53 protein-coding genes and 1 pseudogene (2 of these 54 running past the window's edge) are annotated in these 56,625 nt (G+C 64.0%); 24 read left to right on the forward strand and 30 right to left on the reverse strand.

The window, feature by feature from the left end:
• The 11 genes from AB4037_RS20040 to rnhA form a co-directional block, all read left to right on the forward strand.
• A protein-coding gene (locus tag AB4037_RS20040; protein ID WP_434955295.1) for an ABC transporter permease crosses the window boundary here: on the forward strand, positions 1-788 show its 3' portion. It extends 199 nt beyond the left edge of the window; the window shows 788 of its 987 coding nt (coding positions 200-987); its start codon lies beyond the left edge, outside the window; it ends in the stop codon at positions 786-788.
• Between the two features lies 1 nt (position 789).
• Positions 790-1,587: an ATP-binding cassette domain-containing protein gene (locus tag AB4037_RS20045; protein WP_434955296.1), complete on the forward strand. Its 798-nt coding sequence runs from the start codon at positions 790-792 to the stop codon at positions 1,585-1,587.
• 704 nt (positions 1,588-2,291) lie between these two features.
• A complete protein-coding gene (locus AB4037_RS20050; protein WP_441772712.1) occupies positions 2,292-2,609 on the forward strand; it encodes a hypothetical protein in 318 nt (105 codons plus the stop codon).
• A 90-nt stretch (positions 2,610-2,699) separates the two neighbouring features.
• Positions 2,700-4,451 (forward strand): ABC transporter permease, encoded by a 1,752-nt coding sequence (locus tag AB4037_RS20055; protein WP_441772713.1) that lies wholly within the window; start codon positions 2,700-2,702, stop codon positions 4,449-4,451.
• Positions 4,452-4,469: 18 nt separating this feature from the next.
• Positions 4,470-5,804, forward strand: coding sequence for an ABC transporter ATP-binding protein (locus AB4037_RS20060; RefSeq protein WP_441772714.1), 1,335 nt, complete (start codon positions 4,470-4,472; stop codon positions 5,802-5,804).
• 99 nt (positions 5,805-5,903) lie between these two features.
• Complete coding sequence (locus tag AB4037_RS20065) at positions 5,904-6,173, forward strand: hypothetical protein (RefSeq protein WP_434955299.1); 270 nt, start codon at positions 5,904-5,906, stop codon at positions 6,171-6,173.
• An 80-nt stretch (positions 6,174-6,253) separates the two neighbouring features.
• Positions 6,254-7,318, forward strand: coding sequence for a sensor histidine kinase (locus tag AB4037_RS20070; protein WP_441772715.1), 1,065 nt, complete (start codon positions 6,254-6,256; stop codon positions 7,316-7,318).
• A 4-nt stretch (positions 7,319-7,322) separates the two neighbouring features.
• Entirely contained in the window at positions 7,323-7,958 is a 636-nt protein-coding gene (locus tag AB4037_RS20075; RefSeq protein ID WP_441772716.1) for a response regulator transcription factor, read from the forward strand.
• Between the two features lie 62 nt (positions 7,959-8,020).
• On the forward strand, positions 8,021-9,010 hold the full coding sequence (ispH, locus tag AB4037_RS20080; protein ID WP_434959596.1) for a 4-hydroxy-3-methylbut-2-enyl diphosphate reductase: 990 nt from the start codon (positions 8,021-8,023) through the stop codon (positions 9,008-9,010).
• Positions 9,010-9,975 carry a homoserine kinase gene (locus tag AB4037_RS20085; protein ID WP_441772717.1) on the forward strand — a complete coding sequence of 322 codons (966 nt, stop codon included), beginning with the start codon at positions 9,010-9,012 and terminating at the stop codon, positions 9,973-9,975. Before ispH ends, AB4037_RS20085 begins: the two co-directional genes overlap by 1 nt.
• A complete protein-coding gene (gene rnhA / locus AB4037_RS20090; protein WP_149251830.1) occupies positions 9,972-10,445 on the forward strand; it encodes a ribonuclease HI in 474 nt (157 codons plus the stop codon). Before AB4037_RS20085 ends, rnhA begins: the two co-directional genes overlap by 4 nt.
• A gap of 117 nt (positions 10,446-10,562) precedes the next feature.
• On the opposite strand, the pseudogene AB4037_RS20095 reads toward rnhA, so the two are convergent.
• Both AB4037_RS20095 and AB4037_RS20100 read right to left on the reverse strand, forming a co-directional pair.
• Positions 10,563-10,973 (reverse strand): annotated as a pseudogene (locus AB4037_RS20095) (peroxiredoxin); the annotation flags it as partial.
• 15 nt (positions 10,974-10,988) lie between these two features.
• Positions 10,989-11,819 carry a protein-disulfide reductase DsbD domain-containing protein gene (locus AB4037_RS20100; protein WP_441772718.1) on the reverse strand — a complete coding sequence of 277 codons (831 nt, stop codon included), beginning with the start codon at positions 11,817-11,819 and terminating at the stop codon, positions 10,989-10,991.
• A gap of 173 nt (positions 11,820-11,992) precedes the next feature.
• Between AB4037_RS20100 and AB4037_RS20105 the strand changes: the two genes are divergently transcribed.
• Both AB4037_RS20105 and AB4037_RS20110 read left to right on the forward strand, forming a co-directional pair.
• Positions 11,993-12,604 (forward strand): YqgE/AlgH family protein, encoded by a 612-nt coding sequence (locus tag AB4037_RS20105; RefSeq protein WP_434955305.1) that lies wholly within the window; start codon positions 11,993-11,995, stop codon positions 12,602-12,604.
• 131 nt (positions 12,605-12,735) lie between these two features.
• Positions 12,736-13,218, forward strand: a complete 483-nt coding sequence (locus AB4037_RS20110) for a transposase (protein ID WP_441772719.1) — start codon at positions 12,736-12,738, stop codon at positions 13,216-13,218.
• A gap of 125 nt (positions 13,219-13,343) precedes the next feature.
• Here the strand turns inward: AB4037_RS20110 and AB4037_RS20115 are convergent, their stop codons facing one another.
• Entirely contained in the window at positions 13,344-16,226 is a 2,883-nt protein-coding gene (locus AB4037_RS20115; protein ID WP_441772846.1) for an EAL domain-containing protein, read from the reverse strand.
• A gap of 396 nt (positions 16,227-16,622) precedes the next feature.
• Between AB4037_RS20115 and AB4037_RS20120 the strand changes: the two genes are divergently transcribed.
• Positions 16,623-17,498, forward strand: a complete 876-nt coding sequence (locus AB4037_RS20120; RefSeq protein WP_441772720.1) for a UTP--glucose-1-phosphate uridylyltransferase — start codon at positions 16,623-16,625, stop codon at positions 17,496-17,498.
• A 76-nt stretch (positions 17,499-17,574) separates the two neighbouring features.
• On the opposite strand, the gene AB4037_RS20125 is transcribed toward AB4037_RS20120, so the two are convergent.
• The 12 genes from AB4037_RS20125 to coxB all read right to left on the reverse strand — a co-directional run bounded on the left by AB4037_RS20125 (position 17,575) and on the right by coxB (position 28,266).
• Positions 17,575-17,967 (reverse strand): cupin domain-containing protein, encoded by a 393-nt coding sequence (locus tag AB4037_RS20125; protein WP_441772721.1) that lies wholly within the window; start codon positions 17,965-17,967, stop codon positions 17,575-17,577.
• A 173-nt stretch (positions 17,968-18,140) separates the two neighbouring features.
• Positions 18,141-18,728, reverse strand: coding sequence for a GNAT family N-acetyltransferase (locus AB4037_RS20130; protein WP_441772722.1), 588 nt, complete (start codon positions 18,726-18,728; stop codon positions 18,141-18,143).
• Between the two features lie 10 nt (positions 18,729-18,738).
• Positions 18,739-19,995: a M16 family metallopeptidase gene (locus tag AB4037_RS20135; RefSeq protein WP_434955310.1), complete on the reverse strand. Its 1,257-nt coding sequence runs from the start codon at positions 19,993-19,995 to the stop codon at positions 18,739-18,741.
• Positions 19,992-21,404, reverse strand: coding sequence for a threonine synthase (gene thrC, locus AB4037_RS20140; RefSeq protein WP_434955311.1), 1,413 nt, complete (start codon positions 21,402-21,404; stop codon positions 19,992-19,994). The genes AB4037_RS20135 and thrC overlap by 4 nt, the downstream gene beginning before the upstream one ends.
• 236 nt (positions 21,405-21,640) lie before the next feature.
• Entirely contained in the window at positions 21,641-22,396 is a 756-nt protein-coding gene (locus AB4037_RS20145) for an SURF1 family protein (protein ID WP_441772723.1), read from the reverse strand.
• Complete coding sequence (locus tag AB4037_RS20150; RefSeq protein WP_441772724.1) at positions 22,393-22,770, reverse strand: DUF983 domain-containing protein; 378 nt, start codon at positions 22,768-22,770, stop codon at positions 22,393-22,395. The genes AB4037_RS20145 and AB4037_RS20150 overlap by 4 nt, the downstream gene beginning before the upstream one ends.
• Before the next feature lie 165 nt (positions 22,771-22,935).
• Complete coding sequence (locus tag AB4037_RS20155; RefSeq protein ID WP_441772725.1) at positions 22,936-23,772, reverse strand: cytochrome c oxidase subunit 3; 837 nt, start codon at positions 23,770-23,772, stop codon at positions 22,936-22,938.
• 31 nt (positions 23,773-23,803) lie between these two features.
• The gene (locus tag AB4037_RS20160; protein ID WP_434955315.1) at positions 23,804-24,421 is read right to left on the reverse strand and encodes a cytochrome c oxidase assembly protein; all 618 of its coding nucleotides are present in this window, start codon (positions 24,419-24,421) and stop codon (positions 23,804-23,806) included.
• Position 24,422: 1 nt separating this feature from the next.
• Positions 24,423-24,668: a hypothetical protein gene (locus AB4037_RS20165; protein WP_434955316.1), complete on the reverse strand. Its 246-nt coding sequence runs from the start codon at positions 24,666-24,668 to the stop codon at positions 24,423-24,425.
• Complete coding sequence (gene cyoE, locus AB4037_RS20170; protein WP_441772847.1) at positions 24,665-25,588, reverse strand: heme o synthase; 924 nt, start codon at positions 25,586-25,588, stop codon at positions 24,665-24,667. Before cyoE ends, AB4037_RS20165 begins: the two co-directional genes overlap by 4 nt.
• Positions 25,589-25,758: 170 nt before the next feature.
• Entirely contained in the window at positions 25,759-27,390 is a 1,632-nt protein-coding gene (gene ctaD, locus AB4037_RS20175; RefSeq protein WP_434955317.1) for a cytochrome c oxidase subunit I, read from the reverse strand.
• A 33-nt stretch (positions 27,391-27,423) separates the two neighbouring features.
• Positions 27,424-28,266 carry a cytochrome c oxidase subunit II gene (coxB, locus tag AB4037_RS20180; protein WP_441772848.1) on the reverse strand — a complete coding sequence of 281 codons (843 nt, stop codon included), beginning with the start codon at positions 28,264-28,266 and terminating at the stop codon, positions 27,424-27,426.
• 444 nt (positions 28,267-28,710) lie between these two features.
• Here coxB and AB4037_RS20185 point away from each other — a divergent pair, with 444 nt between their 5' ends.
• Positions 28,711-29,229: an invasion associated locus B family protein gene (locus AB4037_RS20185; RefSeq protein ID WP_434955318.1), complete on the forward strand. Its 519-nt coding sequence runs from the start codon at positions 28,711-28,713 to the stop codon at positions 29,227-29,229.
• A 99-nt stretch (positions 29,230-29,328) separates the two neighbouring features.
• On the opposite strand, the gene AB4037_RS20190 is transcribed toward AB4037_RS20185, so the two are convergent.
• Positions 29,329-30,969 carry an acyl-CoA dehydrogenase family protein gene (locus tag AB4037_RS20190; RefSeq protein WP_441772726.1) on the reverse strand — a complete coding sequence of 547 codons (1,641 nt, stop codon included), beginning with the start codon at positions 30,967-30,969 and terminating at the stop codon, positions 29,329-29,331.
• 323 nt (positions 30,970-31,292) lie between these two features.
• On the opposite strand from AB4037_RS20190, the gene AB4037_RS20195 reads away from it, so the two are divergent.
• The gene (locus AB4037_RS20195) at positions 31,293-32,696 is read left to right on the forward strand and encodes an MATE family efflux transporter (RefSeq protein ID WP_434955320.1); all 1,404 of its coding nucleotides are present in this window, start codon (positions 31,293-31,295) and stop codon (positions 32,694-32,696) included.
• Between the two features lie 31 nt (positions 32,697-32,727).
• Positions 32,728-33,417, forward strand: a complete 690-nt coding sequence (locus AB4037_RS20200; RefSeq protein ID WP_434955321.1) for a DUF937 domain-containing protein — start codon at positions 32,728-32,730, stop codon at positions 33,415-33,417.
• A gap of 112 nt (positions 33,418-33,529) precedes the next feature.
• Here the strand turns inward: AB4037_RS20200 and AB4037_RS20205 are convergent, their stop codons facing one another.
• Positions 33,530-33,838: a DUF1127 domain-containing protein gene (locus AB4037_RS20205; RefSeq protein ID WP_441772727.1), complete on the reverse strand. Its 309-nt coding sequence runs from the start codon at positions 33,836-33,838 to the stop codon at positions 33,530-33,532.
• 222 nt (positions 33,839-34,060) lie between these two features.
• Between AB4037_RS20205 and AB4037_RS20210 the strand changes: the two genes are divergently transcribed.
• Both AB4037_RS20210 and AB4037_RS20215 read left to right on the forward strand, forming a co-directional pair.
• Positions 34,061-34,939 (forward strand): LysR substrate-binding domain-containing protein, encoded by an 879-nt coding sequence (locus AB4037_RS20210; protein WP_434955323.1) that lies wholly within the window; start codon positions 34,061-34,063, stop codon positions 34,937-34,939.
• A 4-nt stretch (positions 34,940-34,943) separates the two neighbouring features.
• Positions 34,944-35,273 carry a cupin domain-containing protein gene (locus tag AB4037_RS20215; RefSeq protein ID WP_441772728.1) on the forward strand — a complete coding sequence of 110 codons (330 nt, stop codon included), beginning with the start codon at positions 34,944-34,946 and terminating at the stop codon, positions 35,271-35,273.
• Positions 35,274-35,284: 11 nt separating this feature from the next.
• Here AB4037_RS20215 and AB4037_RS20220 read toward each other — a convergent pair whose 3' ends face one another.
• From AB4037_RS20220 to AB4037_RS20255, 8 genes are all read right to left on the reverse strand, one after another.
• Positions 35,285-36,142 (reverse strand): slipin family protein, encoded by an 858-nt coding sequence (locus tag AB4037_RS20220; RefSeq protein ID WP_434955325.1) that lies wholly within the window; start codon positions 36,140-36,142, stop codon positions 35,285-35,287.
• A 226-nt stretch (positions 36,143-36,368) separates the two neighbouring features.
• Positions 36,369-36,794 carry a hypothetical protein gene (locus tag AB4037_RS20225; RefSeq protein ID WP_441772729.1) on the reverse strand — a complete coding sequence of 142 codons (426 nt, stop codon included), beginning with the start codon at positions 36,792-36,794 and terminating at the stop codon, positions 36,369-36,371.
• 16 nt (positions 36,795-36,810) lie between these two features.
• Positions 36,811-38,358, reverse strand: coding sequence for a cytochrome c (locus tag AB4037_RS20230; protein ID WP_441772730.1), 1,548 nt, complete (start codon positions 38,356-38,358; stop codon positions 36,811-36,813).
• A gap of 44 nt (positions 38,359-38,402) precedes the next feature.
• Entirely contained in the window at positions 38,403-39,821 is a 1,419-nt protein-coding gene (locus AB4037_RS20235) for an NADH:flavin oxidoreductase (RefSeq protein WP_441772731.1), read from the reverse strand.
• Positions 39,822-39,963: 142 nt separating this feature from the next.
• Entirely contained in the window at positions 39,964-40,848 is an 885-nt protein-coding gene (locus AB4037_RS20240; RefSeq protein ID WP_441772732.1) for a hypothetical protein, read from the reverse strand.
• Between the two features lies 1 nt (position 40,849).
• A complete protein-coding gene (locus AB4037_RS20245) occupies positions 40,850-42,682 on the reverse strand; it encodes a peroxidase family protein (RefSeq protein WP_441772733.1) in 1,833 nt (610 codons plus the stop codon).
• Positions 42,683-42,945: 263 nt separating this feature from the next.
• Entirely contained in the window at positions 42,946-44,163 is a 1,218-nt protein-coding gene (locus AB4037_RS20250) for an ROK family protein (protein WP_441772734.1), read from the reverse strand.
• A 204-nt stretch (positions 44,164-44,367) separates the two neighbouring features.
• A complete protein-coding gene (locus tag AB4037_RS20255) occupies positions 44,368-45,291 on the reverse strand; it encodes a DMT family transporter (RefSeq protein WP_434955332.1) in 924 nt (307 codons plus the stop codon).
• 351 nt (positions 45,292-45,642) lie between these two features.
• On the opposite strand from AB4037_RS20255, the gene AB4037_RS20260 reads away from it, so the two are divergent.
• Positions 45,643-47,391: an aromatic amino acid ammonia-lyase gene (locus AB4037_RS20260; protein WP_441772735.1), complete on the forward strand. Its 1,749-nt coding sequence runs from the start codon at positions 45,643-45,645 to the stop codon at positions 47,389-47,391.
• A gap of 88 nt (positions 47,392-47,479) precedes the next feature.
• On the opposite strand, the gene AB4037_RS20265 is transcribed toward AB4037_RS20260, so the two are convergent.
• Both AB4037_RS20265 and AB4037_RS20270 read right to left on the reverse strand, forming a co-directional pair.
• Positions 47,480-48,850 (reverse strand): glutamate--cysteine ligase, encoded by a 1,371-nt coding sequence (locus AB4037_RS20265; protein ID WP_441772736.1) that lies wholly within the window; start codon positions 48,848-48,850, stop codon positions 47,480-47,482.
• Between the two features lie 218 nt (positions 48,851-49,068).
• The gene (locus AB4037_RS20270) at positions 49,069-49,806 is read right to left on the reverse strand and encodes a 16S rRNA (uracil(1498)-N(3))-methyltransferase (RefSeq protein ID WP_434955335.1); all 738 of its coding nucleotides are present in this window, start codon (positions 49,804-49,806) and stop codon (positions 49,069-49,071) included.
• 238 nt (positions 49,807-50,044) lie between these two features.
• On the opposite strand from AB4037_RS20270, the gene AB4037_RS20275 reads away from it, so the two are divergent.
• Together AB4037_RS20275 and ubiA are read left to right on the forward strand one after the other, a co-directional pair.
• Positions 50,045-50,509, forward strand: a complete 465-nt coding sequence (locus AB4037_RS20275; RefSeq protein WP_434955336.1) for a hypothetical protein — start codon at positions 50,045-50,047, stop codon at positions 50,507-50,509.
• 18 nt (positions 50,510-50,527) lie between these two features.
• On the forward strand, positions 50,528-51,487 hold the full coding sequence (gene ubiA, locus AB4037_RS20280) for a 4-hydroxybenzoate octaprenyltransferase (RefSeq protein ID WP_441772849.1): 960 nt from the start codon (positions 50,528-50,530) through the stop codon (positions 51,485-51,487).
• 8 nt (positions 51,488-51,495) lie between these two features.
• Here the strand turns inward: ubiA and AB4037_RS20285 are convergent, their stop codons facing one another.
• Complete coding sequence (locus AB4037_RS20285; protein ID WP_441772737.1) at positions 51,496-52,395, reverse strand: LysR family transcriptional regulator; 900 nt, start codon at positions 52,393-52,395, stop codon at positions 51,496-51,498.
• Between the two features lie 104 nt (positions 52,396-52,499).
• Here AB4037_RS20285 and AB4037_RS20290 point away from each other — a divergent pair, with 104 nt between their 5' ends.
• Complete coding sequence (locus AB4037_RS20290; RefSeq protein ID WP_441772738.1) at positions 52,500-53,489, forward strand: zinc-dependent alcohol dehydrogenase family protein; 990 nt, start codon at positions 52,500-52,502, stop codon at positions 53,487-53,489.
• 64 nt (positions 53,490-53,553) lie between these two features.
• Here AB4037_RS20290 and AB4037_RS20295 read toward each other — a convergent pair whose 3' ends face one another.
• Together AB4037_RS20295 and AB4037_RS20300 are read right to left on the reverse strand one after the other, a co-directional pair.
• Positions 53,554-53,925 carry a VOC family protein gene (locus AB4037_RS20295; RefSeq protein ID WP_149251795.1) on the reverse strand — a complete coding sequence of 124 codons (372 nt, stop codon included), beginning with the start codon at positions 53,923-53,925 and terminating at the stop codon, positions 53,554-53,556.
• Positions 53,922-54,800 (reverse strand): ChuX/HutX family heme-like substrate-binding protein, encoded by an 879-nt coding sequence (locus AB4037_RS20300; RefSeq protein ID WP_441772739.1) that lies wholly within the window; start codon positions 54,798-54,800, stop codon positions 53,922-53,924. The genes AB4037_RS20295 and AB4037_RS20300 overlap by 4 nt, the downstream gene beginning before the upstream one ends.
• A gap of 246 nt (positions 54,801-55,046) precedes the next feature.
• Here AB4037_RS20300 and AB4037_RS20305 point away from each other — a divergent pair, with 246 nt between their 5' ends.
• Positions 55,047-56,625 carry the 5' portion of a TonB-dependent hemoglobin/transferrin/lactoferrin family receptor gene (locus AB4037_RS20305; protein WP_434955340.1) on the forward strand. It continues 548 nt past the right edge of the window, so the window shows 1,579 of its 2,127 coding nt (coding positions 1-1,579); it begins with the start codon at positions 55,047-55,049; its stop codon lies beyond the right edge, outside the window.

Consider the following 56,625-nt stretch of genomic DNA (forward strand, 5'->3'; position numbering starts at 1 on the left):
GCCAGACCCTGATCATCCTAACGGCGGGCATCGACCTCGCCGTGGGCGCGATCTGCGTGCTCGGCACCATCATCGCAGGCAAGATGGCGGCGCTCGGCTATGATCCGGTCCTGTCCATGGGCGTGGCAATCCTGCTCTGCACCCTGTCGGGCACCGTCGCTGGCGGCCTGATCAGTGGCCTGAAGCTGCCTCCCTTCATCGTCACGCTCGGCACGCTCGGCATCATCACGGCTGCGCTTCGCCTGATCTCGGCCGGCGGTGCCTTTCCGGTCGACGATGAATTCCTGAGCTGGACGGGCAATGGCGAGGTGATCGGCGGCTTCGTGGTCACCTATGGCGTCATCGCCATGCTGCTGCTTTATGCCCTGGTCTGGTATCTCCTGAACCAGACCAAATGGGGCCGCCATGTCTATGCCATCGGCAACAATGCCGAAGCGGCAAGGCTGGTCGGCATCCCGGTCCGCCGGCACCTGCTTTCGGTCTATGTGCTCGCCGGCCTGCTCTATGGCATCGCCGCCTGGCTGGCGCTCGGCCGCATTCCCAATGCCGATCCCAATTCGCTGCAGACGGCCAATCTCGACTCGATCACCGCCGTGGTGATCGGCGGTACTTCGCTGTTCGGCGGCCGCGGCGGCATCATCGGCACGCTGATCGGCGCGCTGATCGTCGGCGTGCTGCGCAACGGCCTGACGCTCGCCGGCATCGATCCGCTCTGGCAGGACCTGATCACGGGTGTGCTGGTGATCGTGGCGGTAGCCTTCGACCAGCTCTCGCGCGGGAGGCGCTGATATGACGGCACCTTCTTCTTCCGAGGTCATTCTCGAGGCCCGCAACATCATCAAGCGCTATGGCCATGTCACGGCGCTTGACGGGGTGGATTTCGAGCTGCGCAGGGGCGAGATCCTTGCCGTTGTCGGCGACAACGGCGCCGGCAAGAGTTCCCTGATCAAGGCGCTGACCGGAGCGCTGCGGCCCGACAGCGGCGAGATCCTGCTCGACGGCCAGACGGTGCATTTCAAGGGGCCGCTCGATGCCCGCCATCGTGGCATCGAGACCGTCTACCAGGATCTGGCGGTGGCGCCAGCTCTCGACATTTCCTCAAATCTCTTCCTCGGGCGCGAGCTGCGCATGCCCGGCGTGCTCGGCTCCGTGTTCCGTCGCCTCGACAAGACACGCATGCGCGAGGAAGCGCGCAAGGCCATGGCGGAACTGAAGTTCCGGTTGCCTTCGATCCATAATGCCGTGGAAGCCCTGTCGGGGGGCCAGCGCCAGGGCGTGGCGGTGGCCCGCGCCGCTTTGTTCGCCAAGAAGCTGGCGATCATGGACGAGCCGACGGCGGCGCTCGGCGTGCGCGAGACCGGCCAGGTGCTGGAACTGATCCGCACTATCCGCGATCGCGGCCTGCCCGTCGTGCTGATCAGCCACAACATGCCCAACGTCTTCGAGTTGGCCGACCGCATCCACATCATGCGCCTGGGCCGCCGGGCCGCCGTGGTAAGCCCCAAGACCCACTCGATGGCCGACGTGGTGGCCATCATGACCGGCGCAATCAAGGTCGAGGATTTCGAAAAGCGCGGGCAGGGGTGATGCCGCCGAAGCGCTGCTTCCGGATCGTACGTCGTGGCCGGGATTTGTAGCTCGCAATGGTCTGAGATAGGGCAGAACAAGGCGCAACCCGCCTTCTCCACGAAGTGGGGAAGTCCGCCACATCTTCGAAACGAAGATGTGGCTGTTCATTTCGCAGAAATGACGGATGGGGTGTAGCGGGCAGCGCACGGAACTCAAAAGACTGGCACGACCGTCGTGCCAACCTTCGAAGGATACTGCGCGGCACGCCACACCCCATCCGACCCGGCTTCGCCGGGCCGCCTTCCCCACTGCGTGGAGAAGGCGGGTCGCACCTTATTTACCGTGGATGCGGCTATTACACGCTGTACGTCGAACGATGCCGCCCGGCGTTCGTACGCCTCCATAAGCCCATACCAAGGTATGGTTCTCACACACCAAGGCACGGTTGACCCTGCTTTGGGGCAATGACAGAAGGGCTCTGTATTCGCGGTGCCCGACACCTTGGATATCCATCGAAAAATCAGCTGTGGAAGCACATGGACAACGATCGCAGTAGCCGTCCGGCTTCGGTCCTAGGCCGTCGCCGGAGGGGTGCGCCATCGATCTGGAACGCCGGCGGTCTCGCGCGCCGGGCGATGACCGGCCGGCTCTAAAGCGTTTTGCTCTAGTCCGCGCCGGCTTGCCTCGCGGGTCTGGCCAAAGGCGGCCCGACGAGGTGAAACATGAACAACGTCATTCCGTTCCGCGGCCGTATCTCGGCCGCCACGCCGCATGTTCGCGGCGCCGTCATCCTTGCCTTCCAGGCCAAGGCCCGTGCGGTTGCACCTGGCGCATCATTCAAGGAATTGGATGCGTCTTTCCGATCCGGTCGGATGGAAAAGCGCCCTGGCGCGATCCGTAGCGGTCTCCTGGCATCCTGGCACCTGAATCCGGATACGGGGCGGCTCGAATGCCGCTGGAGCCTGTCCGGCGCCGGTGAAGAGACGGATGCCTCCCAATCCCTTTGTTCGAAATGCGCCGGGATGGCCGGCACGCACTGAGCGTGTCTCGGGAGGAGCCTCCTGCGTCCAGAGCCCGTCTGCCTCCCGACATCCCGCCTTTTCCGACCTTGCCCTCCAACGAGGTTCGCCATGGTTTTCCTACCCCATGACCGTTCCGGTCAGCGCTCAGTCGCAGCTTTTGCCCGCGGGCGCCTCCTGCCCAATCTCTACGATCTGATCGCCTGCGGGCTGGTGATCGCGCTCATCGCCCTGGTGCTGCACGGCGCTGCCGCGATGCGGACACCGCTCGATGCCCTCTCGGGGGCTCCGGTCTCGCTCGATCCGGCCCGCCTGCCGGAATATGCGCTGCGCACCACCTTGCGCATGTTCGCCGCCATCATCGCCTCGCTGGTCTTCACCTTCGTGGTGGCCACGCTGGCGGCCAAGAGCCGGCGGGCCGAGCTGATCATCATCCCGGCCCTCGACATCCTGCAGTCGGTTCCGGTGCTGGGTTTCCTGACCTTCACGGTCACCTTCTTCATGGGCCTGTTTCCCGGCAGCCAGCTCGGGGCGGAGTGTGCCTCGATCTTCGCGATCTTCACCAGCCAGGCCTGGAACATGGCCTTTTCCTTCTACCAGTCCCTGCGCACGGTGCCTGGAGACCTGGACGAGGTGAGCCGTGGCTTCAGGCTGTCCGGTTGGCAGCGTTTCTGGCGCCTGGAGGCGCCGTTCGCGGCGCCGGGGCTGATCTGGAACACCATGATGTCGATGTCGGGCGGCTGGTTCTTCGTGGTCGCCTCCGAGGCGATCACGGTGGGCAATACGACCGTGCAGCTTCCCGGCATCGGCTCTTTCCTGGCGCTCGCCATCGACCAGAAGAACTTCGTTGCAGTCGGCTGGGCCGTGGCGACCATGGGCATCCTGATCATGCTCTACGATCAATTGCTGTTCCGGCCGGTGGTCGCCTGGGCCGACAAGTTCCGGGTCGAGCAGACGGCCAGCCAGCAAAGGCCGCGGTCCTGGGTCTACGATCTCATCCGCCATACCAGGCTGGTGAAGCGCCTGATCGCGCCGCTGGCCTGGATCTGGCAGCGCCTGATGCTGGTGCGCGTCGGACGATCGGACAAGGCATCCTTTCGGTCCGGACGGGCGACCTCGCCTTTGATCGATCGCCTCTGGTTTGGCCCGGTGCTGGCCGTCACGGCCTGGGGGATCTGGGTGGCGATTGCCTATATGCGCCAGACGCTGTCCTGGAACGACGCGCTCGAAGCGCTGGGCGGCGGCCTCGCGACGCTGCTGCGTGTCATCGTCCTCATCGCGGTGGCAAGCCTGATCTGGGTGCCGATCGGCGTGCTGATCGGCCTGCGCCCGGCTCTGGCCGAGCGGGTTCAGCCCCTGGCCCAGTTTCTGGCCGCCTTCCCGGCGAACGTGCTGTTTCCCTTCGCCGTCATCGCCATCGTCGCGACCGGGGCAAGTCCCGACATCTGGCTGTCGCCCCTGATGGTGCTGGGAACCCAGTGGTACATCCTGTTCAACGTCATCGCCGGCGCAAGCGCCTTTCCGACCGATCTCAGGGAGGCGGCTTCGGTCTACCAGATCCGGTCCTGGACCTGGTGGCGCCGGGTGATCCTGCCCGGGATCTTTCCCTATTACGTCACCGGCGCCCTCACGGCTTCGGGTGGCTCCTGGAACGCCAGCATCGTCGCCGAACTCGTGAGCTGGGGAAATACCAAGCTCGAGGCCTATGGCCTCGGCTCCTACATCGCCAGGGCGACCGAGGCGGGAGACTTTCCGCGCGTCGTACTCGGCATCGCCGTGATGTCGCTCTTCGTCACCTTGTTCAACCGCCTGCTGTGGCGTCCGCTCTACGTCTTCGCGGAACGCCGCCTGCGCCTCGACTGATCTTCCGGAGATATCGCCATGAATGCTCCCCTCTCAATGAATGCTCCCGTCACCATCAAGGATACCCCGCTGGTCTCCGTTCTCGGCGTGCGCCAGACCTATGACAAGGGCGGGTCGAGCCCGCTGGTCGTGCTCGACAGGGTCGACCTCATGCTGCAGGCCGGCGAAATCGTCGGCCTGCTTGGCCGCTCCGGCTCCGGCAAGTCGACGCTGCTGCGCGCCATCGCCGGGTTGCTCCGGCCCAGCGAGGGGCAAGTCTCTTTCCAGGGCGAGCCCGTCCGCGGCACACGCAGCGGCATTGCGCTGGTTTTCCAGAGCTTTGCCCTGTTTCCCTGGCTCACCGTGCAGCAGAATGTCGAGTTGGGGCTCGAGGCACAGGGCGTCCTGCCGGCCGAGCGCCGCAAGCGAGCCCTGGCCGCGATCGACCTGATCGGGCTCGACGGTTATGAGAATGCCTATCCGAAGGAGCTTTCGGGTGGCATGCGCCAGCGCGTCGGCCTTGCCCGCGCCCTCGTGGTGCATCCCAGGCTGCTCTTGATGGACGAGCCCTTCTCGGCACTCGACGTGCTCACCGCCGAGACCCTGCGCACGGATCTGCTCGACCTGTGGTGCGAAGGCCGCATGCCGATCGAAGCCATCCTGATGGTCACCCACAACATCGAGGAGGCGGTGCTGATGTGCGATCGCATCCTGATCTTCGGCTCCAATCCGGGCCGGGTGATCGGCGAGGTCCGGGTCGACCTGCCCCAGCCGCGCAACCGGCTCGACCCAGCCTTTCGCGCCTTGGTGGAGGATATCTATGCGCGCATGACGGCTCGCCCGGGCTCGGCTCCGGCGCGGGATGGCCTCTTCCCCGGCACCGGCATCGCCATGGTGCTTCCCAAGGTCTCCTCCAACGAACTCGCCGGCCTGATCGAGGCGGTGGCGGCGGCCCCCTATCACGGCAAGGCGGACCTGCCGCCCTTGGCCGCCGGCCTGCATCTGGAGATCGACGAACTCTTCCCGGTTGCCGAAACCCTGCAGCTGCTGCGTTTCGCCGAGCTGGAGGGCGGCGACATCCGCCTCACCGCGGCCGGGAAGCGCTTCGCCGAAAGCGAGGTGGACGAGCGCAAACGGCAGTTTGCACAGCAATTGGCGACCTATGTGCCGCTGGCGGCCCATATTCGCCGCATCCTCGACGAAAGGCCGAGCCATCAGGCACCGGCCCGCCGCTTCCGCGACGAGTTGGAGGATCACATGTCCGAGGACTATGCGGCCGGCACCGTGCAGGCCGTGATCAGCCTTGCCCGTTATGCCGAATATTTCGCCTATGATGAGGCGGCTGATCTCTTCACGCTGGAGAATCCCAGTTGAACGCCTCGACGGCTTGATCATCGTCGATATCGTGGTCGTGCTCCCGCCACCGGCGCCGGCGGGAGCCTTGCCATCCTTCATGGTGAAGGCAGGTGAAACATGCTCCGGGACAATGAAGAACTCGCGCGGGCCCTCATCGCGCTGCAGGAGGCAGGCGGTCGGGTCGAAAACAGGGCATCCTTGCTGGCCATCGGCCTGCTCCTGTCGGGAGCGGACGGACTCTCCCGGCTCACGCGCCGGCTTTTCCTCCGCCGCAAGCTGTTGCCATCGGAGACACGAGGCTTGCTTCGAATTGCCGGAGGCTTCAACAAGATGGGTATCGTGCTGTTGCGCCGACATCTGAGGCGGCATTCCCGCCATCGCGCCTGATCATCCTGGTCATGCGCTTCGTGCGGATGGCGGCGGCAATATCTGGCAGGAAAGTGCGATTTCTCCGAGGAGCGCTGCTGGTGAGACGCGAACGCCTGGAATCGATGGTCGACACGCCCCTGCTATGGCTCGCCATGGCAGGGTTGGCCCTGTTCATTTTCGTCGCCGATACCGTCACCGATCTGGAGATCGCCGTTGCCGTGCTGCATGTCGCCGTGGTGCTGATCTCGGTATGGACGGGGCGGCCACGGACAGTGCTGATCGTCGGGCTGGTCTGCAGCATCCTCACCGTGCTCAGCTTCTTCATGACGGTGAGGGGCGATACCGAGGCCGGCATCGCCAATAGCGGTCTCAGCCTGCTGGCCATCGGCGCAACCACCTATCTTGCCATCCGGATCGAACTCGCCGATCTGGCGGTGCGCCGGGCGGAGGCCGATCTTGCCCGCATCTCGCGCATCACCATGCTCGGTGAACTCACGGCTTCCATTGCCCATGAGGTGAGCCAGCCCCTGGCGGCCATCGGCGCCAGCAGCAACGCTGCGCTGCGCTGGCTCTCGGCCTCGCCGCCCAACCAGGCCGAGGCCCAGCATGCCCTCAAGCGGATCGTGGAAGCCGCCGAACGGGCAGGCGAAGTAGTGGAACGGGTCCGTCGCCTGGTGCGCCGGGCCCCTCCCTCGCGCGAGCCTGTCGACATGGTCGACGTGATCGACGAGACCTTGGCGCTGATGCGGGGCAAGCTGCGCGCGAATGCCATCCCGCTGCGGACCGAGCTGCTGCAGGGTCCGTTGCCCGTCATGGGCGATCGGGTCCAGTTGCAGCAGGTCCTGCTCAATTTCATCACCAATGCCATCGAGGCGACGGTGGAAACGAAGCAGGGAGATCGGGAGATAACGATCAACACCTCCTCGGACGACAGGGAGGTCACCATTGGTGTCATCGATACCGGGTCTGGCCTATCGCCGCAGGCGATGGAGCACGTCTTCGACCCCTTTTTTACCACCAAGGAAGACGGTATGGGGATAGGACTGGCCATCAGTCGTTCCATCATCGAGGCACATGGCGGCAGTATCGAAGCCAAGCCTGCCGCACCGCGCGGAAGCGTCTTTCGCTTCACTTTGCCGTTGGCACGTGGACGCAAGGATTAGACCCATGTCGGAAGAAATCGCGACCGTCTATGTGGTGGATGACGATCCCATGGTCCGGGATGGGCTGGACAGCCTGCTGAGATCGGTCGGCTATCGTGTCCGCTGCTTTGCCTCGCCCCGCGAGTTCATGCAGCAACCGCGCTCGAAGGGGCCTGCCTGCCTGGTGCTCGATGTGCGCATGCCCGGACAAAGTGGGCTTGACTTTCAAACCGAATTGGCAGCGGCAGGGGATGCGATTCCGATCGTCTTCCTGACCGGCCATGGCGACGTGCCGATGTCGGTCCGCGCCATCAAGGCCGGTGCCATGGAATTCCTGCTCAAGCCTTTCCGCGAGCAGGATCTTCTCGACGCTGTGACAGCATGCCTGGAGAAAAGCCGTGCGGAGAGTTTCGAAACGGCTTTGGTGGCAGACCTGCGCAAGCGTTATGCCACCCTGTCGCAGCGCCAGCAGGAGGTGATGGCGCTGGTGGTGCAGGGGCTTCTCAACAAGCAGACGGCCGCTGAACTGGAATTGAGCGAGATTACCGTGAAGATCCATCGCGGCCAGGTGATGCGCAAGATGCAGGCCGATACGCTGGCCGATCTCATCCGCATGGCGGACCGCCTCGGGCTGCCGGGCAAACCGGCAGGTCGGGGATAGCGGCAGCTATGTCGCCAAAGCGCTTGACGGGCCTTGCGACGCGGCCCCATATCCGGGCCGAGATGATAGCTGAAAAACCCGCCCTCACCATTCTGCTCTGCTCTCCCCGCGGTTTCTGCGCCGGGGTGGTGCGGGCGATCGACGCCGTCGAGCAGGCCTTGAAGATCTATGGCCCGCCGGTCTATGTGCGACATGAGATCGTGCACAACAAATATGTGGTCGAGAATCTCAAGTCGAAAGGCGCCATCTTCGTTGAGGAACTCGATGAGGTGCCCGAGACGCGCGCGCCGGTGATCTTCTCGGCCCATGGCGTCGCCAAGTCGGTGCCAGCCGCCGCCGCCGATCGCAATCTGTTTGCCATTGACGCGACCTGCCCGCTGGTGACCAAGGTGCATCGCGAGGCCGAGATCCATCACAAGCGCGGCCGCGAGATCGTGCTGGTCGGGCATCGCGGCCATCCCGAAGTCATCGGCACGATGGGGCAGCTGCCGGAGGGGGCCGTCAGCCTGGTCGAGACGGTCGCCGATGTCGCCGCCTTCACGCCGGCCAATCCGGACGCTCTCGCCTATGTGACGCAGACCACCCTGTCGGTCGACGACACCCGCGACATCGTCGCGGCGTTGAAGACCCGTTTCCCCTCGATCGTCGGCCCGCACAAGGAAGACATCTGCTACGCCACCACCAACCGCCAGGAGGCGGTCAAGGCGGTGGCGCCGCGGGTGGAAGGCTTCATCGTGGTGGGAGCGCCGAACTCCTCCAATTCGCAGCGCCTGCGCGAAGTGGCGGAGCGCTCCGGCTGCCTCATCTCGGAGCTGGTGCAGCGCGCCTCGGATATCGACTGGAGCCGGTTCGGTACCCTTAAATCCCTCGGCGTCGCGGCCGGCGCCTCTGCGCCGGAAATCCTGGTCGAGGAGATCCTCGATGCCTTTGCGGAGCGCTACGCCATCACCGTCGAGACCGTCTCGACCGCCGATGAGAGCGTGTTCTTCCCGCTGCCTAGGGATTTGAGGGAGAACGACGTGCGTAAAATTGCAGAAGATGTTGCTCGCTGATGGCCGTTTACACTGAAGTCAATGACGAGGATCTCGCCTGCTTCGTCGCCGAGTACGACATTGGCGGCGTGCTGGCCTGCAAGGGCATCGCCGAGGGCGTCGAGAACACCAACTACATCCTGCGGACCGAGAAGGGCGTCTATATTCTCACCCTCTATGAAAAGCGGGTGAAGCGGGACGACCTGCCCTTCTTCATGGCCTTGATGGAGCACCTTTCCGAAAGTGGCGTGACCTGCCCGACGCCGATCCGGCGACGGAACGGCAAGGTGCTGGGCGAGCTGGCCGGGCGGCCCGCCGCCCTGATCAGCTTCCTGGAAGGCGTCTGGATCAAGAAGCCGAATGTAGAGCATTGCGGCGCCGTCGGCCGTGCGCTCGCCGCCATGCACAACGCCACGCTCGGCTTCCCGATGGAGCGCCCCAACGCTTTGTCTCTTGCCGGCTGGGAGGCCCTCTACCAGCAGGCGGACGGCCGGGCCGACAGCGTGCAGCCGGGGCTCGATGCAGCCATTGCCGAGGAACTCGCCTTTCATCGGGTCCATTGGCCGCAGGGTTTGCCGACGGGCGTCATCCATGCCGACCTCTTCCCCGACAATGTCTTCTTCCTGAACGGGCGGCTTTCGGGCCTGATCGACTTCTATTTCGCCTGCACCGATAGTCTGGCCTATGACGTTGCGATCTGCCTGAATGCCTGGTGCTTCGAGCCGGATCATGCCTACAACGCCACCAAGGGCAGGGCGCTCCTGGCCGGCTATCGTGCCATCAGGCCGCTTTCCGATGCCGAGGTGGCAGCCATGCCCGTGCTGGCCCGCGGCTCGGCTCTGCGCTTCATGCTGACGCGCCTTGTCGATTGGCTCAACGTGCCGCCCGGTGCCCTGGTGAAGCCGAAGGATCCGCTGGAATATTGGAAGAAGCTGCGTTTCCACCAGCGCATCGCCAGCCCGGCCGAATACGGGTTCGAGCCATGACGACCAAGAAGGTGACGCTCTATACCGATGGCGCCTGCTCGGGCAATCCAGGCCCTGGCGGCTGGGGTGCCATCCTGATGTTCGGTGAGCACCGCAAGACCTTGTGCGGCGGTGCCCTGGAGACCACCAACAACCGCATGGAGCTGCAGGCGGCGATCGAGGGCCTGGAAGCCTTGACACGCGGCTGCGCGGTCGACCTCCATACGGACAGCCAATATGTCAAGAACGGCATTACCGGCTGGATCCATGGCTGGAAGCGAAATGGCTGGCGCACCGCCGACAAGAAGCCGGTGAAGAACGAGGATCTCTGGCGCCGCCTCGATGCGGCACTGGAGCGCCACGAGGTCGAGTTCCATTGGGTGAAGGGCCATGCCGGCCACCCTCTCAACGAAGAGGCCGACCAGCTCGCGCGTGAGGGCATGGCGCCCTATCAGCAGGAAAAGCGGGATAGGGCGGCGGCCTTGTCGTGAGGGGCGGTGTGCCGGTCTTCTCAGCTCCATCTCTCGATGGAGCTGAGAAGGCGTGTCGGCGCCGGAAATGTCGAGCTTGCCGCCATCGTCGAGGTTGAGCACCTTCACCACGCCGTCATCGACCAGCATGGCATAGCGCTGCGAGCGCACGCCCAGGCCTGCCGCGACCCGGTCGAGTTCCATGCCGGTTGCCTTGGCGAAGTCGCCGCTGCCGTCGGCGAGGAATTCGATCTTGCCGAGGCCACCCGTGGCCTTGGCCCAGGCCTGCATGACGAAGGCGTCGTTGACCGCGGTCACCGCCACCGTATCGATGCCCTTGGCCTTGAAGGCATCGTAATGCTCCAGATAGCCCGGCAGATGATTGCGGTGGCAGGTGGGGGTGAAGGCGCCGGGAACGGCGAACAGCACCACCTTCTTGCCGCCGAAGATGTCGGCGGTGCTCTTGGGCTCTGGCATGTCCTGCGTCACCGCACGGAAGGTCACATCGGGGAGTTTGTCGCCGGGCTTGATCGTCACTGATATCTCCATTGCGATGACGAGAGTCTACGGCAACCGATATAGGCTTTCGATGCCTGCCTCGCCAGTCGAGAGCGTGAAGCGCAGTTCGTTTCCGGCGATGGTCGCGCCTTTCGGCAGGCCCTCGAGCGGCAGCACGAAGCGCTGGGGATTGGCCTTGTCGGCATCATCAGCCGGCTCCGGCATGGGCAGGTACCACTTCATCGGCCCTTCCACGAACAAAGCGGAGGAGGAGGGAGCCGTTACGTCGATGGTCAGGCGCGCCGGGTTGGTCGAGGTGTCGAGGCGGATCTGTTTGACGGCGAGGGGAGCGGCCGCGCCGATATCCTGTGATACCGGTACTTTCTTCAAGGCTTGCGCGATCTCGGCGCTGCCTCCGCCTTCCGCAGGCATGCCGGGCGAAAGAGTGATGTCGGCATTGCCCTTGGCGGGGACGCAGATCGTCTTGCAGGCGGCATAGTCGAGGCCGAGTGCCAGCTTGACGGGCTTGGTCGGATCGATCGCGCTGACCTTGAGAGGCAGCACGACCTCATCGTGATAGACGGCCGACGATGCGCCCTCCTGGTCGTAGCGGCTCGGCGCCGGCCAGAGCACCGTCACCTCGCGGAGATTTTCCGATCTGGACCAGTCGAAAGACGGCGGAATGCCGGCATCGCCCGGATTGCGCCAATAGGTCTTCCAACCGGGCGCGAGCTGGATTTCAAGGCCCGCCAGGCCCTCCGGATGGGCTTGTCCCGGCAGCAGCCGGATCACGGCTTCCGGATCGGACTGGCTCGGATCCGATTGGCCGGCAAGGGCTGGCTGGCAGAGCCCGGCGAGAAGCCAGGCGAGAGCAGGAAGGGCAAGACGGCTGAACATTCGGATAGCTTGCGGCTCCAAGGAGAGATTATCGGCAGACGGATAACTACGAATGGTCAATAGCGCCATGCACGAAGGCGTGACACTCTTGTGAGGCTCGCCTTTGGCGCTTCGCCCAGGTTGGCCAAATTTATGCCTTAACAAAGCCGATACGATACGGCACGATCATGTCCATGACAGGCTACATTCCATTCGGCAGCGATTCATCCGGCGGTTTCCTCGACGGTAAAATGCTCGTGGCCACGCCGTCCATGCAGGATGAGCGCTTCGCCCGCACGGTGATTTACATCTGTGCGCATTCGTCCGATGGTGCCATGGGCATCGTGGTCAACCAGCCGGCCAAGAACATTCGCTTTCCGGACCTGCTGAAGCAACTCGGCGTCATCGACGGCGTCTCGGACATGCGGGCGCCGAGGGGCGCGCCGATCCGTATCGTCAATGGCGGGCCGGTCGAGTCCGGGCGGGGATTCGTGCTCCACACCAACGACGTCTTCATCGACAATTCGACCATGCCGATCGAGGACAATATCTGCCTGACCGCGACGCTCGACATCCTGCGCAGCATCGCCATCGGCGAGGGGCCGGAACAGGCCTTGCTGGCGCTGGGCTATGCCGGCTGGGGCGCCGGGCAGCTCGAGCGCGAGATCCAGGCCAATGGCTGGCTGCATTGCGATGCCGATCCCGGGCTGCTGTTCGACGATCAGGTCGCGACCAAATATACGCGGGCACTGCGCAAGCTCGGCATCGAGCCCGGCCTGTTTTCACGGGATGCCGGCCACGCGTAGATGCGGTCCGGCCACGCCTGATCTTGGAGCGCGGACATCGCCCCATGACTTCATGGGGCGATGTCCGCGCTTGATCCTCAACCGGTGCAAGATGCCTCCAGGGAAGCTCCCTGGCGGAGAAGAAACATCCGTTGCGGCCCGAAGTAGAGTGGCATTCCCGAGGGTATCTCCCGCATTGGGAGGCTGGTGAGCACCCGCAAAGCATTAGCTTCCGCCTTGCGGATTCCCTGCCTGCCGAACTGCTGAATCGCTGGGCGCAGGATCTGAAAGCATCCGAGTGCGGACCTGATTCAATCGAGCAGCGCCGGCGCTACGAGGAGGCGCTGGATAAGGGGCATGGGGAGGCTTTGCTGACCCGTCCGGATATTGGCTCTATCGTGCCGCACGCGCTATCCGCCATCGTTCATTCCTGGAAATCCTTCACGGCACTTCGGATCAATCGCACGCTGGGACGACACGGCATGCTCTGGTTTCCCGAATATTTTGATCGTCGGATCAGGGACGAGAGCCATTTTGAACGTGCGCTTCACTACATTGAGACCAACGCAGTCACAGCCGGATTGTGGGCCCAGGCCGAGGATTGGCCTCATTCGAGTGCGGCCCGCTCAACATAAAGCAAGAGGGGCGAGTTCTGAGACACGCCAAGGAGGCCACCGATTGCGGATTTGGCGGAACCGGCGAGATTCCAGAGCGGACATCGCCCCATGAAGTCACGGGGCTGTGACCTCCGCGCTCCGGATTACGCTCTCAGTCGTATCGGGCCGGCGATCAGCCTGCGGGCTTCTTCCGCCGTGACGGGATCGCCGAAGGCTTCGCCCTGGGCGAACTGGCAGCCGAGCTCGCCGAGCTCCTCCGCGTCGCTGTCGGCCTCGGCACCATCGGCGATGATCTCCATGCCGAGGTCGCCCGCCATGGCGATGATCGAGCGCAGGATCACCGGGCGACCGCGCTCGCCTTCCTTCACGAAGCTCGGATCGATCTTGAGCATGTCGAAGGGGAAGCGTTGCAGATAGGACAGGCTGGAATAGCCGGTGCCGAAGCCATCCATGGCGAGGCCGACGCCAAGATCGCTGAGCTGAGCCAGGATCTGTGCCCCATATTCGGGATTTTCCATCACCAGGCTCTCGGAGACCTCGAGCTTGAGCGAGCCGCGCTCGATGCCTGCCCGCGCCATCACCGCCTTGATGTCCTGGACGAGGTCCTGGCGCAGCAATTGCCGGCTGGAGATGTTGACCATGCCGAACAGCGGCGGCTCGACCTCGACGAGGCGCTGCCAGATCGACAGCTGGCGAGCGGTGCGGTCGAGCACGAACAGGCCGACATCGACGATCAGCCCCGTCTCTTCGGCCATGGCGTTGAATTCCCCCGGCGGCAGGCGGCCGAGCTTGGGATGCTCCCAGCGCACGATCGCCTCGAAGCCGGCAATGGTGCGATCCTGCAGGCGCACCACCGGCTGGAACAGCACTTTCAGCTCGTCGCGTTCGATCGCCCGCCGGAGATCGGCTTCGAGGGAAGAGCGATCCGGCCGTTCGACCCGCATGGCTGCCCGGAAGATCTCGATGCGATCGCCGCCGATCTTCTTGGCGTTGTACATGGCGATCTCGGCATCCTTGATCAGCTCGTCCGCCTTCACCGGGGCCTGGGGATCAAACATCGCTACGCCGATCGAGGCGGTGAGGAAGATTTCGCGGTCGGCCACGGCGATGGGCGCGCGCAGCGAACGGCGGATCGACTCGGCGAAGGCCGAGATGCGTTCCGGGTCGGGCTCCGACATGAGAAGCACGCCGAACTGATCGCCGAAGATGCGGCAGACGCTGTCGCGGGGCTTCATCAGGCGTGAAAGCCGACGCGACACCGTCAGCAGGATCGAATCGCCGACCGAATGGCCGACGGCGTCATTGACCTGCTTGTAACGGTCGAGGTCGAGGATCAGCACGGTCGGCTTGGTGGTACCGTCCTGCCTGGCCTGGACCAATGCTGCTTCCAGCCGGTCGGTGAAGAGCTCGCGGTTGGGCAGGCCGGTCAGGTTGTCGCGCACGGCGTCGTGCAACAGGCGCTCCTCGGCCGTCTTCTGCTCGGTGACGTCGGAGACGGTGCCGACGCAGCGCACCACTTCGCCGTCCGAGCCCACCACGGGCCGGGCCTTGAGGTTGAGCCACATATAGTGGCCGTCGGCGGCGCGGATGCGGAAATCCAGGCTGACGCGGCCGCGGCGCTGGTCGATCACCGCGTCGAGGGCGGTGCGGAAGCGATCGCGGTCGAAGATGTGGACGAGCTCGAGCCATTCGCTGGCCGGTCCGTCGAGGGCACCGGGGGCGACGCCGAGCAACTGGTCCGCCTCCGGGCTGACATAGATGCGATCGGCCGGCACGTCCCAGTCCCAGACCACGTCGCCCGAGCCGGTGAGGGCGAGGGCCTTGCGTTCGGTATCGGTCATCAGCCCGGGCGCAAAGGCACTGCCGGCGAAAGCGTGCTGCATCACCGTGAAGCCAATCAGCATCACCACCAGCACGAGGCCGCCGGTGAGGGCCGGCTGCACCAGGTCGTTGGTGAGATGGCCCATGATGGTCAATCCCGCCGCCGCCACCCAGCCCAGCAGCAAGGTCCAGGTGGGTATCAGCATCACGGCCCGGTCATAGCCGTAGAAGGCCAGCAGCAGGATGATCAAGAGGCCGACGACGGCGAGCGTGGCGATGGAGATGCGGGCGATGCCGGCGGCGACGGGCGCGTTGATCACCGCAAGGCCGACGAGGGTGGCGAGCGCGACCAGCCAGAGCGCCGAGACTACGGAATAGCGCACATGCCAGCGGTTCAGATTGAGATAGGCGAACAGGAAAACGAGGAGCGTTGCCGAGAATACCGCCTCGGCGCCCGCGCGCCACACCCTATCTCCATCCGGCGGGATGGCGAGGAATTTGTGCAGAAAGCCGAAATCGATGGCGAGATAGGCCAGCACCGCCCAGGCCAGCGCGGCGGCGGCGGGGAACATCGCCGTGCCCTTCACCACGAAGGCAATGGTGAGGAACAAGGCGAGCAGGCCGGCAATGCCGAGCACGATGCCCTTGTAGAGGGTGAGCGAGTTGACCTTGTCCTTATAGGCATCGGGATCCCACAAGAAGAGCTGGGGCAGCTTGGTGGTACGCAACTCGGCCACGAAGGTCACACGTGAGCCCGGATCCAGTGTCACCCGGAAGACGTCGGCGTCGTCATCCTCCTGCCGTTCGGGCTGGAAGCCCTGGCTGGGCGTGATTTCCGCGATGCGCGAGGCGCCGAGATCCGGCCAGACCAGCCCGGAGCCGACCAGGCGGAAATGCGGCGCCACCACGATGCGGTCGATCTGCTCGTCGGTGGTGTTGGCGAGGGCGAACACGATCCAATGCGGATTGGTTCCCGGCTGCTTCGAGCGCACTTCGATACGGCGCACGATGCCATCGGCGCCCGGCGCGGTCTGGATCTGGATGCGGTCACCCTGGCTGGAATAGTTTTCGACAGCGGGCAACAGGTCGATGGCATCGACCTCACCGTTGACGTCAACCGGCTCCAGGGCATGCGCAACGCCGCCGACCATTGCCATGACGAGCATCATGACCACAGAGGCTGCGACGACGCGAATGAACTGCAACATACGATCTCCAGCCAGGCTTCCCGACGCCCCCTTGCGCGGGTCCTGGTTCATCTCTCTTCGAAGGGCCTGCCCACCTGCCACTCAATTGTGTCGAGAAGCAGTAGCCAGCAATGTGAAATTGGGCAAGCTGCACCGGTCGGATTCCTGTTGGCGGAATGATCGGGATGGTGAATGCGATCTCCATGCCCCTCGTCACATCCGGGCTCCTACGGGCAGAAATCAGTGGGAAGTTGGGGGCGATTTCGAATCCACCTCATTTTTGACGCTTGGGGCAGGCAAGGGCGAGATTGCTGCAAGGCCAGACTCTGAGTAGGGTCTCTTAAACTGTTCCTTCATCCGAGGGGGCAATAAGAACAATCAACCTTCCCCAAGGGCATGTATCAAAGGTTTCCAATGACGCGCATTCGCAAAGCTGTATTTCCCGTCGCCGGCCTCGGCACGCGCTTTCTGCCTGCCACGAAGTCGGTGCCCAAGGAGATGCTCACCGTGGTGGACAAACCCGTCATCCAGCATGTGGTGGATGAAGCCCGCGAAGCCGGCATCGAGCACTTCATTTTCGTGACCGGCCGCAACAAGGGGGTGATCGAGGACCATTTCGACATTGCCTTCGAACTCGACGCCACGCTCAAGGAGCGCGGCAAGATGGAGGCCTATGAAGAATTGCAGCGTTCGCTGCCGGGCGCCGGACAAACCAGTTTCACGCGCCAGCAGGCGCCGCTCGGCCTCGGCCACGCCGTCTGGTGCGCCCGCGAAATCGTCGGGCGCGAGCCTTTCGCTCTGTTGCTGCCCGACATGCTCCATCACGGCAAGGGCAAGGGCTGCCTGGCGGAGATGGTGGAGGCCTATGACAAGGTCGGCGGCAACCACATCGCGGTGTTCGAGGCGCCGGAGGACCAGACCCATCAATACGGCATCGTCGGCAGGGGCGACAGCGTGGGCGGCAACGCCTTCGAGATTACCCAGATGGTGGAAAAGCCGAAGAAGGGCACGGCGCCGTCCAACCTGGCGGTCTCAGGCCGCTACATCCTGCAGCCGGAGATCTTCGATCTCCTGGAAAAGCAGGAGCGTGGCGCGGGCGGCGAAATCCAGCTCACCGATTCCATGCTGAAGCTGGCACAGGGGCAGAAGTTCTACGGGTCGGTGTTCAAAGGCCGCATCTACGACACCGGCATGAAGATCGGCTTCCTGACCGCCAATGTCGCCTATGCGCTCGAGCGCGAGGGGCTGGGCGACGAGCTGAGGGCGGAATTGAAGGCCCTGCTGGGCTGACAAGGTTTTGGATGAAATGGCCCGGGAAACCGGGCCATTTTCCTGGGCGCGGACATCATGGCGACGATATCCGGGTTCAATCGGGAAACTCGTAGACCACGTCCGAAAAGCGCCCGGTCGGGAAGACATAGAAGAGCCGGAGTTCGGTATCGAGCTCATTGCGCAGCGAATGCCAGGCATTGCCGGGAATGAAGATCGCCGCTCCCTTGCCGACGAGGCTCTCCACGCCATCGACCGTGAGCACGCCGCTGCCTTCCAGGATCAGGTAAAGTTCTGGTTCGGCATGGCGGTGCGGCGGATTGTTGCCGCCGGCCGGCAGGATGGCGATCCCTGCGCTGAGGCTGTCCGTCGGCGTGATATCCGCACTGAACAAAGTGTGCCAGGCCACGCTTCCTTTGGCAGGATCGTCCCAGGCTTCCCGCGGCCGCTCCTCCGCTCGGGTGATGACAGTCCGAGATCCCATGATCATGTTGCTCTCCGCGCGGTGATGCCCTGAAGTTATACCAGATCGCCTTGGGATCGAATCTTCCTGGGAGCGCGGACATATTGTCCGCTCTTTGAAAACGCGACGCTCGCAAAAGGAAAAGCGGACATCGCGACATGAAGGCATGTCGCTGGGATGTCCGCTCTCCGGAAAACCCGTTACCGAATCTCATCACCCGACAGGATGGCGTAGAGCAGATGGTCGCGCCAGGCGCCGGCGATGCACAGATAGGAGCGGGCATAGCCCTCGCGGATGAAGCCGACGCGCTCCAGCAACCGGATCGAAGGGGCATTCTCCGGCAGGCAGGCGGCTTCGACACGGCGCAGGCGCAGCGTGCCGAAGGCATAGGGTAGCAAAGCGCGCACGGCGTCGCTCATCAGGCCCTGGCCGGCATGGGCCTCACCCATCCAGTAGCCGAGCGAACCGGTTTGCGCCACGCCGCGGCGAATCTGGCCGAGCGTGAGGCCGCCGACCAACGTGCCGTCGCTCGAACGGAAGATGAAAAAGGGATAGGCGGCATCCGCCCTCGCGTCCTGGCCATAGCGCTTGATCCGGGCTCGAAAGGCCGGGCGCGTCAGGTCATTGGGCGGCCAGGTCGGTTCCCAGGGGCGCAGGAATTCCCGGCTTGCGCCGCGCAGGGCGGCCCAGGCCTCGAAGTCGCGCATTTCCGGGGCCCGCAGCTCCACCTTCTCGCCCCGAACCGGCGGCAGTACGTCGGCGAAGGAGAAGGGGCGGAGGAAGGACATTCTTTACTCGTCAGGCCAGATGGGCACGGATCTTATCGAGACGGGGCAGTTTCCTGACTGGTCCGAGGGCTGTCAGGGTCGGCGACGATGCCAGCACGGCTTCGCCCGCCTTGCGCACGTCCTCGGCCGTAACAGCATCGATCCTGGCAATCAGTTCGGCCGGCGGCAGAGGGCGCCCCCAGATCAGCATATGGCGGGCCATCTGTTCGGCCCGCATGGCTGATGATTCGAGCGCCATCAAGAGGCCCGCTTTCATCTGCGCCTTGGCGCGGGCGATCTCAGCCTCGGTGGGCGCGGAGGCGGCAGCGGCCACCGTATCCAGGATCACGGGCACGAGATCCTTGAGTTCACCGGCGCCGGCGCCCGCGGAAATGCCGAAAATCCCGGTATCCGCATAGCCCCACTGGAAGGCATAGACCGAATAGCACAGGCCCCGTTTTTCACGGACCTCCTGGAACAGGCGAGAGGACATGCCGCCCCCGACCAGGTTGGTGAAGATGCCCAGCGCCGGGCTCAAGGCGTCCCGGTAGGACCGGCCGGCAAAGCCGATCAGCACATTGGCCTGCTCGTGATCGGTCTCGATGACATCTTCGCCGCCCCGATAGACGGCTGGCACCGGTTCCGGACCACTGCCCTCGGGCAGGCCTGCGAAAAGGCGGGTTGCCTCCTCGACGATGCGCTCATGGTCGACCGCGCCGGCGGCTGATACCACCATGCGGCCGGCCCGGTAATGGGTGTCGAGATAGCTCTGGATCGCCTTGCGGTCGAACGACATCACCGTCTCGGGCGTGCCGAGTATCGGACGGCCGAGGGGTTGGTCCGGAAAGGCCGCCTGGTTGAACATGTCGAAGACCAGATCGTCCGGCGTATCCTCGACGGCGCTGATCTCCTGCAGGATGACGTTCTTCTCTCGTGCCAATTCGTCGGCATCGAAGACGGACTGGGTGAGAATGTCGGCCAGGATGTCGAAACCGAGGCCGACGTCCTCCTTCAGGACCCGGGCATAATAGGCGGTCTGTTCGCCCGACGTAGCGGCATTGAGTTCGCCGCCGGCGCTTTCGATCTCCTCGGCGATGCGCTTGGCGTCGCGGGTGCGAGTCCCCTTGAAGGCCATGTGCTCGAGCAGATGGGCGAGGCCATGCTCCTTCTCGCCTTCCGAACGGGCACCGGCACCGGCGAACACGCCAAGCGAGGCGGTCTCGAGCTCGGCCATCGCATCGGTGATGACGGTCAGGCCGGACGGGAGGCGGGTAACCTGCACGCTCATGCGGCTGCGCCCTGGGCTGCGCGGGAATGCTTGCGAACGAAGGCTTCCAGCACCCCAAGATCGTTGGGCAGGACCGTGAAGCGCTCGGGCCGCTCATAGAGATCCGCCAGGGCGTCGGGCAGCTTGGGCTCGATGCCGGAGGCATCCTTGACGGCAGCGGGAAACTTGGCGGGATGGGCGGTGCCGAGTACGACCATGGGCACGCTGCGATCCGGCTCCGCTTTCCAGGCGGCCATCACGCCGACGGCGGTGTGCGGGTCCAGGAGATAGCCGGCGGTACGCCAGATCATGCCGATGGCCTTGGCGACTTCCCTCTCGTCCGCGCGCTCGGCGTCGAATTCCGCACGGATGGCCTCATAGGCACCCTCGTCGATCTCGAAGGCGCCGGATTGAGAAAGATTGCCCATCAGGCGGCGCACCTGGCTGGCATCGCGCCGATAGGCGTCGAAGAGCAGGCGCTCGAAATTGGAGGAAACCTGGATATCCATCGAGGGGGAGGAGGTCTCCTTTACGCCGCGCGCCTCGTAGACGCCGGTGGCGATGGTGCGCGCGAGGATGTCGTTGACATTGGTGGCGATCAGCAGCCGCTCGATCGGCAGGCCCATGCGCTTGGCGACATAGCCGGCGAAGATGTCGCCGAAATTGCCTGTCGGCACCGAGAAGGAAACCTTGCGATGGGGGGCGCCCAGCGCCACTGCCGCGGTGAAATAATAGACGATCTGGGCCACGATGCGGGCCCAGTTGATGGAATTGACGCCGGTCAGGCCAATCTCGTCGCGGAATTCGAGATGGTTGAACATCGCCTTCAACTGCGCCTGGCAATCGTCGAAATTGCCTTCCAGGGCGACGGCGTGCACGTTGGGCGCGTCGATCGTGGTCATCTGGCGGCGCTGCACCTCCGAAACGCGGCCATGCGGATAGAGGATGACGATGTCGACCTGGTCGAGGCCGCGGAAGGCCTCGATGGCGGCACTGCCGGTGTCGCCCGAGGTGGCGCCGACGATGGTGGCGCGCTTGTTGCGGGCCTTCAGGGCGTGATCCATCAGGCGGGCGAGCAATTGCATCGCCACGTCCTTGAAGGCCAGGGTGGGGCCGTGGAACAGCTCCTGCACGAACAGATTGTCGCCGATCTGCACCAGGGGCACGGTGGCAGGATGGTCGAAGCCGGCATAGGCATCCTGGATCATCCGGCGCAATGCCGCCGGCTCGATCTCGTCGCCGACGAAAGGCGAGATCACGGCCTCAGCCACCTGCCAGTAGGGTTTGCCCGCGAAGGAGGCGATCCTGGCATGGGAGAGAACCGGCCAATGCTGCGGCACATAGAGCCCGCCATCGCGGGCAAGGCCGGCGAGGAGAGCGTCGCAAAAGCCGAGGACGGGAGCTTCGCCCCGTGTGGAAACATAGTGCACGGTTCTATCCTTTCGGTGTCGGCGGCGCTCCTGTGGCAGTGAAGCGCCGTCTTCGACACAAGTCTTCATCCTGTAATCCGCTCGGGCCTGACGGGCAAGGCGCGTATCGCCGCCTCCTGGCCTGCTAGAGCAAAACGCGTCCAAATATGAGCGCTTGTTTGCTCTCGCTCCTTGGTTCGACGCGTCTTTTCGATTCTTGGTGATTCCGTCCAATCGCAAAACGCTGCGCGCCGCCTCTATCGCCCCGGCCGTCGCTTCAGGCGCAGGACGAAGGCGATGTAGACCCCGACCAGGCCGAGAGCGAGGCCGAACCAGGTCAGCGCATATTGTAGATGGTTGTTGGGGAAGGTGAGGATGGTCTCCCCGCCCTGGGGCAGCCCGCCGGGCCCGCTGGCATCGGCATCGATGAAGAAAGGCGCGACGCGGGTCAGGCCCTCGGCCTTGGCGATGCCGGCGATGTCGCGGGTGAACCAGTTGCCCTTGCCGGGGTCGTCAGACGGCGTGAACAGATTGCGGTCCTCGGTCCAGCGGGCCAGGCCTGTGATGGTGACGGGACCTGCAATCTGTCCGGCCTGGCGGCTTGCGGGATCCTTGGCATCCTCGGGCACGAAGCCGCGATTGACCAGGATGGTGGAGCCGTCCGGTCGCAGGAGAGGCGTCAGCACCCAATAGCCGACGCCGCGAAACCGCCCCTTGGCGTCCGGCAGGTTGGTGAAGGACCGAATCTCCTTGGCATGGTCGAAGGTTCCCGCGACCTGCCAATGCTTGTATTCGAGACCGTCCCGCGTCAGGCCGGGCCAATCGGCTTCGGGAGGCGGAGAAACGGGGGCGGCGGTGGTGCGCTCGGCGATTTCCCGCAACAGGCCCTGCTTCCACTGCAGGCGTTCGAGTTGCCAGACCCCGAGCCCTATCAGGAAGGCGCACATCACGAGCATCGAGAGGGTCAGCGCGATGAGCGAGCGCGGGTGTGAGGAAACTGCGGACGTCGTCATTCTTCCAGCCGGCCCTCCGCCGCCTTGTTGGTGTATTGCAGGGCGACCAGCACGCCTTTCATCCAGCGCAGCAGGCCCAGGCAAACGATGATCGAGAGCGGCAGCCAGAGCACGATGTGCACCCAGACCGGCGGCGAGAAGGTGAATTCGACATAAAGCGCCGCGCCCAGCAGGATGAAGCCGGCCACCAGGATCACCAACACGGCCGGCCCATCGCCCGAATCGGCGAAGCTGTAGTCCAGGCCGCAGGCGCTACAACCAGGCTTGAGGCTGATGAATCCATCGAAGAGCCTGCCCTGCCCGCAGCGGGGGCATTTGCCGCGCGAGCCTGTCTGGAAGGGCGAAAGCGGCGCGTAATGGTGATCTTGCGGCATCGTGGGAGCCCCAAAAGGAAACGGCCGGGTGACCCCGGCCGCCCCGTTGATCCTAGAGCAAAACGCGTTCAGGTGTGAACGCGTTTTGCTCTAACTCTTTGTTTGGACGCGTCTTTGCGATTTTTGATGACACCGTAAAATCGCAAAACGCTATGTGAAGGCAGCTCAGCCGTGCACGCCGCCGGGACCATAGCCCCAGATATAGATGCAGGCGAAGAGGAACAGCCAGACCACGTCGACGAAATGCCAGTACCAGGCGGCAAATTCGAAGCCCAGGTGATGGCGCTGGGTGAACTGGCCGAGATTGGCGCGCAGCAGGCAGACCGCCAGGAAGATGGTGCCGACGATCACATGGAAACCATGGAAGCCCGTCGCCATGAAGAAGGTCGAGCCGTAGATGTGGCCCGAGAAGGAGAACGGGGCGTGGGCATATTCATAGGCCTGGCACAGCGTGAAGATCACGCCGAGGATGACGGTCAGGATCAGGCCGTTCTTCAGGCCCTTCTGGTCGCCTTCGAGCAAGGCATGGTGCGCCCAGGTCACCGTGGTGCCTGAGGTCAGCAGGATCAGCGTGTTGAGCAGCGGCAGGTGCCAGGGATCGAGGGTCTCGATGCCCTTCGGCGGCCAGACGCCTCCCGTCAGGGCTGTGCGGGCGACCTCAGCCGCGTCCCCCGGGAAGAGGGCGACGTCGAAATAGGCCCAGAACCAGGCGACGAAGAACATCACTTCCGAGGCGATGAACAGCATCATGCCATAGCGATGGTGCAACTGCACGACCGGGGTGTGATCGCCCTCGGACGCTTCCTTGATGACGTCCCACCACCACATCAGCATGGTGTAGAGCACGCCGATCAGGCCGACGCCGAACACCAGCGGGCCATAGGAATATTTATGCATCCAGGTGATCAGGCCGATCGCCAGAACGAAAGCCGCCATCGCGCCGACGAACGGCCACGGGCTCGGATTGACGAGGTGGTAATCATGGTTCTTGGTTTGAGCCATGGTTTTCTCCAGATGCCGGTCGCCCGGGAACTTATAACTGCGGTTTGCTCGAATTGTCGGTTTTCGGTTCGGCCGCCGCGACCGGTGTCACGGGAGGCTTGGCCGGATAGTAGGTATAGGAAAGCGTGATGGTGTGCACACCGGCGAGATAGTCGGCCTTGTCGATGGCGGGATCGACGAAGAAGACCACCGGCAATTCCTGGCTCTCACCCGGACCCAGCTTCTGGTTGGTGAAGCAGAAGCACTGGATCTTGGAGAAATAGGCACCGGTTTCCTGCGGCGTCACATTGTAGGCGGCCGCGGCATAGGTGGTTTCCGAGGAAAGGTTGGTGATCTTGTAATAGACCGTCTTCACCTCGCCGGCCTTGACCGTCACGGAGCGCTGCTCGGGCTCGAACTTCCAGGGCAGGGCCGGATTGATGTTCGAATCGAAGCGCACCTCGAACGTGCGGTCGAGGACCTGGCTCGGCGCGGTTTCGGCTACGCGCGTGGTGCCCCCGAAGCCGGTAACCTGGCAGAACAGCGTATAGAGCGGCACCGAGGCATAGGCCGCGCCCACCATCGATGCCACGAAGGCGATGCAGGACACCGCAATCACGCCATTGCTGACCTTGGGGCGGGGAGGAGGGGTGTCGGGCATTCCGGTCATCCTAGAAGCCCTTGTCCAGAACGCCGGGGCCTTTGACGAAGCTCACGGCATAGACGAGCAGGACGAAGGCGATCAGGGCGGCGGCGATCGCGATGGAGCGCCAATGCAGTTTGCGGGCCTGGTCAGGCGGCAACTGCCCCACCCAACTGTCCCGTGGCGGGCGCTGAAAAGCGAGGGGACGGAACAGGATGATCAGCAGCAGGATGATCAGCGCTGGCCCGACGAACCACAGATGATGCGCCATCATGCCAGTGTCCTCATCACCAGGGCCTCGCCGAGCAGACAGGCGAACAGCACGAACAGATAGAGGATGGAATAGCCGAACATGCGCTTGGCCGGTCCCATGTCGTCGGGCTTGCGCCAGATGTCGACGGCCAGCCACAGCATGCCGAGACCGCCCAGCCCCGCGACCACGCCGTAGCTCCAATGCGCATAGCCGAGCAGCCAGGGCAGCATGCCGATCGGGGCGAGCAGCACCGTGTAGATCAGGATCTGGCGCCGGGTCTCGCGGGCTCCGGCCACCACGGGAAGCATCGGCACGCCGGCCTTCTCGTAGTCGCCCGACTTGAACAGGGCCAGCGCCCAGAAGTGGGGTGGCGTCCACATGAAGATCAGGGCGAAGAGCACGAGGCTTTCCACCGTGACGGTGCCCGTCACGGCCGCATAGGCCACCACCGGGGGAAGGGCACCTGCGGCGCCGCCGATGACGATGTTCTGCACCGTCCAGCGCTTCAGCCACATCGTGTAGACGACGACGTAGAAGAAGATGGTGAAGGCCAGCAGGCCGGCGGCGAGGAAATTGGTGAAGACGGCGAGCGCCAGCACCGACAGGCCGGACAGGATGATGCCGAAGGCAAGCGCTTCGCCGGGACTGACTCGGCCTGATGGTACGGGCCGGTTGCGGGTGCGCGACATCACCGCATCGATGTCGGCGTCGTACCACATGTTGAGGGCGCCTGAGGCGCCTGCGCCGACGGCGATGGCGATCAGGGCCGCAAGCCCGACGACCGGATGGATATGGGCCGGGGCTACCACCATGCCGGTGAGGGCGGTGAAGACCACCAGCGACATCACGCGCGGCTTGAGCAAGGCCAGGAAGTCGCCAACCGACGCGATGCTGATCACGGGGACAGCATCGTCAGCCTCGCCTTGGATGGGCATGCCGATATCGGTCAATGAACGTTCCTTTTCGTCGTTCCGGCTTCAGTGGAAGGCTCTGATGCCGGTTGCTTGCTCGAACTTTCGCAGAAGGCTCGAGGAAGCAACGGAAATCCGGTGGAGGCGTGAGGGCGGCCGTCGAAGCGGCCGCCCTCACGAAAGCTCATAGTTCGAGGGGCTCAGCGGATGCGGGGCAGCGTCTCGAACTGGTGGAACGGAGGCGGTGAGGACAGCGTCCATTCCAGGGTGGTGGCGCCTTCGCCCCACGGATTGCCGGCGGCCTGCTCCTTACGCACGAAGACTGCGTAGAAATTGATGGCCAGGAACCAGATCACGCCGATGAAGAAAATGAAAGCGCCGAGAGAGGAGACCCAGTTCCAGCCGGCAAAGGCCGGGTTGTAGTCGACGAGGTGGCGGGGCATGCCGGCCAGGCCGAGGAAGTGCTGCGGCATGAACAGCGTGTTGGCGCCGACGAAGGCGATCCAGAAATGCACCTGGCCCATCCAGTCGGGGATGATATAGCCGAACATCTTCGGGAACCAGTAATACCAGCCGGCGAAGATGGAGAAGACGGCGCCCAGCGACAGCACATAGTGGAAATGCGCCACCACGTAATAGGTGTTGTGCAGCGAGCGGTCGACGCCGGCATTGGCCAGCATCACGCCGGTGACGCCGCCGACGGTGAACAGGAAGATGAAGCCCGTCGCCCACACCATCGGGGTCTTGAAGTCGATCGAGCCGCCCCACATCGTGGCGATCCAAGAGAAGATCTTCACGCCGGTCGGCACCGCGATCACCATGGTGGCGAACACGAAATAGGCCTGCGTGTCGACGTCGAGGCCGACGGTATACATGTGGTGAGCCCACACCACGAAGCCGACGACGCCGATGGCGACCATGGCGTAGGCCATGCCGAGATAGCCGAAGATCGGCTTGCGCGAGAAGGTCGAGATGATGTGGCTGACGATGCCGAAGCCGGGAAGGATCATGATGTAGACTTCGGGATGACCGAAGAACCAGAACAGATGCATCCACAGGATCGGGTCGCCGCCATTGGCCGGATCGAAGAAGGCGGTGCCGAAATTACGGTCCGTCAGCAGCATGGTGATGGCGCCGGCGAGGACCGGCAGCGACAGCAGCAGCAGGAAGGCGGTGATCAGCACGCCCCAGGCGAACAGCGGCATCTTGTGCAGCGTCATGCCCGGTGCGCGCATGTTGAAGATGGTGGTGATGAAGTTGATGGCGCCCAGGATCGAGGAAGCGCCGGCCAGATGCAGCGACAGGATGGCGAAGTCCATCGCCGGTCCGGGCGTGCCCTTGAGCGAGGACATCGGCGGGTAGGCCGTCCAGCCCGTGCCCACGCCGAGGTCGTCGGCACCGGGGCCGCCGGGCACGAACATCGAGATGAGCAGCAGGCCGAAGGCCGGGATCAGCAGCCAGAACGAAATGTTGTTCATGCGCGGGAAGGCCATGTCCGGCGCGCCGATCATCAGCGGCACGAACCAGTTGCCGAAACCGCCGATCATCGCGGGCATGACCATGAAGAAGATCATGATCAGGCCATGCGCGGTCACGAACGCATTGAACGTGTAGGGGTTGGTGAAGAATTGCTGGCCCGGATACATCAGTTCCGCGCGCATCGCCACCGACAGGAGGCCGCCAATGACGCCCGCGACCAGCGCGAAGATCAGGTAGAGCGTCCCGATGTCCTTGTGGTTGGTCGAATAGACATAGCGGCGCCAGCCGGTCGGATGATCATGCGCGTCATGGGCATGATCATCATGCGCCGATGCGTTCTGAGCAGTGGCCATCACATTCAATCCTTTAGTCGAGCCGTCAGGCCGTTACTGTACTACGACGGAGGTCGCGGCTGCGACCTTGTCCGGGGCGGCGCCGTTCATTGCAGTCTTCTTGCTGGCCACCCACTTCTGGAATTCCTCGTCGCTCACCACGCGGAAGGCGATCGGCATGAAGGCATGGTCGCGGCCGCACAGGCGCGAGCACTGGCCATAATACATGCCTTCGCGCGTTGCCTTGAACCAGGTCTGGTTCAGTCGGCCGGGAATGGCGTCGACCTTGATGCCGAAGGAGTTCACCGAGAAGGAGTGGATGACGTCGTTGGAAGTGACCTGGACCACCACCGTCTTGTTGACGGGCACGACGACCTCGTTGTCGACCTTGAGCAGGCGCAGCGGGTCGGTCATCGGCAAGTCGCGCACCATGGTGGACGAGAAGGAAATGTCGCCATTGTCGGGATATTCGTAGTCCCAGTACCACTGACTGCCGGTCGCCTTGATGGTGAGATCGGCCTTCGGAATCACTTCCTCCATATAGAGGAGCTTGAACGAAGGCAGGGCGATACACACCAGCACCAGAATCGGCAGTACCGTCCACGCCACTTCGAGGATGGTGTTGTGCGTGACCTTGGAGGGGACCGGATTGGCCTTCTTGTTGAAGCGGACGATCACATAGAGCAGCAAGACCATCACGAAGAGGGTGATGGGAACGATGAACCACATCACATAGGTATGGAACCAGTTGATATATTCCATGACCGGCGTGGCGGGTTCCTGCAGGCCCATCTGCCAGGGCTGCGGCTCGCCGAGGCCGCCCTTGGCTGGCTCTTCGGCGAAGGCCGTGCCGATCATGAGGCCCCACAGCAGCGATGACAGTGCCACCCCGCCCATTTTCTTCCTAGCCTGGAAAGCCATCCGCCTTCTCTCCAATTCCCCGCCGATACGACGCAGCCGATACGGCACGTAGTACGCCACCTGGCTCGTTACCGGTCGGGAGCGCCAATCGCGCAAAACTATCTGGCGCGCAGATTTCACGGATTGGAACTCATGTAAAGCACACGGTCACTCAAAAACCATAATCCACAGCGCATCGCAATGGTTCGACAGCCCCGGTTTGTGCGGCAATTGGGCGCGAAAGCGCCATGATGTGCGGTCAACCTGGGTCGGACGCCGTCGCGGCGCTACGCTTGACAGGCAGGACCCGTCTGCTACCCGTCGCGGCTGAAATCCAAACCGGGCCTGCGGGCCCTGATTCGGCGAGGATGTAACTTGTTGGCACATATGCTGGACCATGCTCTTGCGGCCCGAGGTCTTGCGGCTCGAGGCCTTGCGGCTATGGCGCGCCGCACCGCTGGCCTCTCCCTGGCGGGCCTGCTCGCAGCTGTCGTGCTCGGCGGTCCCGCCGTGGCGCAGCAGACCGATCAGCTCGGCGTGCTGCGCTCCACGCACGACAATTGGCAGGTGCGCTGCGATACCCCGCCCGGCGCCCAGCAGGAGCAATGCGCCCTGGTGCAGGCGGTCACGGCGTCCGATCGTCCGAACGTGGCCTTGTCGGTGCTGGTGCTGCGCACGGCTGACCAGAAGAGCCGGCTGTTGCGGGTGATCGCGCCGCTCGGTGTGCTGCTGCCTTCCGGCCTTGGCCTTAAGATCGACGGCAAGGATGTCGGCCGCGCCGCCTTCGTGCGCTGCCTGCCGACGGGCTGCCTGGCCGACGTGGTGCTCGACGATTCCCAGATCGGCATGCTGCGCACCGGCAAGGAAGCCACCTTCATCATCTTCCAGACCCCGGAAGAGGGAATCGGCATTCCCCTGACCCTGAAGGGCTTCGGCGAAGGTTTCGACAAGCTGAAGTGAAGTCGGAAGGCACCCGGTCATTGTCCCGGCGGACCGCCGGGCCGTGCGGTTTTCGGGGCGTTTACCAAATTTCGAGAATGCCGGCGGGCCCGGCATGACTCAGATTCTCGCACGATCCAGAATCGGCTGCAGGCTCAAGCCGGTGGGCAGGGCTCCGTAGCAGCCGCGCATGCCACCATTGAGACGGCCCGCCACGAAAGCCTCAGCCATCGCTGGGGGGCCGTGGCGGAGCAGCAATGAAGCCTCCAGCGCCAGGGCCAGGTCTTCGACCAGGCGACGGGCCAGCACTTCCTGCATCCAATCTGCCCGCATTCCTGCCTCGATGGCTGTGATGAAAGCATCGTAGCGCCGATCCAACCCGCGCGCGGCTTCCAGTTCAACGCGCAGGGCCTCGACGGTCGCGGGCTCACGGCCGAGTGCGCGCAGTACGTCGAGCGCGTTGACGTTGCCGGAGCCCTCCCAGATCGCATTGACCGGGGCCTCGCGATAGAAGCGGGCGAGCGGACCTTCCTCGACAAAACCGTTGCCCCCGAGACATTCCAGCGCCTCGTAGCTCAGATTGGGCAGGCGCTTGGTCACCCAGAACTTGGCAATGGCGGCGCCGATGCGCGCGAATGCGCTCTCTTCCGGGCTATCCCCGTCGAAGGCGCGGGCGACGCGCATCACCAGCATGGTGGCGGCTTCCGCCTCGATCGTGAGGTCGGCGAGAACCGGCTGCATCAAGGGCTGGTCGATCAGGAGCTTGCCGAAGGCTCGGCGATGGGCGGCATGATGCACCGCCTGGACCGCGCATTGGCGCATCATGCCGGCGCAGACCAGGGCGGCATCGAGCCGGGTCTGGTTGACCATGGCCATGATGGTGGCGACGCCGCGGCCCTCCTCGCCGATACGCCAGGCCAGGGCCCCGGCATATTCGATCTCGGCCGAGGCGTTGGAGCGGTTGCCGAGCTTGTCCTTGAGACGCTGGATGAAGATGGCGTTGCGCCGGCCATCCGGCCGCCAGCGCGGCGTGAAGAAGCAGCTCAACCCACCGGGAGCCTGGGCCAAAGTGAGGAAACCATCCGACATCGGAGCCGAACAGAACCATTTGTGCCCGGTGAGTTCGTAGAGATCCTGGTCGACAGGTCTGGCGAGCGTGGTATTGGCCCTGACGTCGGAGCCGCCCTGCTTTTCCGTCATCGCCATGCCGATGGTCGCGGCCGCCTTGTCACCCGCCGGCCGGGACAGGGAATCATAGGCGTTCGCCAGGATGCGAGGTCCCCATTCGGCATAAAGATCGGGAGCCTGGCGTAGCACGGCCAGGCTGGCGCCGGTCATGGTGATCGGACAGCACACGCCGGGTTCGATCTGCGTCAGCATATATTCGAATGCGGCATGGGCGACGAAGCCTCCAGCCTGCCCGGAGGCAGGCAAAGAGTGGATGCCGGCCTCCAGCCCACAGGCCATCAGCGCATGATAGGCAGGATGAAACTCGACATGATCGATACGCTGGCCGAAGCGGTCGAAACGATGCAGCTCGGGTGTATGCCGGCCGGCCGCCTCGCCGAGGGCGATGGCATCGGCGCTTCCGATCGACGCCCCGAAGGCGCTTGCGGCGTCCCGGGCCCAGCCAGCGCCTTCGCGCTCCAAAGCGGCCTGCAGGCCGGGATCGCTCTCGAACAGATTGTAGTCGAGCAGAGGCGGGACCTGGTTGGTCACCTGATGGGTCGGCAGGTCGGCGATCGGTTCTTGCGCAATCATGGCGTGGCTTCCCAGCCAGGCAGGATTCGTCAGCTTCGCCCCTAAAAGGCGTGAGCCTGGCGAGGCCCGCAAAGATTTGAAGTCCCTACAGAATGTGGCCGATCGAAACGGATGTCCAACCGTCCGCGTTCCGCTTGACAATAGGCTACCGCGCCGGGCCGCTTGTGGCGAGGGGCGCGAGAAGGGGCGAAAGGATTGGGGTTTCCCACCGTGGGATATCGGCCTATATCGAAGCCCTGACCGCCCGGCCACGGGCAAAGGGCAGGGCCGACCCGCCGCTGCGAGCCGCTTCGGGCAGCCTGTCCGTTCGAACTGGACTGAAAATGCGCCATCCTCAAGCCGACGACGACGCCTCGCCCGCCGAGGCGCCGGCGCAGCCGGCCTCCCTGTCACCGACGGCAAAGTTCGTGACCGGCTCGATCATGCGTCATGTCGTGGTGATGACCACGACGGGCTCGATCGGGCTGATGTCGGTGTTCGCCGTCGACCTCATCAACCTTTGGTACATCGCCCATCTCGGCGATACTGCGGCGACGGCGGCGGTCGGCTATGGCGCGGCGGTGCTGTTTCTGGCGACCTCGATCTGCATCGGCGTGATGATCTCGGCGGGCGCTCTGTGCTCGCGCGCATTGGGAGCCCATAATCGCGAACTGGCGCGGCGTTACGGTGCTTCCATCCTGGTCTGGATGATCCTGATCAATGCCGGCGTGGCTGCGATCGCCTTTCCGCTGATTCCCTGGTTGCTCGCACAATTGGGGGCAACTGGCCGCACCCTGGAGCTTGCCACCATCTTCCTCCAGATCAGCGTGCCGAGCGGCGTGCTCATGGGCAGCGGCATGGCGCTCTCCGGCGTGCTGCGTTCGGTCGGCGACGCCAAGCGGGCGATGTATGTCACCCTGTCGGGAGCTATCGCTGCGGCGATCCTCGATCCGATCTTCATCCTCTGGTTCGGCCTCGGTGTCGAAGGGGCGGCGATCGTGATCGTGATCTCGCGGCTGGTTACCGTCTGGGTCGGCTGGTATGGCGCCTCCCGCATCCACGATCTGGTCGGCCGGTTGTCATTGCGCGGGGCGCTCGCCGATACCAAGCCGATCATGGCGATCGCCGGCCCGGCCATGCTCGCCAATCTCGCCACCCCCGTGGCGAATGGCTACATGACGGCCGTGCTGGCTCCCTTCGGTGACGGCGCCGTGGCAGGCAATGCCGTGATGGGGCGCCTGATCGCTTTCTGCTTCGGCGGCATCTTCTCGCTCTCCGGCGTCGTCGGGCCGATTCTCGGGCAGAATTACGGTGCCGGGCGGCTCGACCGGGTGCGCCGTGCCCTGACCGATGCCTTCACCTTCACCACCCTCTATGCCCTGCTGGTATGGGCGGTGCTGGCGGCCGCCCACCAATTGGTGATCCGCCTGTTCAACATCGTCGATCCGCAGGCCGCCCAGCTCATCACCTTCTTCTGCCTGTTCGCGGCGGGATCGTGGGTTTTTCACGGGCTGCTCTTCGTTGCCAACGCTTCCTTCAACAATCTCGGCTTTCCTCTTGCCGCGACCTTGTCCAACTGGGGCAAGGCCACGCTGGGAACCATTCCCTTTGCCATGCTCGGCGCAAAATATTGGGGAGCGGAAGGGGCGTTGGCCGGGCAGGGGCTTGGCGCGGTGATCTTCGGCGTGTTTGGTGTATGGTGGGCCTATCGCTCGCTGCGGTGGCTCAAGATTCCCGAACAGGTCTGAGAGCCGCAACGGCGGTGGAATGGGAAGCGGCATGAACACACTCTTCGATCTATTGAACACCGCACAGAACGGGCAGGCGATCGACAATCTGGCCCGCCATTTCGAGCTCAGCCAGAAGCAGGCCCTGGCGGCCGCCGAGGCGCTGATGCCGGCTTTTTCACTCGGTCTGAAGCGAGAGGTGGAGAAGGCGAAGACGGCGTCCGAACCGCCGGATTTCTTCGGCCTGTCGGGGGTGCCGCAGGTCGACAGCTTCCAGGACGCCGCGCTGGCCTTCACCCAACAGGCGACTCAGCAGGGCCAGCGCGTGATGGCCGCTCTGTTCGGCACGTCCGAGATGACCAAGGCGCTATCCCAGCTTGCCGCATTGCAGAGCGGTGTCGCCGCCCCAGTGATCTCAGCCATGCTGCCGTCCCTGGCCTCCATCCTGGTCAGCGGCCTGGCGCGGGCGGCCGTGCCGCCGGCACCCAGCCATCCGCTGGGCGAGATGTTCGATGCGATGATGCGGGCCTTCCAGCCCCCTCAGGCCAAACCGGCGCCCTGGTTCGATAACAGCGCCCTGTCGGCCTTGTGGGCGCCGTTCCTGGCGCCGATGTCGGCACCTGCTCCCAAGAACGATGCGACGGCGGTGATGGATCAGATGCTCGAAGCGGGCAGCCAGATCCAGAAGGCGCAGGCCGAGGCGATGCAGTCGCTGCTCGAAACCTGGTTCGGCAAGAAGTAGCGGATGTGACATGAAAAAGCCCGCTTCAGGCGAAGCGGGCTGAGGTGCGGAAGTCACGCTTCCGGGGCGTTCTGCCGCAGGGGAAGCGGCCAGAAGTCGTGCCGGTCATGCATCAGACGTGCAGACCGACGAAATTGTCATGCTTGGCGGCTTTGACTGAGCTGCGCCAATCCATTTGCGCAGCGACGAGCTGAGCCGACGGGTCGCGCCAGAGCGGCTGCGACAGGGCACCTTCGACATCGGTCGGCGTCAGGCCGAGATCGCGCAACATCGCCGCATCCGCAGTGGCCAACTGATTGATTTCTCGGCGATTGTGAAGCGCGACGGCGAGACGGGTTACCTTGCCGAACACAGCGCGCACCATCTCGACGAGGGTCGAGACGAGAGAGGAAGACTGGCTGTTGACGACAACGCTGTTCATCGGATTCTCCATCGGGCGGCCGGTGATGCTGCGCTCCCGGATGGACCGCTCAACTCATCACCAATACTGAACGGTAACACTATGAAACATTGGCATTGATCAATCCAACGAATGTTTCTAATGTTCAGCATAAGCGATTGTTATCGTACCCTTGATGGCTCAGCGAGGCACGCACCTCAGGCGATGTAGGGCGGAACGCGCTTTGTTCGAGGGGAGGGTGCCATGGCCGTGCTGTTGGATATCGATCAGCTCAGGACCTTCATCGCCATTGCCGAAACGGGCAGCTTCACCCGAGCCGCCGACATCGTCTTCAAGACGCAATCGGCCGTCTCCATGCAGATGAAGAGGCTGGAGGAACGCATCGGCAAGCCGATCTTCGAGCGTGACGGGCGAGCCTCCAAGCTGACGGAAGACGGCGACAAGCTGCTCGACTATGCCCGGCGCATCGTCAAGCTCAACATGGATGCGGTCTGCGCCTTCTCTCAGAACGAACTGACCGGGCGCGTCCGCATCGGCATTCCCGACGATTACGCCGATCGCTATCTGCCGGAGATCATGGCGCGGTTCTCGCAGGCCAATCCCCGGGTCGAGGTGACGATCGTCTGTGAGCCGACACCGATGCTGATTGATCGCATCAACGCCAATGATCTCGACCTTGCCATCATCACCCATGTCGAGCACAAGGGGGCGGCCGAATTCGTGCGGCACGAACGCCTGCTCTGGGTGACCTCGAGCCGCCATCAGGTCCATACCGAGACGCCGCTGCCGCTTGCGCTCGGGCGAGCGAGCTGCGGCTGGCGGCAGGCGGCGCAGGAAAAGCTTGAAACGATCAATCGCAGCTATCGCGTGCTCTATTCGAGCTGGAATTCCACCGCGGTCGGCGCCATGGTCCTTGCCGGCCTTGCGGTCTCCGTGCTGCCCGAAAGCGCGCTGAAGCCCGGCATGCGCGTCCTCGGCCCCACCGACGGCTTCCCCCCGCTGCCGTCCTGCAAGATCGGCCTGGTGCGCAATTGGCGCGAGCAGACCTCGCTGGCCGATGCGCTCGCAAACCTGATCATCCAGAGCCTCGACAATCTGGCGCAGAACGAAGCGGCGGAATAGGGCGATGGACTGGCTCAAGCCCCTTTCCTATTTCCGCGACAATCTGGGCGGCGATGGCAAGCCGTTCTTCACGGGCATGGCGCACGGCTCGATGACGGTGGAGCTCTACAAGCCCGTCGGCCGTGATCTGCAGACGCCGCACGGACAGGACGAGCTCTATATCGTGATTGCCGGCAATGGCACCTTCTCCAAGGCCGGCGAGTTGCGAGCCTTCGCGCCGGGCGATGTGATCTTCGTCGAGGCCGGCCTCGAGCATCGCTTCGAGAGTTTCAGCGAAGACTTTGAGACCTGGGTGATTTTCTGGGGGCCGAAAGGCGGCGAGTCCGCCGCCTGACCCGATACCGCTCAAGCCACGCTCTTCAGCGGGCTCGGCGAACCCTGGTTCGCCAGGACCAGGGCCGAGGCGGGATTGAGGCTGTCCACCATGGACGTCGGGATCAGGATGGTCGCGCCCCGTTCCTTGGTCGTCTCGTAAATGATGTTCATGGCCCTGAGCTGCAGGGCAGCCGGATGGTTGGCATAGGTTTCGGCCGCTTCCACGAACTTGCTGGCGACTTCGGCTTCCGCCGAGCCGAGAATGACGCGGGCCTCTCTTTCCCGCTCGGCCTGGGCCTGGCGCGACATCGCATCCTGCAGGGCCACTGGGATTGCGACGTCGCGGATCTCCACTGACATCACGGTGACGCCCCATTCGGCGGTCTTGCCGCCGATGACGGCGCGCAGGCGCTCATCGGCCGCCTTGCGATCGGACAGCAGGGAGGACAGCATCGCGGCGCCGATCATTTCGCGCAACGAGGTCTGCGCCACGCGATCGATCGCCTCGCGGTAATGGGTGATCGCCAGCGCTGCCTTCTGGGCATCATGCACATGCCAGAAGATGATAGCGTCGACATTGACGGGCACGGTGTCGCGCGTCAGGGCCTGCTCGGCATTGAAGGCGGTGGTCTGGATGCGCTCGTCGATCACGGCGACGACATTGTCGATGACCGGAATGATCAGGAACAGGCCGGGGCCGTAGACGCCTTGCAGATTGCCGGCGCGCAGCACCACGAATTTCTGCCAGGTGTTGGCCATTTTAAGGGAGGCGGCGACGATGAGGGCGAGCAGGAACAGGAGGCCGGCGAGCCAGTATTGTCCGATATAGGCCGAGCCGGCGCCAGCCAGGGCGAGGACACTCGTGGCGAACAGGGTGATGGGGTTCATGGCGATACTCCCGGAGCCGAGCAGGTCGAGGCGTAAGCGCTTCCTTGCTCTGGCTCTTGGTTCCGCCGCGTTTTGCGATCCGCGATGCCCCTGAATCATCAAAACGCCATGGCGGAGCAATCCCGAGCATGGCGGGCCGGGGCCGCATTCCCGCCTGTGATATGGCCCTGGCGGCCTCGAACTTAAAGGGGAGCGCCGGCACCGCTCGTGGAGTCCGGATCCGGCATCAGGGACGCGTCATCAGCTGGCTGGTCAGCAGGCGCCGGTATAGCAAGGCGAGCACCACGGCGAAAAAACCGTCGAACAGTGCGAACCACAGGAAGCCGCCGCCGCAGAGGAGCCAGATCAGCGCCATCCACAGGCGGCCCGCGATGCCGATCAGATTGGGCATCCGGGCAATCAGCGGCCTGTACCAGCCGGGGACATACAAGGCGGTGACGAGCAGGAGCGTTGCACCCCAGCCGCGTTCCCAGCCCACCGGCATGGCTTCCGGCAGGCCCGCCATCTGCGAAACCCAGCCGGGGCAGAGAATGCAGGCGAGCCCGATCAGCACATGCACGGCCATGTTGAAGCCGAGGACGAGCCGGTAGCTGCGCAGGGCCCTGGCGGCCTGCGCCATGGTCCATCCGAGGGTGAGAGTCTGATCGGTCATGGCGGGTTTCTCCCGGTCAGAAGGTGAGCAGATAGGCAAGCAGGTCCGATTTGGCGGATGCGGGCAGATCCGTGCCGTAGAGATGGCCATCCTTGCCGTTGCCAGGCTTGGCGGTATCGAAGCAGAAGCCGGATGCCGGCGGCGGGGCCTTGGGATCGCAGGGCGGCGAGAGAAAGCCGCCATTGACGGGATCGACCACGTCACTGCCGCGTAGATAAGCAGCCGGACGCTGGGCGGGCGGCGCCAGCAGGTCCTTCAGCGTGGGTATGGCACCGTTGTGCAGGTAGGGCCCGCGCAGCCACAGGCCGTCGAGCGGCAGATTGGCATAGCCGTCTGTCTTTTCGAAGGATCTGAAGGCATAGGGCGTGCCGGCGAACAGTTCGGTGAGCTGCCTTTGCCGGAAGGCCGGCGTGTAGCTGTCGAGGCGGGCCCTGTCGGTGCCGAGGCTGGCGATCGGATCGACCTTGCCGATCGCGTCGCCCCGGAACTGGTAGCCTGCCGGATCCTGCTCGCCGTGGCAGGAACTGCAGGCAGCCTTGTAGGTGGCGCGGCCCCGCGCAACGGCTCCGGCCTCAGGCTGGTTGGGGGAGGGCGGCGGCTTGAGCGTGAGCAGCCAGTCGGCAACGCGCTTGATGGCGGCATGGTCGACCGTCTCGGGGGTGACGCCGGCGCCGAGCGCGGCCGAAAGGTTGCGTTCGGCCAGCGAGGTGTTGTTGCCGTCCCAATGCAGATGCATGCCCTCACGCGGCCCTTGTTCAAAGACCGCCGGGAAGTCGGCGGCGCCGATCACCTCGGCCGGCGTCAGTGTCGCGACGGGGACCTTCATTTGCACCACCTTGTAGGGATTGAAGGTATCGACCCGGCCGGGGCCCCAGTCGGGCTGGTGGGCCAGCAGCGATTCGAGCCTTGCATGCCGAGCGATCAGGCCCTCGCGCAGGCTGGGCAGCACGAGATAGCGCCAGGCGACCTTCTCGACCGCGCCGAAGCGATGGCCGGCAGCTTCGGCCGCGGGAATCAGCGTGTCCGGAGCCATGCGCTCGTCGGCTGCGGTCAAGAGGACGAAGCTTACGAACCGCTCGAACTGCAGATTGTTGGACGGCATCGCCGGCACGATGATGCGGGGGGCATCAGCGCTCAGGCGATAGGTGCCGGTGTGGCAGACGGCGCAGTTGAGCCAGACCATGTCGACGCCGCGCACCGTCCTCCGCGAGACTCCGATGGGCAGGTCTCGCTGGCGCCCCAGGGCGTCCTTTTCATAGAGGAAGCCGAAGGCGCTGTAGTCGTCGCGCTTTTCGAAGGCATCCGGGAACATCCTAGGCAGGGCTTGCCAGACCCGGTAGGGGATGCCGCTTTCCGTCTCCGAGCCGATCGAGCCATATTTGAAATGCTCGATCGCCTCGCCATAAACAGGCGTGTCGTTGCGGGTGAGGAGAATGGCGGCCGTCAAAGCGAGATAGAACACTGTCACCAGGGCAGCGATGAGCACGAGCCGCACCGGCTGCCATTTCCGGCGGCGCTGCGCCAATTGGCGCTCGACTTCGGTGACGAAATAGGGTTGCGGCATCGCGCTTTTCCTTGGCCGTGTTCGGGCAGCAGCCTCCGATCGGCTCATGAAACGGGGTGAGGGGTGTTGCGCTTTCTCGTGGTTCGGGCGGCGTTGGCCGGTGCGGGAGCAAGGCTCGAACTGGGCGGCTCCATGCCGGGAATGACCAGATTGGGCTTCGTCGCGTAGATCGAGTAGAGGGCGGCCAGCATGGCGTCGCGGTCGGGAAAGCGCTGTTCCTCGTAGCAACCCAGCGGGTTCTTGGCCGCATTGACCAGGCATTTGTTGCAATAGGTGCAGGGATTGGCGGGGCGGTCGTGCCCCGCCTGCCATTGCTGCGGCAGATCGTTGTTGGCGATCAGGGAACGGGCGATCGCCACGCCGTCGCACTGGCCCGAGGTCAGGGCCTGCCTGACCACCGAGGCCGTCTGGAAGCCACCGGTGACCAGCACCGGGATGGCAAGGGCCTGCTTGAATTGGCGCGCCTCCTCCAGGCTGATGCCTTCGATGCCATGGCCCTTCTTCATGCGGAACCACAGCCAGCGGAAGATCGGGCGCAAAGCCGGGTAGCGGAACAGCAGGAAATTGCGCAGGCCGTACAGGCCGGAGGCGATCATGGCGTCATAGACGACGGCCAGGGTCTCCAGCGAAAGGTCGCCCGGCGGGTTGAGCGGGTGGGGAAACAGCGAGCCGGTGGAGACGTGGATGGCATCGACCCCCGCCGTCTGGCAGTAGCGCGCCACCTCGATGGTCTCGTCGATGGTGTTGCCCTTCCTTTCCCAGGGAATGACGTTGTTGCGATCGACCGCGGAGAGCTTGACCTGCAGATGGAAATCCCGGCCGACATGGCTGCGGATCGAGCGGATGACCTCCAGGAGGAACCGCGCCCGGTTGGGCAGCGAACCGCCATAGTGGTCGGCGCGGTCGTTGATGCCGGAGGAGAGGAACTGGGTGAAGAGGTAGCCGTTGGCCGCATGCAACTCGACGCCGTCGCAGCCTGCCTCCCGAGCCCGCCAGGCGGCTCTCCCGAACTTCTCGACCAGGATGGCGATCTCGCCTGCGGTCATCGCCTGGGTCGGGAAGCCGTGCAGCGTCTCGCGCGCATTGGTGGGGCTTGCCACCGGGCGATGCTGGTTGGTGACACCGGGTACGTCCATCTGCCGGCCCGAATGGCTGAGCTGCATGATGAAGCGGCAGTCATGGACGTGGACTGCTTCGGCGATGCGGGCCCAGAGCGGGATAAAGGCATCGCGATGATTGGTGGCGTAGTTGGCTGCGATCCGTCCCTCGATCGCCACCGGCACGAAGGAGGTGATGATGGCGCCGATGCCGCCCCTGGCGAATTTGCTCTCCCAGTTGAGACGCGTCTGGGTGGGCGAGCCGTCCTCATTGTCCCAGCGCCCGGAAATGCTGGAGCGGAAGATGCGGTTCTTCACCGTGAGGCTGCGGAAATGAAGCGGCGTGAAGATCGGATCCTGGGTCATGGCGATGTTTTCCTGCGCAAGGGCTCCAGGCAGATTCCTCCTGATCGCGCCACAGGCCCGATCAGGAGGAATCTGCAAGATATCAAACATTTGCAGAGCTTCTGGGCGAGACCCATCCGTGGGTCTCGCCCAGAAGCTCTGCTTAGCGGCGCGCTCGCGTCCAGATCAGCTCGAGCAGCCTGAACACGAAGCCGGAGGCGGGGCAGGCGCTCCAGGAGGCCGACTGAAAGGCGGTGGCGGGGTCGAGCGTGCGCGCGGCCGCATGAGCGAGTTTGAAGCGCACCAGGGTCCCATGCGTCAGGGAGCCACCCGGGACGTCGGCGACGCCCTTGGCCTGGCGCAGCACGGAATCAGGCGCCGCCAGGCAAGCCATCGCCGCCGCCTTGCCGTCGAGAGCATGGCGGCTGGCGCTATCGTCATGGAGGGCGCGCAGGCGGTCGAGGCTCGCCATGATGTTGTGCACGGCGATGCCGATGGCGTGGATGGCCTCCGGATTGCGTCCGACCGCGGCAGCCAGGATGTTCCTGTCGGCATGCAGGGTGCCGAACACGGCCTGCTGCAGCCAACGCAGCGGATTGACTGTTCGCGCGGTGGCATCGAAGCGGATCGCGGCTTCCCAGAGGCGTTGTGCCGCCGCATCGTCCAGGGTGAAGCCAGGAACGAATTGCTGCGCGATCAGGGCCTGCAGGGCCGGTCCCGCTCTGTCGCGCGTTACGTCGCCGCGCACATAGGCGATCAGGGCATGGTTACCGGCGAGATCGGGCAGGAGGACATGCCGCAGCCTGTCGGCCAGGGCAGCCTGGGCGGCGCGCCGTCCGGCGTCGTCGCGGCCGCGCATGGTGGGCAGAAGGGTCCCGTCGATGCTGAACACCCGGGTCAGCCGCCCGGCCAGCATCCGGTTGAACAAGGGGCCGGCCTTGTCATAGGCACGGTCGAGACGGGGATCCCGGTCGATCGCACCGATGGTGGCGGCATCGTCGACCTCGAGAAGATCAATCAGCAAGGGGATATGGATGCGGCGGGTCATCTCACCTGCTCGCCTTGGTCCAGGGGAAGAAGACGTTGCGCGTCGCGGTGAAGGCCGGCGCGAGTTCCGGGGCATGGCGCTGCAGCACGGTGAGGAGCGAGTTCTCCTGGACCCAGCGGAAGCCGGCCGGCGTATAGATCTCGGGACAAAAATCCTCGGTGAAGAAGCGGTCGCTCTTGAGGCGGCGCGAGGCCATCAGGATGAAGATGCGGAAGGCCGTGTCCGAAAAGCCGAAGCCGGGCGGCGAACCATTATGGGCATTACTCTCGACCAGGGTGCCGACCAGGAGGTCGACCTGTTCGACCGTGCGGTAGACTTCGGCAAGCTCAGTGCGCCAGGTCGTGTCATTGGTCAGTTCCTCGAAATTGCGCGGTACCGGCGCGCCGATCTGGCGCCGGAACTCGCAATAGCGCGGCACGCCGCGCTCGCGGTCACGCAGAATGTCGATGGCGGCGAGGTCGACGAAGATGTTCTCCTCCACCCTCTTGTCGAGCCTTCTCAGCGTGTTGGGGAAATTATGCAGCACCAGGGCGCCGGGGTGGGAAGTGCCGAGCGAATAGACGACGTTGAGAAAGCCGGCTTCTTGGTAGACGGTGCGGGTCTTGCCCGCGAAGACGTCGGTGAGGTTGCGCTCGAACAGGGCGTCGTCATCCTCGTGACGGCGGAAGGAAAAGCTGTCCGGCATCAGCGAATGCAGGCGGTAGCAGGCGGCGAACTCCTCCGTCATGGCATAGGGCGCGCCGTGATGGTTCTTGGGGGAACCTGGGATGCCCGACAGGATCTCCCCGTCGCTGATACGGCCGAAGCTGTTCTTGTAGGTCTCGCCGAGCAGGCCGAAATAATTGCCGCGCATGGCAAAACGGCCGGACGGGGAGTTCATCAGGGCCGGGGTCCACTCGGCCGTGTGGATCTTGGCAAGCAAGGCGGCGTTGACCAGACGGGCCTTCTGGAACAGCCATTCGCCGGATTTGTCGGGATGGTCGATGCGCAGGCGGTCGACGATGGCGTTGTGCTCGCGGGCGAACAGCGTATGCAGCACGGAGAGGCCGACCCACCAATTGCCGTTGACGCCGGACAGTTCCGATCCCGCTTGTTTGGCTTCGGTGTCGACCGGCAGATGGCCGTGTTCGTCGAGATGGATCTTGCCGTCGGCACGGATCGCGCCGGTCGCGGGATCGCTGCGGATGCGGGTCTGCAGCGCGAGGCTGGAGCCATAGATCTGCGAGGCGTCCCACCAATGGCTCTCGGTGTTGGTGTAGGCGGCCGGCCGTCCAGGCTGGTCCGCCTCCGTCAGATCCGTCGGGGTCCGCAGCACCTCCATCGTCCTGGCCGGCCAGTCATCCCCCTCCGGGACGTCGAAGCGATGGGGATTTTCCTTCAGATTAGTGCCGTGGCTCAGCCAGTCATGCACCATGAACTGGATCCAGGCCGCCGCCAATACGTTCAGATGCGGTACGGGAACGAAGGCCTGGCGCGCCAGCAGTCTGGAACTAACCAGCCGCGGATTGGGCTCGTACAAGGTTGGCGCCACCTCGCCATAGGTCTTGTTCAATGCGACGTTTCGGCCGAAGCGTGTCTTGGCCCGCCCCATCCAGGGCTGGGCGAGATCGTTGTAGCTGCCGTCGGCCGTGCGGAACTGGAGAATGTCGAAGCCATCCGCCGGGTCGGGCCGCGCGGGTGCCGTCTCGGTATCGAAGAGGTTGTTCTGTCTCAAGATTCCCCGGCTGCCGAGCATGATGGCAACGCTCACAGGGAAGGGCCAGCGGTACCAGATGCGAAAGCGGCTCGTTCCCCGTGCCAGCAGGATCAGCAAGCGATCGACAATTCCAGTCATTGCATCCCCCTTAGTGGCAGCAATGATGGGTAGGAAGCGCAGGTTTGTCGACTTGCAAATCCCGGATGATCAATCCGGAATCACGGTATTGTCACGGTATTTAACGCAATGAATTCTTCAGCATCGAGAGCATGGTGGAAGATTATACCTCGAAGATGAAAATCTTCAGGGCGCGGATTTTGTTTGTCTGATTTCTGATGAATTTACATTGACGCAAAGGGAGGGGTGACCCTTCTTGTCTGTTCAAAAGTCGTCGCGCAGTTTCAGGCTGCGCGCGGGCGCTGATGCCGAAGGATGGTGCGCTCGATCGTTTCGAGGCGCGTCTGCATTTCGATGACGAGCAAGGCGGCCCCGAGCAGCAATCCGGTGGGCAGATCGGACTGGGCCGGCGCGATGGTGAGGTTGCGCGTGGCCAGCGGCAGCGAGCGCTGATAGACCAGCTCGCGAATGCCCGACATCAGGTCCTCGCCGGCCAGTGCGAGCGTGCCGCCGATCACGATCACGCTGGGATTGAGCACGCTGACCACGTCGGAGGTCACCTCGCCGAGCACGCGTCCGGCTTCGCGCACCAGCCGCACGGCTTCCGGCTCGCCCGCCTGGGTCAGCGTGATGATGTCGCGGGCGGCCGAGGCCTCGATACCGTGGCTCCGCAGATCGCGGGCGATGGCCCAGCCGGCGGCCCGTGCCTCGACGCAGCCGAGTTTGCCGCAGCGGCAGAGCGGGGCGGGGGCGTGGGTGAGCTGAATATGGCCGATGTCGCCGGCCGCGCCCTGGGCGCCGCGATAGAGACGGCCATCGGTGATGATGCCGCTGCCGATGCCGGTTCCCGCCTTGATGTAGAGGAATTGGCCGACACCGGGCCAGAAACGACGATATTCCGCCAAGGTCATCAGATTGACGTCGTTCTCGATCGCGACCGGGGCGTCGAATTGGCGGCGCATCCAGGTGCGGATCTCGAAATCGTCCCAACCCGTCATGACGGAAGGGCCAACGACGCGGCCGCCTTCGTGGTCGACCGGCGCCGGCAGGCCGAGACCGATGCCGAGTACGTCCCCGCTGTCGCGCCCGATCTCAGCAAGCAGCGCTCGGAACTGCTCGACGATCCAGCCAAGAACCGGCACTGGGCCGCGGCGAATATCGATGTTTCCCACCGCTTCCGCCAGGATCCGTGGTTCGAGATCGGTGACGGCCAGGCGCACATGGCTCTCGCCGATATCGGCGCAAAGCGTCACGCCGAAGGCGGTGTTCAGTCGGATGAGGCGCGCGGGCCGGCCGCCGCTCGGCATCGCATCGGGTGCTTCCTCGATCAGCCCGGCGGCGAACAGGGCGGCGAGGCGTTCGGTCACGGTGGAGCGCGACAGGCCGGAGGCTTCGATCAGGGCAGAACGCGATCGCGCCTTTCCGGAGGCGATCAGCCAGAGGATCGCGCCGGCTCCCGCCGCCGAGCCTGCTTCCTGTCCCGACCTGACGCTATCCTTCACCGCGGCTCCTCGCTGCCATACCTGTTTTGCCGGCCGGCAACCTTATGACCAGAATCAGTCATAAGCCAGGAGAGAAGGGTCCATTTTCGCGAGCTCGGACGTCCCCGTCCGCTTTTTCTTGCTGCAAGCGTCGTGGTTCCAAGCTGCGGATCGTCCGACACTCTCTCAAGTGTCGTAGGGACGTCCGCGCTTCCAGGGGCATGATCAGCGCCGCCCGGTCAGCATCAGCAGATTGCCGGCGAGCACGACCGCGAGGCCTGATATGGCGAGCGTGGTCCAGACATAGCCTTCGAAGATCGTCGAAATGGCCAGCGCGACCACCGGGAACAGCACGGTGGAATAGCCGGCCCGGCTGGCTCCGATGCGCGATAGCAAAGTGAGATAGGCGGCAAAGGCGGCGACCGAGGAGAGCAGGGCCGACCAGAGCAGGGCGCCGAGATAATGCAGATTAGGCTCGATGATGAAAGCCTGACCGCGTGCGATGCTGAAGACAAACAAGAAAAGCGAGCCGTAGACCATGCCCCAGGCGGTCGCCGAGGTCAGGGAAATGGCGCGTTTCTTCAGGCTGAGGGTCAGCATGTTGCCGAAGCAGAAGCTGAGGGTGCCGACCACGCACAGGACGAGGCCGGTGAGGGCCGCGCTCGAAAGATGGTCGCCGGCGAGTTGCGGCGCGAACATCAAGCCGACGCCGGCAAAACCCATCAAGGCGGCGATGACCGAGCGCGGGCTGGGCTTCTGGCCGAATATGAGGGCGCTCAGCACGATATTGAACACCGAGGTCAGCGAAAAGACCACGGCGAGCAGGCCGGATGGTGTCGACAGGCCGCCATAGTAGAAGCACAGGAAATTGCTGGAGAAGAGCAGCAGGCCGAGCCCGGCGAAGCCGAGATGGTCCTTCCAGGCGAAGGATAGTGGGCCACCCGAAAGCATGACCCAGCCCAGCATCATCACCGCGGCGAGCAGGAAGCGCCACAGCAGCGAGACTTCCGGCGCGACCACGCCGAGTTGCATGTGCAGTGCGATCCACGAGGTTCCCCACACGAAGACCACCCCGGCATAGAGGCCGAGATCGATGGCTCCGAGCGGTGCTGCCCCGCCCGGCCCTGCATTCAAAGTCGTACTGCTCATGGCCTCGATTATCGGGGGATTTGCCGGATCGGTCCAATCAAGCTCGCGAATGGAAGTCATCGCGCCGATTGATGGTTGCGGGACGCGGACGCTTCAACCGGGCCGGAATGACGGGCCTGCCAAACAGGCTTCGATACCGGCAGTGGCGGTTGGGCGATCCGAATTTTCACTGGCCCGATTGACAAGGAGCTGCAGGGATTTTTACTTATATGAATATTTTTTTCTAATTAGTGAAGCGTTGTATTGGGAGCTTTCCGCTAACCGATAGGAGAAATGCGTATGTTGAGGCGTACCAGGTATCCAATTCGTCTATTTTTGACTGCCGCGGTCGTTGCTTTCCTATTTTCCTCAGTGCCGCACGCGATAGCGTTTGAAGACACCAACAGATATCTGCCGATCACCGAGGCAGAGGTCGAAAAGACGGTCACGCTGACGGGACGCGATCTTACCTACCGGCAGGTTGTCGAGATCGCCCGCAATGGCGCCAAGGTCGAGCTCAGCCCCGAAGCGCGTCGACGCTCGGCCGATGCCTATGGCCTTTTGCTGCAGGGCGCTGCCGAGAACGTCACGATCTATTGGTTCAATCGTGGTGCGGGAGATCAGCGTGAGACGGTGATATTCTCGGGCGATCCGACGACCCCGGAAAACACCAAGCTCTTGAAGGATCAGCAGCTCGCGCGCTTCAAGGACGGTGTCAGGGATGGCTATGGGCCGGAGATCCGGGAAGAGGCTCTCGTGCGGGCCATCATGGCCATTCGCGCCAATACGATGTCATACGAGGCGGCCAGTCCGCCTCTGACGCAAATTCTCGTCGACATGCTGAACAAGCGGGTCACTCCCGTCGTGCAGTCGCGCGGCACGCTCGGCGAGGGGGATCTGAACACGATGGGCAATATCGGGGCCGCGATGGTCGGGGAAGGGGACGCCTATTATCGCGGCGTCAGAATGCCCGCCTCCCAGGCTCTCGCCCAGGCCGGCATCAAGCCCCTCGAACCTTTTGCCGCGGACGAGGCGGCGTTGATCAGCACCAATGCCTATGCGCAGGCGCAAGCGGTTCTGCTGCTCGAAGACTCCCGGAGGCTCTTGGAATGGGCAGATCTCACTTACGCAATGGACCTGCTGGGCATGAATTCCAGCGTGACGCCGATTTCGGCTCCGGTCCAAGCGATGCGTCCCTATGACTGGCTGACCTGGGACGCCGCCCGCATCATGGACATGATCAGGGGCAGCTATCTGTTCGATGACGATCCCGCGCGCATCATTCAGGATCCGGAGAGCATGCGGGCCTCGAGCCAGCGACAGGGATCGGCCTGGCATGCCTGGGCGGAACTCAGGGATTCCGTCAGCCTTTCCATCAATTCATCGGACCACAATCCGGCCACCATGCCGGGGCTCACGCCCGAAAGTTCCTGGGAACTGAGCACACCCCAATTCATGAAATACCATGTCAAGGGTGGGCCTCTCAGTGGCGGCAAGCAGGGTTACATCTTCTCCAACGCGAACTGGGACCCCTATCCCCTTGCCAATCAGGTCGAAGCGTTCACCATTGCCCTGACGAATATGGGCGCTGCGGTCTCCCAACGGATCGAACGGTTCAAGAACCCGTTCTTCACGGTGGTCAAGCCGGCCGATATCCTGAACGCCGAAACACGCAGGAACACGCCAACGTTCGGCGGATATCTGCCGACCGACCTGTGGCAGGAACTTTCGGAGATGGGTACGCCCGTCACGCCGGCCGGGCAGGCCATCGTCTCGACGGTCGAAGACCTCCAGGCGCAGACCAGGATCAAGACCGAGCGCGCCCGCAAGGCCGTCGACCTGTCCTTCGAATTGCTCGCGCATGACCTACTCACGGCGAGCTATTGGATGGAAATCCGAAAGATCCAGAATCCATCCCGCAATTTCGGCAAGGCACCTTCCGAAGCTCTCGCGGCCTTGCGGCAGGTCGTGCCGTGGCAACAGCCAGGGGCGGAACGCCCGAAACGGCCGATCGGGATGGTGGTGTATGATTTCCTGCAGGCCAATCCGGCATCGAAATTCTATGGCGGCGGCCCAACATCTCCGGCGGCCCGGACCTTGCCGAATGCCGGGCTGCAATAGCTGCCTGACGAATGGGTGCTGGGCCAAGCAGCACCCGTTATTTCGCAGCGCCAGAGCGTTTTGATCGAACGGACTTTGACCGGCTGGTTCAATAGGCCTTTTCGTCGAAGACCGGATCGATCTTGCCGCCCCATTCGCCATGGAAACGGGCCAGCATCTCATCGGCGGCGGTGACGCCGCTTTCGACGACATCGTCCAGGCCGTCGAGGAAATGCTCCTCGTTGCGGCCTTCCCAATCCTCGATGTTGCGCGCCTTGAGTCCCTGGCGCGCGATGGCGAGGGTCCTGAGGGCGATGTCGCGGACGCTCTCACGGCGGAAGGGAGTCTTCAGGGCTTGTCGGCTGACGGAATCGCGCAGGGCCTGGCGCTCGGCCTCGTTCCAGTCCTTCACCAGGTCCCAGGCCGCGTCCAACGTGTCGTTGGAATAGAGCAGGCCGACCCAGAAGGCCGACAAGGCCGCGAGCTTGCCGGTCGGCCCAGCATCGGCGCCGCGCATTTCCAGATAGCGCTTCAGCCGCACTTCCGGAAATAGCGTGCCGAGATGGTTGGCCCAGTCCGACATGGTGGCGCGCTCGCCCGGCAATTGCGGCAGGGTGCCGGCCAGGAGATCGCGGAAGGAAGAGCCGGCCACATCGTGATAGACGTCGCCGCGCTTGACGAAATAGAGCGGCACGTCGAGGGCATAGTCGACATAACGCTCGAAGCCCATGCCATCCTCGAAGGCGAAGGGCAGCATGCCCGTGCGGTCGAGATCGGTGTGGCGCCAGACTTCCGAGCGTAGCGACAGGAAGCCGTTGGGTTTGCCGTGCAGAAAGGGCGAATTGGCGAAGATGGCAGTGGCGATCGGCTGCAAGGCGAGCGAGACGCGCAGCTTCTTCACCATGTCGGCTTCGGAGGAGAAGTCGAGGTTCACCTGCACCGTCGAGGTCCGGTACATCATGTCGAGGCCCATCACGCCGACCTTGGGCATGTAGTTCGTCATGATCTCGTAGCGGCGCTTGGGCATGCGCGGCGTTTGCTCCCGCGTCCATACCGGCGACATGCCAAGGCCCAGGAAGCGGATGCCGAGCGGGCCGCCGATCTCGCGTACCTGGGCGAGATGGGCGTGGATTTCCGAACAGGTCTGATGGATCGAGGGCAGGGGCGCGCCGGAGAGTTCGAACTGGCCGCCGGGTTCGAGCGAAATGGCGCCGCCGCCGGTAATGTCGAGCATGCCGATGATATGCTCGCCTTCCATGATCGGCTCCCAGCCGAGCATCGCCTGCATGCCCTCGAGCAAGGCGCGGATGCCGTTGGGACCTTCATAGGGAACGGGCTGGTGCGTGCCGGCCCGGAAGGGGAACTTCTCGTGCTCCGTGCCGATCCGGAATTGGGACGGCGGTTTGACGCCCTTTTCGATCCAGGCGACGAGTTCGTCGCGCGAGCCAATGGGGGTTGAATCGATTACGTCGCGGGCCATGCGGGGAGAACCTTACAAAACGGCCCGGACCATAGACAGTGCCATCCGGGAAAACAATCAGGCGCCGATACAAGATCGCGTCAAAAGTGAGAAGGGGTACTGGAGCGCGGACATGGCAGCGATATGCTCGCATGTCGCGATGTCCGCACTTTCCTGTCTCTTGAGAGTTGTGAGTCCAAGAGCGGACTGGAAGTCCGCGCTCCATAGGAGATCCCGCCTCAGCGCCAATCTCCGCGGACAGCCTGCACCAAGGCGAGGGCTGCCACCGCCGCGGTGTCGGCCCGCAGGATGCGGGGACCGAGTGAGAGGCGGGTATGGCTTGGAATGCGGCCGATGGCGCTGCGCTCGACATCGTCGAAACCGCCTTCCGGGCCGATCAGCACGGCGAGCGGCCCCCTGGGAACGGCAGCGAGCGCCTCGAGCGGGCTGGCGATCGCAGCGCTCTCGTCGCAGAAGATCAGATGCATGTCGGGGTTCCAGTCTTCGGCAAGACGCATCAGGTTCTGTTCCGGCTTGATCTCAGGCACGGAAATCACGCCGCATTGTTCGGCCGCCTCGATGGCATTCGCCCGCATGCGCTCGAGATTGACCCGGGAAACCTGGGTGCGGCGGGTGATCACGGGCTGGATGGTGCCGACGCCCATCTCCACCGCCTTCTGCACCATGTAGTCGAGCCGGGCGTGCTTGAGAGGGGCGAACAGCCAGCGCAGTGTCGGTATCGGGGTCTGGGGCCGGGTCTGCTCCTCCACCTCCAGGCCGATGCGCTTGCCTTCATGCGCGACCGCGGCGGCAAATTCGCCGTCCGTGCCGTTGAAGACCAGGATGCGCGCACCCGACTTCAGGCGCAGGACATTGCCCAAATAGTTTTGTTGCGTCTTGTCGAGCGCGACCGGCTGTCCTTCGCCGAGCGGCGCATCGACGAAAAGCCGGACGGAAAGAAAATCATAGGCGGCCATGTACCGGGTCTTTGTTCTAAGCAGAGTATTTCGAGGTCGCCCACCAGGGGGCAATATCGAGATACTCTGCAAATGTTTGAGATCTTGCAGGTTCTTACCGACCGAGCCACGTGCTGGGTCGGTAAGAACCTGCTTGCAGAAAAACAGGGGGTGGACACGCCATCAAGCTGCCCCGAACTTGCGAGATCAATAGTTCCTCTGTATCGAGAGTGTCACCACCAATCTTGCGGATGTCCTCATGTTGCGTCTCGTTTCGATTTCCCTCGTCGCCGGCACCTTGCTGGCCGCAGCACCGGTCGCAGCGCAGGAGTCGGCTCCGATCGGCAACCAGTTCTGCAACAAGGACCTGCAGCCGATGATCGATCGCCGTGGGAAGATCGCACTGGCTTTGCAGGCGATCAACAAGCGCGGGCGGCCCAAGACCTTCGAACAGGCCAAGAAGACATTCAACGAGTTCTGCGGCAGTCTCTCCTCCTACATCGAGAACGACAAGAAGATGCTGGACTACATGCAGTCCAACAAGGAGTTCTGCTCGATCACGGACGAGAATGTCAGGCAAATCTCGGCAGACCTGGCCCAGACTCAGAAAACCAAGGCGAAGATCTGCGCCCATCCGCCGCGCCAGCAGGCCGCGCCGCAGCCTGGTCGCGGCGGGGGTGGGCCTGCAGCGCCCAAGCCACCCGTCAATCTGCGCCTGCAGTAAAGGGAGAGTGCCGGCATGGTGCCGCGTCCCGCCGAGGCTGGTCTGACCGGGCTGGCGAACAAGGTGGCCGACGCACCCACCGGCAACTGGGTCGATCGCCACGCGCCGGCTGCTTGGCGACCTTTTCTGCGCCTGTCGCGCGCCGATCGCCCGATCGGCGGCTGGCTCTTGATGTGGCCCTGCTGGTGGTCGGCGGCCCTCGTTGCCCTTCATCATGGCACGGCCGGCCAGACACTCTGGCATCTGGCGCTGTTCCTGATCGGCGCCTTCGTTATGCGCGGCGCCGGCTGCACGCTCAACGATCTCGCGGACCGGGACATCGACGGCAAGGTCGAGCGCACGCGCTCGCGGCCAATCCCGTCGGGGCAGGTCACCGTCCTTGCCGCCGCGGCCTGGCTGGGGGCGCAGGGCCTGATCGGTCTTGTCATTTTGCTGCAGTTCAACCTTTTCGCCGTCCTGCTGGGGATTTCCTCGCTGGCGGTGGTGGCCGTCTACCCTTTCATGAAGCGGATCACCTCCTGGCCGCAGGCCGTTCTTGGCCTTGCCTTTTCCTGGGGCGCGCTGATGGGCTGGGCCGGCGTCGCGGCGGGGCTGGCCCTGCCGGCGCTGCTGCTGTTCGCTGGATCGGTGCTGTGGGTGATCGCCTATGACACCATCTATGCCTGCCAGGACAAGGAGGATGATGCGATCGTCGGCGTGCGCTCGACGGCGCTGCTGTTCGGCGACAAGGCGCGCGGCGCGGTCGGTGCGTTCTACGCCGGCGCAGTGGTGCTGATCGGGCTGGCGCTGGCCACCAATGGCGCCGGCCTCCTGTCCTATCTCGGTCTTGCCGGCTTTGCCGTGCATCTCGCCCGGCAGGTCATGCGCTTCGATCATCGCGACGGCGCGCTGAGCCTGATCCTGTTCCGCTCCAACCGCGACGCTGGCGCCATCCTGTTTGCCGGTCTGATCGCGGATTGCCTCTGGAACTGGCTCTAGGCCGGCTGTCAGGTCATCGTCGCCGGCAGCGCTGCAGCCAGGGCATCGACCGTCACGCGCACCTTCAGCGGCAGATGCGGCGTTTCCAGCCATAGCGCATAGGCGTCATAGAGAAAATCGGGCCGGTCCGGCAGGAGCTTGACCAGGGCGCCGGCCTGAATACGTTCGCGGACCAGCCAGGAAGGGAGCCAGGCCAGCCCCATGCCGGCCGCCGCCGCATCGGCTATGGCGGCGAGATCGTCCAGCCGCAACCGGCCGTTCGGCATGAATTCCCGCGGTTGTCCCTGCGCTGTCGGGAAAAGCCAGGGACGGATCCGGCCCGAGCGGCGATAGATGACGCAGGCATGACCGGCGAGGTCCTCGACCTGCATGGGCGTACCGTGATCGGCGAGATAGGACGGGGCGGCGCATAGGATCATGCGCTGGCGCGCGACGCGGCGCGCGATGATGCCGGCCCTGTCGTCCAGGGTACCGGTGCGGATCGCCAGATCACAGCCATTCTCGGCAAGATCGATGATGGGGTCGCCGAGCGAAAGATCGAATGCGAGGGCGGGATGCCGCCGCGCCAACTCCAGCAGGACCGGCATGATGCAGTGGCGGCCGAACAGAGCAGGCATCGCGACCCGCAGCGTGCCTCGCGGTTCGGACAATTGGTCGGCGGCAAGGGCGTCCGCGGCCTCGGCTTCGGCGAGCACGATGCGGCAACGCTCATAATAGGCACGTCCGAACTCCGTCAGGCTCTGGCGGCGGGTGGTCCGGTTGAGCAGGCGGACGCCGAGGCGCTCTTCCAGGAAGCGGACATGCTTGCCCACCATCGGCCCGGACAAGTCGAGCGCCGCGGCCGCCGCCGCAAAGGAACCGAGATCGACGGCCCTGACGAAGACGGCCATGCTCGCGAGGCGATCCATTATTCAAAACCAATGGTTTCTTCTACTCTTCCTGACACAGCATTTATCCCGGAAATGAGGAGGTGCATACCATATTCGGTTCCATTGATTAGGAGTTCTACCAAATGGCTCGCATCGTTCGCTTCCATAGCCATGGCGGCCCGGAGGTGCTGCGCATCGAGGAGATCGCGCTTCCCGCACCGGGCCGGGGCGAGATCCGCATCCAGGTCAAGGCGCTGGGGCTAAACCGGGCGGAAGCCTTGCTGCGCAGAGGCAGCTATATCGAGACGCCGGTCCTGCCGTCGGGGCTCGGCCTGGAAGCCGCCGGCGTGGTCGAAGGCATCGGTGCCGGCGTCGACGGTTTCTCGCTCGGCGACGCCGTCAGCATCGTCCCGCCGCAATCGATGGTGCGCTGGCCTGCCTATGGCGAGTTGGCGAGCTTTCCCGCCGAACTCGTGGTCAAGCATCCGCCGTCACTGGGCTGGGCCGATGCCGCAGCGCTCTGGATGCCTTATCTCACCGCCTATGGCGCCCTGGTCGACATTGCCGGGATCCGGGCGGGGGACTTCGTGGCCATCACGGCGGCCTCGAGCAGTGTGGGGCTGGCGGCGATCCAGATCGCCAATCGTGTCGGCGCCAAGCCGGTCGCGATCACCCGGACTTCCGCCAAGAGGCAGGCCTTGCTGAATCATGGTGCAGGCGACGTCATCGCTGCCGAGGAGGAAGACCTCGAAGCGCGGCTAGGGGCGATCGCCGGTCCGCAAGGGGTGCGCGTGGTGTTCGATCCGATCGGCGGCCCGCTCTTCCTGCCCCTCACGGCGGCCATGGCGCGTGGCGGCATCTTGACCGAATATGGCGGATTGAGCAGCGCGCCGACCCCCTTTCCGTTGTTCACGGTGCTGAGCAAGAGCCTGACGCTGCGCGGTTATCTCGTCCATGAGATCACGGGTGACCCCGCGCGCCTCGAAGCCGCCAAGGCTTTCATTCTCGCCGGGGTACGGGAGGGGGGGCTCCGTCCCGTGATCGCCAGGACATTCGCCTTTGACGAGATCGTCGAGGCCCATCGCTTCCTGGAGAGCAACCAGCAGTTCGGCAAGGTCGTGGTGACGTTGTGAGCGAAACCCCTGGCTCTGGCCGGAACAAGGTCCGGACCGAAGCCAGGGGGCGACTTGTGAAGCCTCAATGGTCCTGCAACTGCTCGGCGAAGCGGATCAGATTGCCATGGCAATCGGTGATCGAGAACTCATGCGTTCCCCAGGGCTTGGCCTCGAGATGGCCTTTGCGGTGCACGATGTTGAGCGCGTTGAAATGCTCGTAGAGGGCCGCGATGCCGGTGACCTCGAGCCAGCAGCTTGTGGCCTGCGGCACCCGGCGGTTGCCCGTCAGCCAGAAGCTGAGACGCACGCCGTCGCGATGCAGGAGCAGGAAGGAGATGTCGCTGTGCAGGACCTCGAAGCCGAGCCTCTGGTAGAACTGCGTGGTTTCCTCGAAGCTGAGCGAGGCGAGAGTAGGGATCGCACCGGTGAGGCGCGCGGTCACGGCCTGGTTCATGACGTCACCGCCTTCTCCAGGATGCCGCGCCAGGATGCCTGCTGATCGGCCGTGGCGCCGTCATCGGCCTGCAGCCGCGCCGCCTCGCCGCCCGAAGCGAGGTGCAACACGAGGATCGGCCTGTCGCCGAGCTCGATGCTGCCGCCTGACAAAGGCTTCTCGTTGAGGTGCCAGTCGAAGCCGGGATCGAGCACGTTGAGCCAGGGGCCCATCCTGACGATCCTTGCCAGCGGCCCACGATGGCTTTGCCTGACACCGTGATTGGCGACTTCCAGCCTGACCGGAATGGCCTCGGCGGCGGCGGCCTCCAGCACAGCCTGCAGGTCGGTCGGGTTGCCGGCCGGAGCGGCGTCCGTCGATGCTGAGGCGGGGCGGGAGAAGGGAATGGGTTGAACGCCGTCCGGCCAGGCGAGTTCGGCTAGCAGTCGCTCGAAAGCGGCGTGATCGGCCTTGTCACGGGCATAGATCTTCCAGAGTGCACCGCCCGCCGCATCGAACAATTGGATGCTGCGCAACGGTCCCTTGGGGTTGGCATCCTCCACATAGAAGGCGTGTGCAACCGAAGATGGTATCAAGGTAAGGCAGAACCCCCCGCCGGCGAAGCGAATTTCGTCATCCGACTCGGCTCCGGCAGGAAAGGTGACATCCTTTTCGTGCACGGCCGACTCATTGCGGATGAGTGACATTACGGTACCCAGATGCGGCAGGGCGGCGCAGAGCGCGTCGACCCGGACGGCCAGGCGCCTCACGCCTTCGTCGATCCGGGTCTCCAGCAGGGCGGCTTCCGAAACCCCCAATTGCGCCGCGGCATCGCGAATGCGCAATCCGGACTGACTTTCCCGGAGAGCCTGCCACCGTTGTTTTAACTCGCTCATTTCCCTTCTTTCCCTCGGTTCTGATCGGCGCAAAATAGAGAAATTCAAAACTGGGACCTAAGCTTGTTATTGCAGTTTAGAACTAAGCAAAACTGCGCAGATTATATCAATATAATCAGGCATTAATCCCTTGACACACCCCATTTGCTGCCGCAAATCGCTGAAAACTGTATGAAACGGCGCCTGCTTCTACAAGATAAATTATCTGCAGCGCAGTTTTGAATAATTATACGTTGCGGAGCCGAGATGGTCAGGTCGAATTACATGCGCAGTCGCAGCCTTGCGACGGTAGCCGCTCTTGCCTTGCTGGCGGGAAGCGTGACGTTGGCGCGCGCGCAGCAGGCTCCCGCCGGCCAGGCCGCCGCAGCCGACGAACCGGTGGTGCTCGACACCGTAACGGTGACGGCGACCAAGACCTCGGAAAAGCTGATCGACACGCTGGGCGGCGTCAGCCAGATCACCCAGGCGGAGATCGACCGGGCCCAGCCCGCTTCGGTTTCGGATCTGTTGAAGACGGTGCCGGGTGTCGCCACGCAGGTGAGTTCGAACGATCCCATGCAGTCGATCAACATTCGCGGCATGCAGGATTTCGGCCGCGTCAACGTATTGGTCGACGGTGCGCGGCAGGACTACCAGATCACCGGCCACAATGCGCAGGGCAGCTTCTATCTCGAGCCTGAATTCATCAACAATATCGACATCGTGCGCGGCCCGATCTCCAATATCTACGGTTCGGGTGCCATCGGCGGCGTGGCCTCCTTCACCACCCGCGGCATCGATTCCATCCTGACGCCTGACCAGAATTGGGGCGTGGAGCAGAAGGTCGGCGTTTCCTCCAATGGTCTGGGCGCCTTCACCTCGACCTCGGCAGGCATGCGCTTCGGCACGGTCGCCGACATCTATGGCCAGTTCATCTATCGCGGCGCCGGCGATTATCGTGACGGCAACAATGATCGCGTCACCTATACCGGCAAGAACAATTTCGGCGGCCTGCTGAAATTCAACTATCATCCGGGCGACGGCCAGACCGTCAGCCTGAGCGCGATGAGCCAGAAGTTCGACTTCGACAACAACAATACCAGCCGCGGCAATTCACGCTGGCGCAATGATGTTGTCACCTCGACCTTCACGGCCGGCTACAAGTTCGAAAGCCCCGACAACCCGCTGATCAATTTCAACGCCAAGGTCTATTATTCGGAAACCGAGAACGAGAAGACGATCATCGTTCCCGGTACCTATGCCAGCCTGGGCGTGCAGCCGGGGGACAAGCTCTCCGACAAGGTCGGGACGTTCGGCTTCGACGTCTACAATACGTCGCGCTTCTCGACGGGCGCCTTCGACCATGCCTTGACCTATGGTGTCGACGCCGCCTTCGATCGGGTCGAAACTCGGGACGGGGCCGGCGGCTTCGTCACCGCCTTCACGCCGTCGGGCACGAGGCGCCTTCTCGGCGCCTATGTCCAGGACGAGGTCCGCTACGGCGATTGGCTCCGAGTGGTTGGAGGCCTGCGCTACGATCACTACCAGCTCGAAGGCGGCAAGTACGAATCCGACGGCAGTCATCTATCGCCCAAGATCACCATCGGCGTGACGCCGATCAAGGGTATCGAACTCTACGGTACCTATGCGGAGGGCTACCGTTCGCCGTCGATCAGCGAAACGCTCATGGACGGGATTCATCCCATCCCGTCCTTCCCCATCAAGCCCAACCCGAACCTGCGGCCCGAAGTCGGCCACACCTTCGAGATCGGCGTGAATACCAAGTATGACAATGTCTTCCGGGAGGGCGATACGTTTCGTGCCAAGCTGAACGGCTTCGTCAACA

It is taken from the genome of Labrys sp. KB_33_2 (assembly GCF_052114505.1).
Classification (GTDB): Bacteria; Pseudomonadota; Alphaproteobacteria; order Rhizobiales; family Labraceae; genus Labrys.

Bases quoted from the DNA above. Each gene is read 5' to 3' on its own strand.
- AB4037_RS20045 (WP_434955296.1), top strand. From the start codon at position 790: ATGACGGCACCTTCTTCTTCCGAGGTCATTCTCGAGGCCCGCAACATC.
- AB4037_RS20050 (WP_441772712.1), top strand. From the start codon at position 2,292: ATGAACAACGTCATTCCGTTCCGCGGCCGTATCTCGGCCGCCACGCCG.
- AB4037_RS20055 (WP_441772713.1), top strand. From the start codon at position 2,700: ATGGTTTTCCTACCCCATGACCGTTCCGGTCAGCGCTCAGTCGCAGCT.
- AB4037_RS20060 (WP_441772714.1), top strand. From the start codon at position 4,470: ATGAATGCTCCCCTCTCAATGAATGCTCCCGTCACCATCAAGGATACC.
- AB4037_RS20065 (WP_434955299.1), top strand. From the start codon at position 5,904: ATGCTCCGGGACAATGAAGAACTCGCGCGGGCCCTCATCGCGCTGCAG.
- AB4037_RS20075 (WP_441772716.1), top strand. From the start codon at position 7,323: ATGTCGGAAGAAATCGCGACCGTCTATGTGGTGGATGACGATCCCATG.
- ispH (WP_434959596.1), top strand. From the start codon at position 8,021: ATGATAGCTGAAAAACCCGCCCTCACCATTCTGCTCTGCTCTCCCCGC.
- AB4037_RS20085 (WP_441772717.1), top strand. From the start codon at position 9,010: ATGGCCGTTTACACTGAAGTCAATGACGAGGATCTCGCCTGCTTCGTC.
- rnhA (WP_149251830.1), top strand. From the start codon at position 9,972: ATGACGACCAAGAAGGTGACGCTCTATACCGATGGCGCCTGCTCGGGC.
- AB4037_RS20100 (WP_441772718.1), bottom strand. From the start codon at position 11,819: ATGTTCAGCCGTCTTGCCCTTCCTGCTCTCGCCTGGCTTCTCGCCGGG.
- AB4037_RS20105 (WP_434955305.1), top strand. From the start codon at position 11,993: ATGACAGGCTACATTCCATTCGGCAGCGATTCATCCGGCGGTTTCCTC.
- AB4037_RS20120 (WP_441772720.1), top strand. From the start codon at position 16,623: ATGACGCGCATTCGCAAAGCTGTATTTCCCGTCGCCGGCCTCGGCACG.
- AB4037_RS20125 (WP_441772721.1), bottom strand. From the start codon at position 17,967: ATGATCATGGGATCTCGGACTGTCATCACCCGAGCGGAGGAGCGGCCG.
- AB4037_RS20130 (WP_441772722.1), bottom strand. From the start codon at position 18,728: ATGTCCTTCCTCCGCCCCTTCTCCTTCGCCGACGTACTGCCGCCGGTT.
- AB4037_RS20135 (WP_434955310.1), bottom strand. From the start codon at position 19,995: ATGAGCGTGCAGGTTACCCGCCTCCCGTCCGGCCTGACCGTCATCACC.
- AB4037_RS20145 (WP_441772723.1), bottom strand. From the start codon at position 22,396: ATGACGACGTCCGCAGTTTCCTCACACCCGCGCTCGCTCATCGCGCTG.
- AB4037_RS20150 (WP_441772724.1), bottom strand. From the start codon at position 22,770: ATGCCGCAAGATCACCATTACGCGCCGCTTTCGCCCTTCCAGACAGGC.
- AB4037_RS20155 (WP_441772725.1), bottom strand. From the start codon at position 23,772: ATGGCTCAAACCAAGAACCATGATTACCACCTCGTCAATCCGAGCCCG.
- AB4037_RS20160 (WP_434955315.1), bottom strand. From the start codon at position 24,421: ATGACCGGAATGCCCGACACCCCTCCTCCCCGCCCCAAGGTCAGCAAT.
- AB4037_RS20165 (WP_434955316.1), bottom strand. From the start codon at position 24,668: ATGATGGCGCATCATCTGTGGTTCGTCGGGCCAGCGCTGATCATCCTG.
- ctaD (WP_434955317.1), bottom strand. From the start codon at position 27,390: ATGGCCACTGCTCAGAACGCATCGGCGCATGATGATCATGCCCATGAC.
- coxB (WP_441772848.1), bottom strand. From the start codon at position 28,266: ATGGGCGGGGTGGCACTGTCATCGCTGCTGTGGGGCCTCATGATCGGC.
- AB4037_RS20185 (WP_434955318.1), top strand. From the start codon at position 28,711: ATGGCGCGCCGCACCGCTGGCCTCTCCCTGGCGGGCCTGCTCGCAGCT.
- AB4037_RS20190 (WP_441772726.1), bottom strand. From the start codon at position 30,969: ATGATTGCGCAAGAACCGATCGCCGACCTGCCGACCCATCAGGTGACC.
- AB4037_RS20195 (WP_434955320.1), top strand. From the start codon at position 31,293: ATGCGCCATCCTCAAGCCGACGACGACGCCTCGCCCGCCGAGGCGCCG.
- AB4037_RS20200 (WP_434955321.1), top strand. From the start codon at position 32,728: ATGAACACACTCTTCGATCTATTGAACACCGCACAGAACGGGCAGGCG.
- AB4037_RS20205 (WP_441772727.1), bottom strand. From the start codon at position 33,838: ATGAACAGCGTTGTCGTCAACAGCCAGTCTTCCTCTCTCGTCTCGACC.
- AB4037_RS20210 (WP_434955323.1), top strand. From the start codon at position 34,061: ATGGCCGTGCTGTTGGATATCGATCAGCTCAGGACCTTCATCGCCATT.
- AB4037_RS20215 (WP_441772728.1), top strand. From the start codon at position 34,944: ATGGACTGGCTCAAGCCCCTTTCCTATTTCCGCGACAATCTGGGCGGC.
- AB4037_RS20220 (WP_434955325.1), bottom strand. From the start codon at position 36,142: ATGAACCCCATCACCCTGTTCGCCACGAGTGTCCTCGCCCTGGCTGGC.
- AB4037_RS20225 (WP_441772729.1), bottom strand. From the start codon at position 36,794: ATGACCGATCAGACTCTCACCCTCGGATGGACCATGGCGCAGGCCGCC.
- AB4037_RS20230 (WP_441772730.1), bottom strand. From the start codon at position 38,358: ATGCCGCAACCCTATTTCGTCACCGAAGTCGAGCGCCAATTGGCGCAG.
- AB4037_RS20235 (WP_441772731.1), bottom strand. From the start codon at position 39,821: ATGACCCAGGATCCGATCTTCACGCCGCTTCATTTCCGCAGCCTCACG.
- AB4037_RS20240 (WP_441772732.1), bottom strand. From the start codon at position 40,848: ATGACCCGCCGCATCCATATCCCCTTGCTGATTGATCTTCTCGAGGTC.
- AB4037_RS20245 (WP_441772733.1), bottom strand. From the start codon at position 42,682: ATGACTGGAATTGTCGATCGCTTGCTGATCCTGCTGGCACGGGGAACG.
- AB4037_RS20255 (WP_434955332.1), bottom strand. From the start codon at position 45,291: ATGAGCAGTACGACTTTGAATGCAGGGCCGGGCGGGGCAGCACCGCTC.
- AB4037_RS20265 (WP_441772736.1), bottom strand. From the start codon at position 48,850: ATGGCCCGCGACGTAATCGATTCAACCCCCATTGGCTCGCGCGACGAA.
- AB4037_RS20270 (WP_434955335.1), bottom strand. From the start codon at position 49,806: ATGGCCGCCTATGATTTTCTTTCCGTCCGGCTTTTCGTCGATGCGCCG.
- AB4037_RS20275 (WP_434955336.1), top strand. From the start codon at position 50,045: ATGTTGCGTCTCGTTTCGATTTCCCTCGTCGCCGGCACCTTGCTGGCC.
- AB4037_RS20285 (WP_441772737.1), bottom strand. From the start codon at position 52,395: ATGGATCGCCTCGCGAGCATGGCCGTCTTCGTCAGGGCCGTCGATCTC.
- AB4037_RS20290 (WP_441772738.1), top strand. From the start codon at position 52,500: ATGGCTCGCATCGTTCGCTTCCATAGCCATGGCGGCCCGGAGGTGCTG.
- AB4037_RS20295 (WP_149251795.1), bottom strand. From the start codon at position 53,925: ATGAACCAGGCCGTGACCGCGCGCCTCACCGGTGCGATCCCTACTCTC.
- AB4037_RS20300 (WP_441772739.1), bottom strand. From the start codon at position 54,800: ATGAGCGAGTTAAAACAACGGTGGCAGGCTCTCCGGGAAAGTCAGTCC.